Origin of the sequence: Cupriavidus taiwanensis (assembly GCF_900250075.1) — a bacterium.
GTDB classification, from domain to species: Bacteria; Pseudomonadota; Gammaproteobacteria; order Burkholderiales; family Burkholderiaceae; genus Cupriavidus; species Cupriavidus taiwanensis_C.
Window position 1 is genome coordinate 1934569 of the sequence record NZ_LT977071.1, and the last position, 55395, is coordinate 1989963.

Below are 55395 nucleotides of genomic sequence, written 5' to 3' on the forward strand. Positions count from 1 at the left end.
CAGCTCCGAGGCGTGGGTGGATTTCAACTTCTATGGCCACCAGGTGGTGGCGCACCTGTCGCCCGAGGAATGCGGCCACCGTGCCACCAGCGCCGTAGATGGCGACGACGTGCCGGTGCGCCATTTCGGCGCGATCCTGCCGATGGACCAATGGGAGGCGCTGGCCGAACGCCTGCGCGCGGCCGGCACCCGGTTCGTGATCGAGCCGCACGTGCGCTTCAAGGGCCAGGTCGGCGAACAGGCCACCATGTTCTTCCTGGACCCGTCCGGCAACGCGCTCGAATTCAAGGCCTTTGGCGACCTGAGCCAGGTATTCGCGAAGTAAGCCGGCGCCAGCGCGCGGCGTTCAGGCAATGCGGCGCATCGCCTCGCGAATCGGCTCGGCCTCGGTCGGGCGGACCAGCCTGGCCACTTCCTGGCCGTCGCGCAGGAACACCAGCGTCGGCCACAGCTTGATGCGGAACGACCGGCCCAGCGGCCGTCCGCTGCCGTCTTCGATCTTCAGGTGGCGCAGGTCCGGATGCACGGAAAAGGCCTCGGCCAGCGCCGGCTGGGCCCGCTGGCAATAGCCGCACCACGGCGCGCCGAACTCCAGCACGGTGGCGCCGGACAGCGTGTCCACTTCGGTGCGGGTCGGCTCGGTGGCGGCATAGTGTTGAGTCATCGGCATGGTGTTTCCTTTCGGTTGGCGCGTGACGGTGTGCCTGCCAGATTCGTTCCAGGCCAGCGCGAGGCCAACCGGAGGCGGGGCTACGGCGCCAGCATGCCGCATCCGCGACGCCCGCGTGTAATTTCTACGCCGCCGGCGCGATTTCCCACCATGACGGCAGCAGCTCCCGCACCTCCGCCGCGGCAAAGCGGTCATCGATCAAATACAGCACGCCCTGGTCCTGCTGCGTGCGAATCACCCGGCCCGCGGCCTGCACTACCTTGCGCAGCCCGGGATACAGGTAGGCATAGGCATAGCCCCGGCCGAACGCCTGCTCCATGCGCGCGCGGAACTGCTCGTTGACGGCGTTGAACTGGGGCAGCCCCAGCGTGGCGACGAAGGCGCCGATCAGGCGCTCGCCCGGCAGGTCGACGCCCTCGGCAAAGGCGCCGCCGAGCACCGCAAAGCCAATGCCCTCGCCGCCTTCCGCAAAGGCCGCCAGGAACGCCGCCTGCGCGGCTTCGTCCATGCCGCGCGCCTGGACCCAATGCGGGATGTCCGGGTGCGACCCGGCGAAGCGGGCGACGGCCTGCTGCAGGTATTCGTGGCTGCTGAAGAAGGCCAGGTAGTTGCCTCGGCGCGCGCGGAACTGGTCCGCCATCAGCGCCACGATGGCCGGCAGCGACTGCCCGCGCCGCGCATAGCGGGTGGAGATGCGCGAGGCAATCCGCACCGACAGCTGCTCGGCGCGGAATGGCGATGGCACTTGCACGCGCGCGCAATCGGGCGGCAGGCCCAGCGTGTCGAGGTAATAGTCCGCGGGATCGAGGGTCGCTGAAAACAGCGTGACCGAATGCGCGGCGGCAAGGCGCGGGCGCAGGAACGGGGCCGGGATCACGTTGCGCAGGCAAAGCCGCGCATGATAGCCGCGGCCCCGCGACATGCGCTGGATATCGAACAGCGAATGCACATCGAGCTGTTCGGCCAGGCGGGCGAAATGCAGTGCGTCAAAGTAGAAGCGCTGCAGCGCCGGATCGTGCGCGCCTGGATGCTCGGTCATGTAGGCCAGCGCCGCCGCACAGCATTCTTCCAACGCGCGGCGAAAGGCCGCGGGCACTTCCGGCAGGACCTCGTAGGCATGGTCACCCTGGCGCGCGAGTATGCTCCACTGCCGCGCCAGCCGTGCCAGCGGCCGGGATAGCGGCGCCGGCGCGCCGCGGCGCAGCTCGCGCAGCGCTTGCGGGTCCAGCTCCGCCGTATACATCGCGCGGCCGCGCTCGACCAGGTTGTGGGCCTCGTCCACCAGTACGCTGGCGCGCCAGCCATTGGCCACGGTCAGCGCGTACAGCATCGCGCTGCGGTCGAAGTAGTAGTTGTAGTCGGCCACCACCACGTCGCTCCAGCGCACCAGTTCCTGCGCCAGGTAGTAAGGGCAGATGGCATGTTCGCGCGCCAGTTCGCGCACTGCGGCGCGGTCGCGCACCGGCATGGCGCGGGCCGCTTCGCGCGCGGCCGGCAGGCGGTCATAGAAGCCGCGCGCCAGCGGGCACGATTCGCCATGGCAGGCCAGCTCCGGATGCTCGCAAGCCTTGTCGCGCGCAGTCAGCTCGAGCACGCGCAGCGGTTGCGCTCCATGGCCGCGCAGGGCCGCGGCGGCATGCAGCGCCACCCCGCGCCCGGTGGAACGCGCCGACAGGAAGAATACCTTGTCGAGCCGCTGGCCCGGCATGGCCTTGAGCACCGGGAACAGCGTCCCGACCGACTTGCCGATGCCGGTGGGCGCCTGCGCCAGCAGGTGGCGGCCGGCGCGGTTGGCGTTGTAGACCGCCTGCGCCAGCTCGCGCTGGCCCGGGCGAAAGCCCTGGTGCGGAAACGCCAGCCGCGCCAGCGCGGCGTCGCGCGCCTGCCGGTGCGCCAGCTCGGCCTCGGCCCAGTGCAGGAAGCGCTCGCAGGACTGGACAAAGAACGCCTCGAGCGCCGGCGCGTCGAAATGCGCCACCACCGGGTGCTCGCGCTGGCTGATGATGTCGAAATAGACCAGCGCGATCTCCAGCCCGGGCAGCCCCAGCTTGCGGCACAGCAGGCAGCCATAGATCCTGGCCTGGGCCCAGTGCAGGTGGCGGTGGTTGTCCGGCACGGCGGCGTCGCCGCGTACCGTCTTGATTTCTTCCAGCCGGTTGGCAGCGGGATCGTAGCCGTCGGCACGGCCACGGACATGAAGCGGACCGAAATCCGCGGACAGCGCCACTTCCGCCTGATAGCCCGCGCCGCGACGGCCGGTCACCACGCCATGGCCCGCCACCCCCTCCTGCGCCGACGGCGTCGGCACGAAACGCAGGTCCAGGTCACCCGCCTTGGCGGTGAACTCGCACAGCGCGCGCACTGCGACGACGTACGCGGGCTGCGTCGGCACAGTGGACGCAGTGAGCGGTGCGGGCGTGACGGGAGGGGGCGCGGTGACGGCGGACACAGACAATGGGCACGGCGAAAACTGTACAAATATACAGTAGTGGCTGGCCGAGGAACGCCCTTACCGCTTAACTGGCATAAAGAAAGAGCAAATCGTTATTTCCATGTGCCCCACGCGCCGCTCTATATTGTCCGGCTCACAAGACATCAAGCGCCTGCCTGCCCGGCGGCGGACGACCGGAGACCAACCTTGACCCGCGGCATCACCCTTGGCGACACCCTGACCTGGCCCGCGCGCAACCTGCCCCACAAGACCGCGCTGGTCAGCGGCATCGGCGCCGGGCGGCGCGCGTGGACCTTTGCGCAGCTGGATGCCGAGGTCAACCGCCACGCGCATGCCTTGCAGTCGCTCGGCATCGGCAAGGGCGACGTGGTGGCGGCCTTCCTCTACAACACGCCCGCCTTTGTCTTTACGCTGCTGGCCACGGCCCGCCTAGGCGCCGTCTTCAACCCGGTCAACTACCGCCTGGCGGCGCAGGAGCTGGCCTACATCCTGAACGATGGCGGCGCCAGGGCGCTGCTGTTCGAACGCGAAGGCGCGGCCGTCGTGGAAAAAGCCGCCGAACTGGCGCCCGGCACCACGTTGCGCCTCTATGCCGACGCCGACCCGGCACCCGCCTTCGCCACGCACCGGCTCGACACGCTGGCGGCAGGCCAGCCCGACACGCCGCCGACGGTGACGGTCGACGAGAACGATTCCTGCATCCTGATGTACACCAGCGGCACCACGGGCCGGCCCAAGGGCGTCATGCACACCCATCGCAGCAAGCTGCAGCACAACGCGATGATGCACCAGGCCATGATGCTGTCGCGCGAGGACGTGGGCCTGTCGCTCGCGCCGCTGAACCACACCGCCGAGCTGCATACCAGCTTCCTGCCGCGCCTGCAGGTCGGCGCCACCCAGGTGCTGCAGCGCCGCTTCGATGCGGGCGAGGCGTGGCAGCTGGTCGAAGCCGAGGGCGTCACGCACTTCTTCGCGGCGCCGACCATGGTCGGCATGCTGCTAGACCATCCGGACGCCGCAACCCGCGACCTGTCCTCGCTGCGGCTGGTGGAGTACGGCGGCGCTTCGATGGCGCCGCACCTGATCCGCGAATGGGACCGCAAGGTCGGCGCGGGGCTGGTGCAGGTCTACGGCACCACGGAAATGGGACCATGCATGTCGGTGCTCTACCCGCACGAACAACTTAGCCGCGCCGGCTCTGCCGGCCTCCCCGCGCTGGGCCACGAGCTGGTGGTGGCAAGGCTGCGCGAGGACGGCGCACCGACCGACCCGTCGCAGCCGTGCGCGCCGGGCGAAGTCGGCGAAGTGCTGGTGCGCGGCCCATGCATGATGCAGGGCTACCTGAACCGCCCGGATGCCAACGCACGCGCGCTGGCGCATGGCTGGTACCACACCGGCGACCTCGGCAGCGTGGATGCCGACGGCTACCTGTGGATCCGCGACCGCATCGACTACATGATCAATTCCGGCGCCGAGAACGTCTATCCGCGCGAGGTGGAAGACGCCCTGATCGAGCATCCCGGCGTGCTCGAAGTCGCGGTGCTGGGGGAGCCCGATCCCACCTGGGGCCAGGTGGTCGGCGCCTACGTGGTGGCGCGCGGCGAGGCCGCGCCGAGCGCGGAACAGCTCGATGCCTTCCTGCTGCAAGGCGACCGGCTTGCCGCCTACAAGCGGCCGCGCCGCTATCATTTCGTCGAAGCGCTGCCCAAGACCACCAGCGGCAAGATCCAGAAGCACCTGCTGCGCGCCGGCGGCGCGGCGTGATCCTGCCTCAGGCCAGGCGTGCGTCGTACTGCCAGCGGCGCATCTTGGCATAGGCTAGCCGCCCGGCATCCGCGTGCAAGGGATTGACCAGCACGTTGAACTCTTCGGGAATCACGATGGAAGGCACCAGCAGCAAGGCGCTGGTGCCCGCGCGGACCCAGGCCTCGCCGGTGTCGAGGCTGGTCTTGCCGGCGGGAATGGCATCCCAGCCGACCGGCGCGCTGGCGGCCGTCAGTCGCTGTGCCGCGGCCCACAAGTCATCGGGGATATCGATGCGGACCAGGTAGCGGTTCAACGGCAGGCCGGCCGAGCCCAGGTGAACCAGGGTTTCCAGGCACGCCAGCGCGATGCTGGACGCCGCATAAATCAGCGGCGTGGCCTGCCGGTTCCAGCGCCCGCCGGTGGCCTTGGCACCGGCGCCGCTGGCATCGTCCGCGGTGTAGAGGGGCGTGTCGGTCGCGATGCGCCACGCCGGCCTCAAGCGTAGGCCCCGCTCTGCATCCTGGCCACGAGGTCGGAGACGATGCGCTGGCCCGCGACGGTATCCATCAGCGCGGCGGGGCGTTGGCCGCCCAGCGCCGGCGACGGCTGCTCCAGCCACTGCGCCACCCACTGCGCCGCATTGAAGCCGCGCGCATCGCCCGAGCTTTCCACCAGCGCCTGCACCTGGCCGACCAGCCGCACCATGCCCAGCACGCGCTCGCTCTGCTCGCTCGACAGGTTCTGGTGGGCGCGCGCCTTGCGGTCGACGGTGGCACGCGGCAAATCCAGCGTCCTGATCAGCTGTTCCTTGCTCGTGCCCATCGCTTCGGCCAGCCGGTTGAGATCGGAAGCCGGCACGCCCTCGCGGATGGCGTGGATTACCGACATGGCGCCTTCGGTCGACAGCGTGGCCTCGTAGACCGCAAGGTAGCTATTGACGCTGAGTTCGCGGGCGGCGCGGCGTTGGTGTGCGAGCGGATAATGGCCTTCAGGCGTGAGCATGCGCGGCATGGCAGATCTCATCAAATGAGCCTTCAATATAGCTCAATTGATTCCCCGCCAGCATGCCTTGCGCTGCGCTTCTTGCCGGAAGGCACGGTCGGCCTACAGCCCCCGGCCGCGCCGTCTTCCCTTGCCGACGGACAGCGCGAGACGGGCCGGACGGCTCCGCCGGGGCGGCGTTACCACAGCCGTGGCTTCGGCAGGCGCCGCGCCGGCCTGCTCGCGGTACTCCGCCAGCAAGCTTTCCCGCTGGCGCACCCGTTCTTCCAGTACCGCGATTGCCTGTGCGAGCCTGGTCATCTCGCTGCCCTGGCGCGATGCCGCCTCCGCGGCCCGGCTGAGTCGCTCGACCGCCGCCTTGCGTTCGGCCTCGAGCAGCTTTTGCGCTTCCCTGGCGGCCACCCGCGCCGCATCGAGTTCCAGCGCCATGCGCCGCTCGTTGGCGGCGGTGCGCTGCATCAGCGTTTCGCGCTCCTGGTCCCAGGCCGCGCGCTGGGCTTCAAAGTCGTTCTGCATCGCCTCGCGCGCGGCCAGCGCCGTGGCGTGCTCGGCGCGCAGCGCCTCGGCCTGCTGCTGCCATGCTGCCGCAGCGGTTTCGGCGCGGGCGGAACGCTCCGCCGCCTCGTCGCGTGCCCGCGTCAGTTCCGCCATGGCAGCCTCCGCGCCTTCGAGCCGCGCCTGCATGACCTGGCGTTCCTGCGCCAGCGCTTCGCGCTCCTGCTGCAGCGCCGCGTTCGCTTCCACCAGCGCGGCTTCCCGCTGCGCCAACGCGGTCTCGGCCGAGGCTCTGGCGCCTTGCAGCGCTGCCTCCCACAGGTATCGCGCGGCTTCCGTGACGGGCTCGGGACAGCCTGGCGCCGGCGCGAAGCCCTGCGGATCCTGGATCCGCCCGCCCAGCGCAGCAAACCAGGCATCCAGGTGCGGACTCACGGTGTTGGGCGAGCCTCGCCCCAGATGCAGGCGGATGCGTTCGATGGTCGGCCGCTGGCCGGCCTTGAGCAGGCTGTCGGCGGCTTGCCAGACGTCGTCGCGGGTGATGCCTCGGCTGCGGAGCGTTTCCATGATGGGATCCGTCGAATTACTGAAAAGCCACAAATAAGGTTCGATAATGGAGGATTATCGGCTTCTATTCGCCATTTACGTATGATATATTACAGCATACATCATATTTAATATGATCAAAATCCGAGACCCCCACGAGGCCTATTTCCCACCGATTCCCTCCGATGTCGACTTACCGGCTCCGCTCCGCACGTCCCAACTGGATCCTCTCGCCGAGCAGGCGGCCAACGCGCTGCGCCAGGAAGGCGAATCCCGCAACACGGTGGCAAGCTACCGCTCCGCATTGCGCTACTGGTCTGCCTGGTATGCCCTGCGCTACCGGCAGCCAGTACGGCTTCCGCTTGCGCCCGCCGTCGTTATCCAGTTCATCGTCGACCACGCCACGCGCCAGACGCCGCAGGGCCCTGTCTGCGAGATGCCGGCCGCGATCGACCAGGCGCTGGTCGCTGACGGATGCAAGGCACGACCCGGCCCGCCCGCGCTGTCCACGCTGACCCACCGGCTCGCGGTCATCGCCAAGGCCCACCAGCTGCAAGGCCTGCCCAACCCCTGCGCCGATGCCGGCGTGCGCGAGCTGATGGCCAGCACCCGGCGCGCCTATGCGCGCCGCGGCCACCGCCAGGCACGCAAGGCCGCCCTGACACGCGCGCCGCTGCTGCGCCTGCTCGATACCTGCGATGGCTCGCTGGCCGGGTTGCGCGACCGCGCGCTGCTGCTGTTCGCCTGGGCCAGCGGCGGGCGTCGCCGCTCCGAAGTCGCGCGCGCCACCATGGACAACCTTACGCGTGTGGGGCCCGGGGACTTTGTCTATGTGCTGGGCTGGTCGAAGACCAACCAGTCAGGCAGCGAGCACGCCGATACCGCCAAGCCCGTCACCGGCGCCGCCGGGCAGGCGCTCGAGGCGTGGCTGGCCGCGGCGGGGATCGAGCACGGCCCGCTGTTTCGCCGCATCCGGCGCGGTGGACATGTGGGAGAAGGCTTGTCGGATGCGGCGGTCAGCCGCATCGTCAAGGCCCGTTGCGCGCTGGCTGGGCTGGACGGCGACTATTCCGCGCATTCGCTGCGCTCGGGCTTTGTCACGGAAGCGGCGGCGCAGCAAGTGCCGCTGGCTGAAACCATGGCCATGACCGGCCATGCCAGCGTATCGACGGTGGTCCGCTATTTCCGCGCGGCCGATGCACGTCGCTCGCGCGCGGCCGATCTGCTGGCACCCGATGACAGCGACAGCCCCTGAGCGACTCGCCATGTCCGCCAACCATGCGCCGGGGCCGGCGCAAATACGGGTATTTCGCTAGCCGGCGCCTCTGGCTCGCCCCGCGGGGCCTGCCTATACTGGCAGGCGCGCGGGACAGTGCCGGCACAGGCCGGACGCCGCGCACGGAACATCCGGCAGACAGTCACCGCCGCGCAAGCGCTGGCGGTACAGGCGCGCGACGACGCGCCGCTGCCCGGACCCGATCAAGTGGAAACGCGGAGATGGGCATGCCCAACGAACAATTCCTCGCCACGCAGGAAACGCGCCGCTCGGGGCTGAAGGCCCTGCGCGCGGCCCTGCTGCAGGTTCACAAGGAAGTCATCGGCTATGACCGGGCCCAGTACGAACGCCTGAACGGTCCGATTCCGGCCGGCCTGTTTGTCCAGCTGGTGACTGAAGACAACTACTTCCGCTGGCTCGACCCGCTGTCGCGCCTGATCATCGAGATCGACGAAGAGCTCGAGGCCAAGGAACACCACGACGACACTTGCCGTGCCGTCGGTCGCGCCGCCGAAAAACTCTTCAGCGACGGTGCCGACCCCTCATTCCGCAAACGCTACCAGGAAGCGCTGCAGGATGAGTCCGGCGTCATCGTCGCGCACGGGCGGCTGATGTCCGTCATCGGGCAACTGCGCCAGCTGCCCTAGCGCGGCCGCGCGGCCGGACGCATTGGTCCGGACGCCTTGTTGCTCCGCGCTTTACTTGCCCGGCTTCGACTTGCCGGGCCGGCGCGGCACGTCGGTGTCGACCGCGACCGGGTCGCTGGCGGGGAAGGTATCCTTCAGCGCCTCATCGAGTTCGCGCTCGATCAGTTCGTCGCTGGATGGCTGCTGCGCTGGCTTCGTCGGTTGGGGCTGGTGCTTCTGTGCGGGCTTGCTCATGGCGATATGGCTCCGTTGGCGACCGTGAACCGATGGTAACCCTGGCGGCCCGGCATTGCCATGCGGACGCCCACCCGTCAGTGGCCTCTGCCGCCACCTCCTCTGCCGCCCCCGCGCCCGCCGCCATGCCAGCCACCCCGCCCGTGGTGGCCATGGCCATGCCAGTGATGGCCGCGTCCGCCGCCGCCATAGATGAAGGCGAAGCTGCCATAGGCCGGCCATGGACGGTAATACGGATAGCCGTATGCCGGATAGGCGGGATAGGCCGGGTAGGTCTGGTAGTACGGCGTCGACACCGAGTAGGCGGGATAGGCCGGATACGGGTCGCCGGCATACGGGTACGCCACGCACCCGGCCAGCGCGGTCGCGACGAGGATCACTCCGATTCCGTATTGCATGATGCTCCCCCACTGTCGGCGCTCAGCCTGCCAGACTTGGCAGGCACGCAAGTTAGACCGCGCGGCCGGCCCTGCATTCCGGTGAACCGCACCTGCCCGACGATCCCCGGCCAACCCATGTCCGTGCGGGTGCCTATATCGGGACAAAACAAAGACATATTTAAGAAGTGTCCGATATTCAGATGAGAATCAACGGAATACATTGTTCCTGCACCCGACCCTGGGTGCCCGACAGAGCCAGGTTGCCCCCCTTCCTGGCTCCTTACGTTGCCACGATGGTCCCCGCCATCGTGGCATTTTTTTGTGCCGCGATTTATGCCGCAATTTCGGGCTACAGGCCCTTCTCGACCATCTCGAGCACGCGCTGCCCCAGGATCTCCGCCTGCTCGCTGGCGCGGCTGCGCAGCGGGCCGTCGATCAGCAGAATCGCCAGCCCGTGCACGGCCGACCACGCCAGGTATTCGGCGCCCGGGCGGCGCTCGGCGGGCAGCACCCCCGCCTCCACCAGCTGGTCCAGCGCCGCGCCCAGCAGCTGGAAAGGGTTCAGGCCGCTGTTGCCGGCCTTGGCCGGGTCGGCGTCGTCTTCCACTTCATCCGGCACCGAGAACGCCGTGCGGAACAGGCCGGTTTCCGTGAGGGCAAAACGGAGGTAGCCCGTGCCGACCGCGCGCAGGCAGGCGCGCGCATGCGCGGCGGCGCCACGGCCCGGGCGCAGCCCGCCGATTTCGGCTTCCATGGCGATCGCCAGCGCAGACAGGGCCGACGCGCGCACCGCCTGCAGCAGGTCTTGCCGGCTGGCGAAATGGCGGTACGCGGCATTGGGCACCACGCCGGCGCGGCGCGTCGCTTCGCGCAGCACGATGGCGTCGGGGCCGCCCTCGCGTGCCAGGTCGATGCCGGCGTCGAGCAGCGCGCGGCGCAGGTCGCCATGGCGATAGGTCGCCCGTGCGGGCGGTGCGGAGGCTTCCCGGTTCATGCCGGCCTCCCGGAAAACGAATGACAGTTCATGATGTGCAGAGTCTTATAGTGAACAGTGTACACAATCAAACTGTCACAAGCTTGTTGCATCGACGTTGGCAGGGGCCGCGGCTCAGAGGATCGGCGCGAACAGCGAGGCGACGTGCATCGCCACCCGCAGTGGCGCCGGTGCGGAGAGGAACTCGTCCAGCCCGACCCGACGGGCCTGCGCGAAGTCGGCCTCGAGCATTGCCGCCACCTGCGCCGCAAAGCCCCGGTCGGCCGTCATCACCATCAGTTCGAAATTGAGCCGGAACGAGCGGTTGTCAAGGTTCGCGGTGCCGACGGCGGCGGCCTCGTCGTCGATCAGGATCACCTTCTGGTGCAGGAAGCCAGGCTGGTAGCGATAGATCTTGATGCCAGCGGCAATGGCCTTGTGGGCGTACAGCGTGGAGGCGGCATAGACCACCAGGTGGTCCGGCCGCGCCGGGATCAGGATGCGCACATCCACGCCGCGCAGCACCGCCAGCCGCAGCACTGCAAACACGGCCTCGTCCGGAACGAAATATGGCGACGTGATCCACAGCCGGTGGCGCGCCGACTGGATCGCCTCGACAAAGAACAGCGAGCAGGTTTCCTGCGCATCGGCCGGCCCCGACGGCACCACCTGGCAGGTCATGCTCCCGCCCGCCTCCGGCGGCGGCATCAGCAGATGCGGCACCTCGCGCGCGGCCCAGTACCAGTCTTCGGCAAACGCCATCTGCAAGTCCAGCACGGCGCTGCCGCGCAGCGCGATATGGGTGTCGCGCCAGGGCGCCAGCGGCGGACGCTGGCCCAGGTATTCGACCCCGACATTGTGGCCGCCGATGAATGCTTCGCAGCCGTCCACGACCACCAGCTTGCGGTGGTTGCGGAAATTGAGCTGGAACCGGTTGACGAAACCGCGATGCGTGGAGAACGCCCTCGCCTCGACCCCGGCATCGAGCAGCGTGCGCACGTAGCGGCGCGACATGGCGTGGCAGCCGATGCGGTCGAACAGGAAGTACACCTTGACGCCAGCCTGCGCGCGCTCGCACATCAGCGCCTGCAGGCGCCGCCCGAGCGCATCGTCGTGGACGATGAAGAACTGCACGATCAGCACCTGCCGGGCGCCCGCCATCGCCGCGAAGATCGCCTCGAAGGTCTGCTCGCCGTCGATGAGCAGGCGCACATCGTTGTTGGCCAGGCAGGGCATGCCGGTCAGGCGCGGCAGCGCGCGCATGCAGGCCTGCACCGGCGCGTGGACCACGCAGGCGCTGCGCGCCTCGCGCTCGCGCGGGGTCATGCCGTGGCGGATTTCGCGCAGCCGGTCGTCGTTGAAGCGGCGCGCGTCGACATAGCCGGCGAAGGTGCTGCGCCCGAAGATCAGGTAAGGCACCAGGGTGAAGTACGGCATCATCAGCAGCGAGCCGGCCCAGGCAATCGCCCCCGGCGCGGTGCGCACCGTCATGACGGCATGCAGCGCGGCCACCACGCCTACGACGTGAAAGGCCAGCACGATGATGGCGATGACACTCGGGCTCTGCAGCATCGGTGGGCTTGTGTCCGCTGACCGGGTCGCGATGCGCGCTATTTTGGCACAGCACGGTCCCGGATGTAGGCGCCCGGCCGTGCGCCGCCGGCCGGCGCTGCCTTCTTTTTTGGCACGCCGATGGCATCACGGTGCCAGGCCGCCGTCGGGGCAGCATACCCCTGTTTGTCCACAGGAACTGTGGACAACTTTCCGTAGCGCCCGGCAGTTGCCGCAGCTCCACCATCGACTGCGCTCCTGTCACGGCGGCGAATAACGAAAATCGGCAGATATTTCAGCAATGTCTGATTGTTTTTCGGACCGCACTTTCAATACGCTTTCTGGCTAGGCAACGCGATGCCATCGGGGCGTCGCGGCCAGGGCTGTCCGACCGCGGCCCGGGCGCTCCTTGCCGGCTTTCGCCTGACGGTTCGTATCCTGCCCTGTGGTCCGCCTCCGATGAACATTGCGCTGCTCATGGGCTTTTCGCCCCAACTCCGTACCGTGGCCGAACTGCTGGAGGGCGCCGGCTTTCGTTGCCGCGTGTTCGAGACCGGCCGCGAGCTGATCCACCGCGTCAGCCAGGAGCTGTACGACATGCTGCTGATCGACGATGCCCTGCCCGACCTGCCGGCGCTGGACGTGGTGCGCGCGGTGCGCAGCGCGCGCTCGCGCGATGTGCCGATCATCCTGCTGGCTGCCGACAACAGCGAAGACAAGCTGGTCGATGCGCTCGACGCGGGCGCCGACGACTACGTTTGCCGCCCGCTCAATGCGCGCGTGCTGATGGCGCGCATCACGGCATTACGCCGGCGCGTGACCGGCGAGCGCGTGCGCCAGGGCCTGGTGGTGCAGGCCGGCCCCTACCAGCTCAACAGCATGGGGCGCTTCGCCACGCTGCACGGCGAGCGCATCGCCATGACGCCGAAGGAATTCGACCTGGCCATGATGCTGTTCTCGAACGTCGGCCGCGTGCTGGCTGCCGAGCGCATCCAGCAGGCAATCTGGCGGCATGAACTGCCGCCGCTGTCGCGGGCGCTGGCGGGCCTGATCTCGCGGCTGCGCAAGACCCTGCGCATCGGCGTGGCCAACGGCATCGTGATCACGGTGGTCTACGCGCATGGCTACCGGCTTGACGTGCTCGAAGAGAGCATCGCGCCCAGGCTGCCGAAGGCCGGAACCCGGACCACCGTGCCCGGACGCTCGGGCAACTGAGCCGCGCTACGCCGGCAGCGTCGCCGACAGCGCCAGGAAGTCGAGCACGGCCATGCCGTCGGCGGAGCGCTTGGCCTCGCGCTTGGCCGCTGCCGCCGCGGCGCCGATCTGCTGGCTGCCCAGGCGCTGCAGGCCGGCGACACCCTCGCCGCTGACGCATACCACCCCCACCGCCATCGATACCGGAGGAAAGAACACCGGCCGCCCGTGCCGGTCTTCGCCATGCATGCCGCCGGCGGCGCGGTCGGGCGGCGCATACATGGCGCGCGCGGCATCGTTGAAGCGCAGGATCGCGGCCCGCATGCGCTCGGCCCAGTCGGCGCTCTGGTATAGCACCAGGAAATCGTCGCCGCCCACGTGGCCCAGGAAGTCGCGGGCCGGGTCGCAAGCCTCGGCCAGGATCGCGGCCGCGCCCTTGAGCATCTCGTCGCCTTTCCAGTAGCCGTATTTGTCGTTGAACGGCTTGAAGTGGTTCAGGTCGACATAGCAGGCATGGAACTCGCTGGCGGCCTCGATCAGGCGCTCGATATGCTGGTTCAGCGGGATATTGCCCGGCAGGAAGGTCAGCGGATTGGCGTAGCGCGCCGCTTCCATGCGCACCTCGGTGATGGCCCGGATCAGGTCGGCGCCGGTGCCCAGCCCGATATAGCGGCCCTGGTCGGTGATCACGAAGCCGTCGGCGAGCGAGCGCGTGTTCTCGCCCGACAGGATCTGCGCCATGTCCTCCAGGCTGGCACGCTGGTCGAAGCAGGCCGGATCGCGGTTGGCCATGGCGATGCAGGCCTTCTTGCCATAGAGCTCGCGATGGAACGGCGCCGCGTAGCGGTCGATAAAGGCCTGGCGGCCGATGATGGCCAGCGGCCGCCCTTCGTCATTGACCACGGCCACCGCCTGCAGCTCGGGCTGGTCCTGGAAGGTACGCAGCACCGCATCGTTGCTGGCCGACGGCGATACCGTCGGCGCCGGCCGCAGCAGCCGTCCCGCGGTGATGCCGGACCAGCCCGAGCGCACCATCTGCGGAAACACGGCAATGCGGCGCGACGCCAGCGCCTGCCGTACATGCAGCGCTGCCTGCGCCGCCGGTTGCGCCACCGGCCGTCCCACGTAATAGCCCTGGGCGCCGGTCACGCCCAGGTCGCGCACCACGGCGAGTTCATCTTCGTCTTCAATGCCTTCGGCGATCACGCGCCCGCCAAAGGCACTCATCATGCGCAGCAGCGCGCGCAAGATCTCCAGCCGGCGCGAGCACGACGCGATGCCGCGCACCAGCGACTTGTCGATCTTGACGAAGTGCGGCGACAGGTGGGCAAGCAAGTCCAGGTTGGCGTGCCCGGTGCCGAAATCGTCGAGCGCGTACTGCATGCCGAGTTCGCGCAGTACCGACATGGCCACGCCAAAGCTGGCGGCGTCGCCGATCGGAGTCTGTTCGGTGACCTCGATCACCAGCCGCGACGGTGCGATGCCGGCTTCCAGCAGCGCCGCCATCAGCCGCCCCCGGTCCGCCAGCAGGTGGCGCAAGGTCTGCGGGCTGAAATTGAGGAAGAGCTTGCCGGGCAGGTCGAAGCCGCGCCAGGCGACCAGCGCGGTGCGCGCCGCTTCGACCTCCAGCGCGATGGTGGCGGGAACCCCCTGCGCCAGCCGGAACAGCGCGTCCGGTGCCGCCCAAGTCGAGCCCACGGGCCCGCGGATCAGCGCTTCATAGCCGAGGATGGCGCCGCTGTCCGCCTGCACGATGGGCTGGAACACGGCGTGCAGCGGCGGCAGACGCGCCGGCGCAAGCGCGGACCCGCCCGGGACAACGCTGACAGCGTCGGGCGTGGGATCGTGCAGGGACGTGGCGACAGTCAGGCCATTCATAGGAAGCAAGCGGGGGATGGTGCGGCAGCGGTCAGGGCGCAGCGCGGCCCACATTGCATGACATCCACATGACAGCACGATGACAGTCCAATTGGAAGAATGTCACGTCGGCGTCACGTTGATCGACGACGATCCGTGCGCCGCGGCGACTGTCCCGTACAGAGGACGGCACCAGCGGCGAATCGGGTCAAGCCCGGGCTGCGCAGGCTGTTCACGCCGGCGCGCCCGTCTGGAGTCATCTCCGTGTTGCAAGTTTCCAAGACATCCCTGCCCGGCCAGCGTCGGGCAGCTGCCCACGCGCGCTGGCTGGCGCGGCTGGGCCGCCTGCCTCTGGTGGCGCGCCTGTGCGCCGCCTTTGCCCTGGTCTACCTGTTCGGCGCCGCGGTCGGCCTGACCGGCATCGCCAACCTGGTCTCGATCAAGGCGCGCACCGATACCCTGTACCAGCACGACATGCACGGCGCGATCTCGGCGGAGCGGGCGCAATCGGCACTGGCCGCGCTCGGGCGCGCCCAGCTGGCGCTGACCATGGCCACCAGCAGCACCGAGCGCGACGGCGCCGCCGACGAGATCGCGGCGGCGCTGTCGCAGCTCGATGCGGCACTGGCCGGCGTGCAGCGGGCTGCCCCCGCCCAGGCGGCGCCACTGCTGCGCGAACGCCAGCGCGCCAGCGAGCTGGCCCAGGCGTACGTGGCGTTGCTGCGCAAGCAGCCGCTGGATCCGCTGCAGTTCGACAGCGCGGTCTCGGTCGACGGCCATTTCGTCACCGGGCAGCTGCAGCGGCTCAGCAGCCAGGTCGAGGCCGTACGCCGCCAGCAAGAGCAGCGGGCCGCCGCCACCGTTGCCAGCGTCGCCGCCAGCCAGCTGCGCGCGCAGGCCTGGATGGCGACCCTGCTCGGCGCCAGCCTGCTCGCGGCCGTCGCGCTGGCGTGGATCGCCGCGCGCAGCCTGCACGCCGAACTGGGCGGCGAGCCGCGCGATGCCGCCGACATCGCCCGCCGCATTGCCGCCGGCGACCTGACCGCCCCGATCGCGCTGCGCCCGGCGGACCACAGCAGCATGCTGCACCATGTGGCCAGCATGCGCGACCAGCTGGCCGGCGTGCTGGCGCGGATCCAGGCCAGCGCCCACGAGATCACCGCGGCCAGCCAGCAGATCGCGGCTGGCAACCAGGCCCTGTCGGCACGCACCGAGCAGCAGGCCAGCGCGCTCGACGCCACTACCGACAGCATGCAGGCGCTGGCGGCGCACGTCGCCGCCGCGCATGCGCAGGCCACCGAATCGAGCGAGATGGCCAGCGCCGCCCGCGCCGCCACCGACGACGGCGCGGCCGTGGTGCAGCGCATGCGCGGCGCCATGGACGCCCTGCACGGCCATTCGCGCCATATTGCCGAGATTGTCGGCGTGATCGAAAGCATTGCGTTCCAGACCAATATCCTGGCGCTGAACGCCGCCGTGGAAGCGGCGCGTGCGGGCCCGGCGGGCCGCGGCTTTGCGGTGGTGGCGCAGGAAGTGCGCGCGCTGGCACAGCGCAGCGCCGAGGCGGCGCGCGAGATCGGCGGCATTGTCGGCAATGCCACGCACGAGATCCAGCAAGGCGCCAGCCTGAGCGGCTGCGTGGTGGCGGCGATGGACCGCATTGCCGCCACGGTGGGCCACAGCCATGCGCTGGCCGAGGGCTTGCGCGCGCTCGCGGACGAGCAGGCCGACAGCGTGCAGGGCGCCGGGCAGGCGGCGGCGCAACTGCGCCAGACCGCCCGGCAGAATGCTGCGCTGGTCGACGAACTGGCGGGCCAGGCGGCGCGGCTCGACCGGCAGGCCGCGGCGCTGGCCAGCGACGTGGCGCGCTTTCGGTTCCAGCAGCCGTGACCGGGCAATCGCGGCAAAGATGTGTCGGGTCGAAACATTTGTCATGACGACGTAACCGGCATTTACGTCTTCCCCGACGAAGTTACAGATATGTTGCATCTAAACCAGCCCCGGTAACGTGACAGCCCGGTTGCGGCGAGTAACCTTGCTTCACACCAACTGAACTGGCACCCGCACAGGAAACCATGGCTGAACGACTCATCATGCTGGACGTACCCGGCGTCCTGTACTCCGACCGCTCCCGCGCCCGCCTCGGCGGCATGCCGGATTCGGGCACGCCGCGCGACGTCAGGTTCTTCGACCCGGTCGCGCTCGGCTTCGTGCGCAGGCTGTTCGGCGTGGCGGGCGCCCGTGTGGTGGTCTCCGATGCATGGCGCCGGGGCACCCCCGCCGCCATCCTGCAGCAGCTGGACCTGCAGGTCGAAGCCATGACGCCGCCGGTCGCGGGCGGCCACGGTGCCGAGATCGAAGCGTTTTTCGCCCAGGGCGCTCGCCCGGTCCATTACGTGATCCTGTCGTGTGCCCCGGCCGAGTCGATGCCCGAGGCGCTGCGCGAGCAGCTGGTCACGGTCGACCCCGCCGTGGGCCTGACCCTGGAAAATTTCCGGCAGGCGCTGGATATCCTGGGCGTCGCCTGTCCGTCGACGGTCATGCCGACGCCCAAGCTCGATGCCGGCCTCAAGGCCAAGCTGGCGCAACTGCAGCAGCTGGCCCGGGACAACCCTGCCCGCTTCGGCAGCGCGCTGGCACCGGCGCGCGAAGTGACGGCCGTCCACGCCTGAGCCGACGCTGCCATGCAGTCCCCGCCGGGGCGCCCACGGGCGCCCCGTTTTGCGTCCGGCGATCCGGAATGGACCCTATCAAAGGCCCGGCCTCGGCGCTCTGGCGCATACCTGTCGCAGTGATCCCGTATCATGCTCGCTGTCGCCGGCCCCATGCCGGAGCTTTGTGCCAGGACCCGCCATGCCTCACCTCGTCATCGAACTGACCGAAAACACCCGCCTGAACTGCTCGCAGGAAGAACTGCTGGATGAGGCCAATGCCGCCCTGCTGGCTTCCGGCCAGTTCCAGGAGGCGGATATCAAGTCGCGCTGCATCACGCTGTCGACCTACCGCCAGGGCATCGATGCCGTCGAGCGGGCCTTTGTCCATGCGCGCCTGTCGATCCTGGACGGGCGCGATACCGCCGTGCGCCAGGCCCTGGCGCAGGCCGTCTGCGATGTGATTGCCGAAGCCGTGCGCTCGGGCGGCGGCACCGGCCAGAACGTGCAGGTGTCAGTGGAAGTCTGCGAGATGGCGCGCGCCACCTACGCCAAGCAATTGGTGGCCTGATCCGCCGCGCCGTCGGACGGCCGCCCAATAAAAAACCCGCGGCCGTTGCGGCCGCGGGCGGAAGCTTCAGGAGGACTCCGGAAGCTCTGTCATGGGAAGCGCCCCCGCACCCATGACGTAGTGGATTCTAGGTGGCGAACATGGCCACCGATTTGACCTGGATTAAACGCTGCCGGATTGGTGCCGGCGGCGATAAAAAAAGGAGCCGGCAAGCGGCTCCTTTTCTTTCTGGACAACTGGCGCAGATCAGGCTGCGGCGTCCTTCAGCTTCTTCAGCGGACGGACCTTGACCTTGACGCTGGCCGGCTTGGCCGGGAACCAGCGCTCTTCACCGGTGAACGGGTCCTTGCCGAAGCGCTTCTTCTTGGCCGGCACTTGCTGCGCCGTGACCTTCAGCAGGCCGGGCAGCGTGAACTCGCCAGCGCCCTTCTTGTTCAGCGCGCCGACGATGGTGTTTTCCAGGTGGGCCAGCACCGTCTTCACGGTCTTGGCTTCCAGTTCCGTCTGGGCTACCAGGTGAGCGACCAGGCTCGACTTGTTGAAGGTGTCCTTCAGCGGGCGCGCAACGGGCGCAGCGGCGGGAGCGGCCTTCTTGGCCGGCGTGGCCTTCTTGGCGGCAGCCTTCACGGGTGCCTTGGTTGCCGCAGCCTTCTTGGCGGCGGGCTTGGTTGCAGTCTTCGCGGTCGGTTTCGCTTTGGTCGCCATATCGATATTCGTAAGTTGAACAGATGGATGCCGGCAGGTGTTATGCATTGCTACTGAGCGTTGCGCAATCGCCTGATCGACGCCCACTGAATCATAGCGGAAAGTGCCGTAAGTCAAGGGGTTTTCATGCATGCGACACGCAAAACCCGCCGAAAACCCCGGGTTTTGTCGCGGCTTTGCCTCAGTGCAAGCGCGAAAGCGGCCTACGTCCCCCCGTTTTGGCGTGCGCGGCCGCGGCGCGCAGCCTCGCGCGCAATGCCGCGCGCGCGTCTGCACGCTACCGTTCGCGTTCGCGTGGAGCGTTCCGTTCAGCAGCAGTCCGGCGAAATTCTGCCGTTGTCTGCGGCTGCCGGCGGGGCAAGCCTGATCAGTGCGAGCGGGCGGCCATGGCATCGCGCGTGTCGCGCGCCAGGCCCAGCGCAAAGGCCGTCTCGGCAACCAGGAACAGCGGGCCGATCAGCAGCCCGACCAGGTCGTCGACGAAGGCCGGCTTGCGCCCTTCGTAATAGTGGCCGATGAACTGGATCACCCAACCCACCACGAACAGGCCGACGCCGAGCGCGAGCCACCAGCTCGTCGGCATCGCGGCGATATGCGCGCCAGCGTAGAGGAACACCGCGAGGATCAGCGCCATGGCCACGCCAAAGGCCAGCGACAGGCGCAGGTAGAACAGGCACGACAGGATATACAGCAGCATGGCCGGCGTCAGCACGGCGCTGCCATCGCCCAGTGCCAGCGCCGGCCGCGCCAGCAGCGTGGTCACGGCCAGCACGATCATCGGGATGCCGATGAAATGCGTGAAGACGTTGCGCGGATCGCGATGGTAGGCGGCGTAGTTGGCGAGATGTTCGATCAGGGTTTTCACGGGGCGTCTCCTGGACTGCGCTGTGGTGCGCGCGCGGCGGGCGCGAGGTGGATTTATAGTAATGGGCGCGCACCGGCCGGTCTGTCAGGTTTTTGACATTCCACCAGGTGCCCGGACATGGAGACCGGCATGCGGCTGGCGCGCCCGCCACACCCCGCACTGCTCGGCCCACACGACCTCAAGATGCAGCCTCCAGACACAATGTCGAGTCCGATGTTGCCATGCAGCGACCCGCTCGCCGCGGTGCGCGCGGGCGCGTGGTTCAGCCAGTTGCCGCCGGCGCTGCGGCAGGCGCTGCTGGACGACGGCAGCCTGCGCCGGCTGGTCGCCGGCGAGACCCTGTTTGCGCGCGGCGACCGCTTCGATGGCCTGTATTGTGTCGCCAGCGGCACCATGCAGATCCATGCCAGCGGGGAATCGGGCAAGGCCGCGGTGCTGGGCCTGCTCGAACCCGGCACCTGGTTCGGCGAGATCTGCCTGTTCGATGGCCTGCCGCGCACCCATGACGCGCGCGCGGCCTCCGTCGCCACGCTGTGGCATGTGCCGCGCGCCGCCCTGGCGCAGCGTCTGGCGCAGCAGCCGGCATGGTGGCAGGCATTCGGGCAGCTGCTGGCGGCCAAGACCCGCGAGGCCTTCCACTACGTCGAGGAAGCGCAGCTGCTGCCGCCGCCGGCACGCGTCGCGCGCCGGCTGGCGGCGATCGCGCATGGCTACGGCAACCTGCCGGACGGCAGTGCCACGCGGCGCGTGCGCATTGCGCAAGAACAGCTGGCGCAGATGCTGGGCCTGTCGCGCCAGACCGTGAACCACGCGCTGCGCGAACTGGAGGCGCACGGCCTGCTGCGCCTTCAATATGGCGGCATCGAACTGCTCGACCTGCCCGCGCTGGAAACGCTCAACTGACCGCACCGTACCGGAGCCCCATACACCATGACTATCCTGGACGCCGCCCAACTGGACGCCTGGCTGGCGCGCCTCGGCATCGCCGCGCCACCCTCGCCGACGCTGCAGGCGCTGGACGCGGTGCTGGCCGCGCACCTGGCCAGCATTCCGTTCGAGAACGTCGACCCGCTGCTGCGCCGCCCGGTGCGCATCGACCTCGACGCCGTATTCGACAAGCTGGTCACGCGCCGGCGCGGCGGCTACTGCTTTGAACTCAATACGCTGCTCAGCGCCGGACTTGGGGCGCTGGGCTACGAGGTCACGCCGCTGGCCGCGCGCGTGCGCTGGGGCGTGCCGGACGACGTGCCTACCATGACCTCGCACATGCTGCTGCGGGTGGAAGTGGCGCACCGCAGCTATCTGGTCGATGTGGGCTTCGGCGGCCCCACGCCGTTCCGTGCGATGCCGCTGTCCGAACCGGCCGACGATGGCTTTCCCTACCGGCTTGCGCCCTCGCCGGCGCAAGCCGGCACCAGCGCATTCCACAGCTACGACCTGCAGGCACGCGGCGATGCGGGCTGGATCCCGGTCTACCGGTTCGACCTGACGCCGCAGCTGCCGATCGATTTCGAGGCACGCAACTGGTATGTCTCGACGCACCCGGACAGCGTCTTCCTGCAGCGCCTGATGGCCGCGCGCACCGATGGCGGCACGCGCGTGACGCTGGCCAACGGCGAACTGGCCGAGCGCGCCCCGGACGGCGGCGTGCGCCGCATTCACCTCCAGCATGCCGACGCCGTGGTGCAAACCCTGTCCGAGCGCTTCGGCATCGAGCTGGACGACGCGCTGCGCCAGGGCCTGATGGCTGCGCTGCCTGGCTTGCTGGCGCCGGCGACGGCATCCGCCGGCGGCTGAATCGTAGCGGCTGCGCACTGCAGCACCGGGCTCCATGCACCGCGCGCATTGCCGGCAGAAAGAATGCTGATAAGGCCTGTAACCGCCACCCGGCGCTGTGGACGCGGCCATGGCCGCGCCACATAATGTCCCGGCGATGCTGCCTGCGGGCGCGTCCGCAGGACCACAGCGCGGCACCCCGCCGCCAGCACAAGCCGGCCAGCATCGCTGACGCCGGCGCAGCCATACAGGAGACTCCATGTCATTGTTCGATCTGACGGGCAAGGTTGCCATCGTCACGGGCTCTTCGCGCGGCATCGGCCGCGCCATCGCCGAGCAGATGGCCGTACAGGGCGCCAAGGTCGTGATTTCCTCGCGCAAGGCCGAGGCCTGCCAGGAAGTGGTGGATGCCATCAACGCCCGCCATGGCGCCGGCACCGCGATCGCAGTCCCGGCCAACATCTCTTCGAAGGACGACCTGCAGCACCTGGTCGACGAGACCAACCGCGCCTTCGGCAAGATCGACGTGCTGGTCTGCAATGCCGCCTCCAACCCGTACTACGGGCCGATGAGCGGCGTCTCCGACGACCAGTTCCGCAAGGTGCTGGACAACAACGTCATCTCCAACCACTGGCTGATCCAGATGGTGGCGCCGCAGATGATCGACCGCAAGGATGGCTCGATCATCATCGTGTCGTCGATCGGCGGCCTGCGCGGCTCGCCCACCATCGGCGTCTACAACATTTCCAAGGCCGCCGACTTCCAGCTGGCGCGCAACCTCGCGGTCGAGTTCGGGCCGCACAACGTGCGCGTGAACTGCATCGCGCCGGGGCTGATCAAGACCGACTTCGCGCGCGCGCTGTGGGAAGATCCCGAGCGCTACAAGCAGTCCACCCAGGGCGCCCCGCTGCGCCGCATCGGCGAGCCCATCGAGATCGCCGGCGCGGCCGTGTTCCTGGCCTCCGCGGCCAGCACCTTCATGACCGGCCAGGCCATGGTGGTGGACGGCGGCGTGACCATCTGAGCCTCAGACGCGAGCGTTGCCAGGCGGCCGGCGCCGATTGCGCTGGCCGCTTTCCTGCATTTCCCTCAACCTGCTGTGCAGTTCCGGGAGGCAGTCCATGTCGAGCAATCCGCAGTCGGCCGGCACCTGGCCGGTCATGTCGCTGGCCGAGGCTCACGCCCGCCTGACCGCGCCGGGCGCGCCATTCGAAACCGAGACCCGCGTGATCCGCGGCATCCCCACCACGGTCTGGAAGAACGCGCCGCCCACGCTGCGCGAGCTGCTGCTGGCCACGCGCGCGTTTGCCGAACGCACCTTCGTGGTGTACGAGGACGAGCGCGTCTCCTACGATGCGTTCCTGCGCGCCGCCATCGCCATGGCCCACGCGCTGGTGCGCGACGGCGTGCGCAAGGGCGACCGCGTGGCGCTGGCCATGCGCAACCTGCCCGAATGGCCGGTGGCGTTCTACGGCGCGCTGCTGACCGGCGCCATCGTGACCCCGCTCAATGCGTGGTGGACCGGCCAGGAGCTGGAATATGGCCTGGCCGATTCCGGCAGCCGCATCGCCATCGTCGATGCCGAGCGGCTCGACCGCATCCTCGAACACCTGCCGGGCTGCCCGGCGCTGGAACGCATCTACGTCTCGCGCGCGGGCGCTGCGCCGGCCGAGCCGCGCGTGACGGCGCTGGAAAGCGTGATCGGCCCTTCGGCGAACTGGGCGACTCTGCCGGAGCAGACGCCGCCTGCGGTCGACATCGACCCCGACGACGACGCCACCATCTTCTACACTTCGGGCACCACCGGCAAGCCGAAGGGCGCGCTCGGCACGCATCGCAATTCCACCTCGGTGGCGGTGGCCGGCGGCTTCAGTCCGCTGCGCAACCTGCTGCGCCGCGGCGAGCCGATCCCGGCGCCGGATCCGGCCGCGCCGCAGAAATCGATGCTGCTGGCGGTGCCGTTCTTCCACGTCACCGGCTGCATGGCGGTGCTCAACGGCGCCATCGCCACCGGCGGCAAGATCGTGCTGCTGCACCGCTGGGACGCGCTGCGCGGCATGGAACTGATCGAGCGCGAGCGCTGCACCGCGGCCGGCGGCGTCCCCACCATCGCATGGCAGATCCTCGAGCATCCCGAGCGCGGCCGCTTCGACCTGTCGTCGCTGGAGAACATCAACTACGGCGGCGCGCCGGCCTCGCCCGAGCTGGTCCGGCGTATCCGCGAGGTCTTCCCCATGGCCGCGCCGGGCATAGGCTGGGGCATGACCGAAACCTCGTCGACCTTCACCAGCCACAGTGCCGAAGAGTACGTGATGCGCCCGGACAGCAGCGGCCCGGCGTTGCCGATCGGCGAGATGAAGGTGGTGGACGGCCGCGGCCAGGCGCTGCCGCCCGGCGAAACCGGCGAGCTGATGGCGCGCGGCGCCAATGTTGTGCGCGGCTACTGGAACAAGCCCGAGGCCACCGCCCAGACCTTTGTCGATGGCTGGCTGCGCACCGGCGACATTGCCCGGCTGGATGATGAGGGCTACGTCTACATCGTCGACCGGATGAAGGACATGCTGATCCGCGGCGGCGAGAACATCTACTGCATCGAAGTGGAAAGCGCGCTCTACGAGCATCCCGCGGTCATGGATGCGTCGGTGGTCGGGCTGCCGCACCGGACCCTGGGCGAGGAGCCGGCCGCGGTGGTCAGCCTGAAGCCGGGCATGCAGGCGAGCGAAGCCGAGCTGCAGGATTTCGTGCGCGCGCGGCTGGCAGCATTCAAGGTGCCGGTGCGTATCCTGATTTACCACGAGATGCTGCCACGCAATGCCAATGGCAAGATCATGAAATCGAACCTGCGCAAGCTGTTCGACGCCACCGCTTAAGCCAGGGCAGCGCGACCGCATCGATCCGATTCCTCACCAGGAAAACAAATTGACGGACCAAGCCAAGCCGGATTTCTCCCTCCCCCACCCAATGCGGATGCTTGGCGCGGCAGCGCTCGCCGCGCTGCTGGCCGGCTGCGCCGCCGGTGGCACCAACCTGGCCGCCGTGCCGGAGCTGCGTCCCGGCGTGCCGGCCGGCTACCTCGCCGCCGATGCGCGTCCCGACAGCCTGAAGCTGCTGCCCGCGCCGCCGGCGCAGGGTTCGGCCGCGCTGGCGCTGGACGAGGACGCCGCGCGCCAGGCTGGTCCGCTGCGCGGTTCGCCACGCTGGCAACTGGCGTCCGACGATGCCGTGCTGACGTTCCCGCAGGCCGCCAGCACCTTTTCATGCGCGCTGGGCGTGCCCGTCGGCGAGAAGGACACGCCTTACCTGAACATGCTGCTGCGCCGCAGCCTGGTCGATGCCGGCCTGTCCACGTACAAGGCCAAGGACCATTACAAGCGCACCCGCCCGTTCGTGGCCACCAGGACCCCGATGTGCACGCAGGCCGAAGCCTCCAAGCTGGAGAAGGATGGCTCCTACCCGTCCGGCCACAGCGCCATCGGCTGGGCCTGGGCGCTGATCCTGACCGAGATCGAGCCGGCGCGCGCCAATGAGCTCCTGGCGCGCGGCCAGGCCTTCGGGCAAAGCCGCGTGGTGTGCAACGTGCACTGGCAGAGCGATGTCAACGCTGGCCGCACCATGGCGGCGGCCACGGTGGCACGGCTGCATGCCGATCCCACCTTCCGTGCCGACCTCGAACGGGCACGCAGTGAAGTGGCTGCCGCACGCGCCGCGGGTGCGCGGCCATCGCGCGATTGCCAGGCGGAGACCGCGGCGCTGGCCCGTTGATGACGGGCGCCCCGGCCGGCGCTTATTTCACCGGAATCACCGTGCCGGCCGGAACCGGCACGGCGGTCACGCTGTTCTGCGGGCTGCCGCTGACGATGCGGTCCGAATACGTCAGGTAGACCAGCGTATTGCGCTTGCGGTCGACCGCGCGCACCACGTGCAGCGCCTTGAACAGGATCGACATGCGCTCGGAGAACACATTGTCCTGCTGCCTGATCGGCGCCTTGAAGCCGATCGGACCCACCTGGCGGCAGGCGATCGAGGCCTCGGGCGGGTCTTCGGCCATGCCGAGCTGGCCCTTGATGCCGCCGGTGCGGGCGCGCGACACGTAGCAGGTGACGCCGTCCACCTGCGGGTCGTCATAGGCTTCGATCACGACCTTGTCGGAGCCGGTCATGCGGAAATTGGTGCTGACGCTGCCGATCTCTTCGGCACTGGCCCCTGCGGCGGCGCCGGCGCAGGCGGCGGCGAGCAGCATGCGAACGAGTGGGTGGCAGGACTTCATGGCTGTATCGCGCATCGGCACTCAGTTCACCGACGACTTGATATCGCCGTGGCGCTTTTCCATTTCCTGGCGCAGCGCGCGGCGCTGCTGCGCGGCGGCAAAGCGCTGGCGCTCGACCTCGTCGCGCGGCTCCAGCGGCGGCACCTCGGCGGGGGTGCCGTTGTCGTCCACCGCCACCATGGTGAAATAGCAGCTGTTGGTATGGCGCACCAGCTTGCTGCGAATGTTCTCGGTCACCACCTTGATGCCGATCTCCATCGAGCTGCGGCCGGTGTAGTTGACCGATGCCAGGAAGGTCACCAGCTCGCCCACGTGGATGGGCTGGCGGAACACCACCTGGTCCACCGACAGCGTGACCACGTAGCGGCCGGCGTAGCGGCTGGCGCAGGCATACGCCACCATGTCCAGGTACTTGAGGATGGTGCCGCCGTGGACGTTGCCGGAGAAGTTGGCCATGTCCGGCGTCATCAGCACGGTCATGGAAAGCTGGTGGGACAGGTCATTCATGATGCGGGTTACGAAGATTGCGGGGCGGGATTGCCGGCTGCGGGCGCCGGCAGTTTAACCCGGATCGCCGCGCCGTTGCCCGCGGCATGGTGCCGAGTGCCGGCCGCTGCCCCGCCAGGCCCGGCGCACAAAAAAAGCGGCCTGCCAGGCCGCTTCTTTCGCTATGGACGCAAACTGCTTACTTTTTCTTGTTTACGGCGTCCTTGAAACCCTGGCCTGCCGAGAACTTGACCGTCTTGGCGGCCGGAATCTTGATGGTTTCGCCGGTGCGCGGATTGCGGCCGGTACGAGCAGCGCGCTTGCCGGCGCTGAAGCTGCCAAAACCCACCAGCGTTACAGAATCGCCCTTTGCCACTGCCTTCTTGATACTGTCCAGCGCTGCGTTGAGCGCACGCTCGGCGGCGGCATTGCTCAATTCTGCTTCCGCGGCGATGGCCGATACCAGTTCACCTTTATTCATGGCTGATTTCCCTTGTTGGTCGTCGTCACCGATGTGCGTGCCTCGCGGCAGGCCATCGATCGGCGCAGTCTAATCTGCCCTTCGCGCGTTGAGCAATCCCCAGTGGCACCAATGCGACAAAAAAACCCGCAAATCCTTGCTTGAGGCCAGTTAGCGGGCAATTTCCACTGCTGTTCGCGCTTGCCAGGTGCCGGTTTTTGCCGGGCCCGAGCGGCTGCCTGGAATTGCACCCCCAAAACCATCCAGCATAGGACAGATTCCCCTAAATGGGGCGACGCACCACAACGGGTCGCGCATTGCCCCCTTGGCCGCTCCATTCTGGCGCAGCCCGGTCCAGCCACTTGCAACAGGCCGGCGTCGCCTTGCCCACGGGATGGACCGCGTGCGGCATGCCGGTGCGGTTTCTTACCCTGCACGGTGCAAGCGGCACCAGGATGCAGCCGTCTCTGGAACGCTTTTTGCGTACTGGTGCGCCCATTTTGAGCATGAGGTCACTATGGACAACTGGAAGACCGGCACCGACGCGCTCTTCATCCTGCTGGGCGCCATCATGGTGCTGGCCATGCACGCCGGCTTTGCGTTCCTCGAACTGGGCACGGTACGCAAGAAAAACCAGGTCAATGCGCTGGTAAAGATCCTGGTGGATTTCGCGGTTTCCACCATCGCCTATTTCTTTATCGGCTACACCATTGCCTACGGGGTGCAGTTCTTTTCCGGCGCCGAAACCCTGGCCCAGAAAAATGGCTACGAACTGGTCAAGTTCTTTTTCCTGGCGACCTTTGCCGCCGCGATTCCGGCGATTATCTCCGGCGGCATTGCCGAACGCTCGCGTTTCAATCCGCAACTGGTCGCCACTTTCGTACTGGTGGGTTTTGTCTACCCGTTTTTCGAGGGCATGGTGTGGAACCAGCGCTACGGCGTGCAGGACTGGATCGCGCGCGTGGCCGGCGCACCCTTCCACGACTTTGCCGGTTCGGTGGTGGTGCATGCGCTGGGCGGCTGGATTGCGCTGCCGGCGGTGCTGCTGCTTGGCGCGCGTCGCGGCCGCTACCAGAAGGATGGCCGCATCAGCGCACATCCGCCCTCGAACATCCCGTTCCTGGCGCTGGGCGCATGGATTCTTGCGGTGGGCTGGTTCGGCTTCAACGTGATGAGCGCGCAGACTGTCGACAAGGTCAGCGGCCTGGTGGCGATCAACTCGCTGATGGCCATGGCCGGTGGCACGCTGGCCGCCTGGCTGGCCGGACGAAACGATCCGGGCTTCGTCTACAACGGGCCGCTGGCCGGCCTGGTGGCGGTCTGCGCGGGCTCGGACCTGATGCATCCGCTGGGCGCGCTGGTCACCGGTGCCGTGGCCGGCGCGCTGTTCGTCTATATGTTCACGCTGGCGCAAAACAGATGGCATATCGACGATGTGCTGGGCGTGTGGCCGCTGCACGGGCTGTGCGGCGCCTGGGGCGGCATCGCCGCGGGCATCTTCGGCGCGAAGGCGCTGGGCGGCCTTGGCGGGGTGGCGCTCGGCGCGCAGTTGCTCGGCACCTTGCTTGGCATCGTGGTGGCGCTGGCCGGCGGCACGCTGGTCTATGGCACGCTGAAGCGGCTGGTGGGCATCCGTCTCGACGCCGAGGGCGAGTTCAACGGCGCCGACCTGACGCTGCACCGGATTTCCGCCACCCCCGAGCGCGAAACCAACTGGTAGTACCCGCCAGCGCCTTTCCGATATAAACAGACGAGCCGCGCAACGCGCCTTGTCTTAACAATTATTTGCTTGCACTTCCGCGCACGGCCTCTCAATAATTGCCGTGCCCGCGAATTGCGCGCAACGCGCAGGGGCTCGCACGCCGCAGCCGGCTGGTTTGGGGGATGTTGGGCCGGCGGCTGGCCGGTTACACCAACACCAAAGGAATACGCCGATGGACGCCTCTACCTTCGACAATCTCAAGACCCTGGTGGTCTCCTACGCCACCGAATTCGGCGTCAAGATCCTGGCGGCCCTCGCCTTCTGGGTCATTGGCCGCTGGCTGATCCACTTTGTCGTGCGCCTGGTGCAGAACGCGCTCGGCAAGCAGAAGGTCGATCCGACGCTGCTGCGCTATGTCGGTTCCATCGTCACCGTAACGCTGAACGTGGTGCTGGTGATCGGCATCCTCGGCTACTTCGGCATCCAGACCACCACCTTTGCCGCGCTGATCGCGGCCGCCGGCGTGGCCATCGGCATGGCCTGGTCGGGGCTGATGGCAAACTTCGCCGCCGGCGCCTTCCTGGTGGTACTGCGGCCGTTCAAGGTGGGCGACTTCGTCACCATTGGCGGCGTGACCGGAACCGTGCGAGAAATCGGCCTGTTCGCCACCACGCTGGACACGCCGGACAATGTCCAGACCGTGATCGGCAACAACAAGATCTTCAGCGACACCATCCAGAACTTCACCGCCAATGCGTTCCGGCGCGTGGAACTGAAAGCGCAGCTGGCAGGCAGCACCGACGTGGCCGAGGCGGTGGCGCTGCTGAAGACCCGCATCGCCGAGATCCCCAACGTGCTGGCCGAACCGCCGGTCGACGTCGAAATCCTCGAGTTCACGCTGGTCGGCCCGGTGCTGGCGGTGCGGCCCTATTGCCATAACGACCATTACTGGCAAGTCTATTTCGACACCAACCGCGTCATCCGCGAATGCTTCGGCCAGGCCGGCTACGCCGCGCCGATGCCGGCGCACATGGTGGTGGTGCAACAGGCCGGGGTGCCGCACGCCGCCGCGGAGCAAGCCGCGGCACAGCAAGCGGCCTGAACCGACACGGCCGCGGATTCAGCGGATGCCCGGGCGCGCGCGTGCGCCCGAGCGCCCGTAATGGCGCATCAGCACCGCACCGGCGCCGCAGGCGGCCATCACCACGCCCAGCGGCAGCGCGCTGCCGTCGCGCCACACGCTGACCGCGGCGCCGCCGAGCGTGCCGAGCGAAAACTGCAGCGTGCCCATCAGCGCCGAAGCCGTGCCGGCGCGGTGCCCCTGGTGCGCCAGCGCCAGCGCCGAAGCGTTGGGCGAGACGCAGCCCAGCGCACCGATAAAGACGAAGAACCCGCCCAGCAGCACCGGCAGCACCGCCATCCCCGCCAGCGCTGCCAGCGCCAGCACCAGCCCCGCAGCCAGCGCCGCCAGCAGCGTGGCCCCCAGCACCTGGTCGAGCGAACGCCCGCGCACCAGCCGGGCATTGAGCTGCGACATCGTGATCAGCCCGAGCGCATTGGCGCCGAACACAAAGCCGTAGTGCGACGGCGCGATGCCGTGCAGTTCGATCAGCACGAAAGGCGAGCCCGAGATATACGCAAACATGCCCGCCGAGCCGAAGCCGGCCGACAGCGAATAGCCCAGGAATTCCCGATCGCGCAGCAGTTCCGCGTAGCTGCGGGCGACGGTGCCGAGCCGCAGCGGCGCTACATGGCCGCGGTCCAGCGATTCCTCCATGCGCAGGTGGACCAGCAGCAGGATCAGCAGGCCGGCCCCCGCCAGCACCCAGAAGATGGCGCGCCAGCCCGATACGGTCAGCACCGCGCCGCCGATGATCGGCGCCAGGATCGGCGCCACCCCCATCACCAGCATCAGCGAGGAAAACGCCCGCGCCGATTCATGCGCCTCGAGCCGGTCGCGGATCACCGCCCGGGCCATGACCATGCCGGCGCAGCCCCCCAGCGCCTGCAGGAAGCGCCATAGCATCAGCGCTTCCACGTTGCGCGCCAGCGCGCAGCCCACCGCGGCGATGATGTAAAGACATAGCCCGACATAGAGCGGCGGCTTGCGCCCGAAGCGGTCGCTGAAGGGGCCATAGAAGGCCTGTCCGAGCGCCAGCCCGACCAGGAAGGTGCCGAGCGTCAGCTGGACCTGCCCGATGTCGACGCCCAGGTCGCCCGCCAGTGTCGGGAAACTCGGCAGGTACATGTCGATCGACAGCGGCGCGATCGCCATCAGCGAGCCGCAGATCAGCAGCCAGGCAGGGAAACGCGGCGTCGGCGCGGCGCTTTGGGAAGGAGGCATGGAGGACAGTATCCGAGGGCGATGGCGCTGCCGTGCGCGGCCGTGCGGCACGGGCAGCCCCGTGGAAAGACCCAATTGTTGCACAACATAACCAATGCAGCCGCCCAGGCGGCGACGTTGGCATGCGTCCGGTTGGCGCAGAAAAACCGGCCTGCCAGATTCCATCGCCGGAGTCGGGTTCGGCAAAGCTGGCAAACCTGGCAGGATTGGTGAATAGTGGTGACAGCCCCTGGTGTTCATGGGGCATTGCATGGCGGCATCGCTACGACGCTGGCGGGGCGCGACTTTCATGCGCGCCGGGGTGGAGGGTACAATGCCAGCCTGTCGGCGTAAGACTCGCCGTCGGCCTCGCAGAGAGGGACGACAGTACAGGTCCCGGCAACATTAGCCTGCATGAGAATACGACAAACGCCGCTTTCCGCTTCGCTAGGCACCGCCGCTTTCGCGGCCGCGCTGCTGCTGCCGCTGCCCCAGACGGCCAAGGCGGCGCCGGCGCAGTTGCGCAATGCCAGCGTCCCGTTGCTGGTGCCCGCGGCCGATGAAGCCGACCCGGTCGCGCGCATGCTCAAGGGCGCGGCCACCGGGCAGAACACCGGCGCCGCCGGCGTGCCCGAACTGCTGCGCAACGCCACCCGCCCCGACAACGTGCTGGCGCGCGCCTGCCGCCAGCTCAACGATGCCCTGCCGATCGAGATCGACGGCGAGACCCGCCTGCGCCGCTGCCAGTCGGTTCCGGGCAAACACGTATTGTTCCAGCTGGAACTGACCAACTACCGCGGGCCGATGCTGGACCTGGCCAGCTTCGAGGTCAACTACGCCGCGCCGCTGCAGCGCAATATCTGCGCCAACCGCGATGTCGAGATCCTGACCAAGCTGGGCGTCAGCATGTTGTTCCGCTACATGACGCGCAAGGACCGCGGCGAGCGCCGCATCGGCGACGTCTATATCAACGGCCCGATCTGCAGCGCAGCGCTGCGCTGACAGCAACCTGCCGCAAGCAAAAAAAACGGCCCGCCGATGCGGGCCGTTTTAGTTTCAGGCAACTCGCTTCATGCCGCGCGCGGGCGCAGCGGCACCACGTTGGCGGCGCGCCGCACCAGCATGCGCGTGTCCTTCCAGCCGGCGTCGGCCAGCGGCGAGCCCCACACCAGTTCATGCAGGCGCGCCAGCGCGAACGGGTTGCCCAGCAGCACGTGCTTCTGCGCCGGCGTGAGCGCGCGCGGCCCGTGCGTCAGCGCATGCTCGACCAGGCTCTCGTGGCGCTTGCGGGCCGATTCCGGCTGCACCACGCGCGGCGTCGCGGTGGCGCACATCAGCGCGTTGGTGACCGGATCCACCACGGCGTCGACGAAGTTGGGCGTTTCGGCGGCATTTTCGACATGCTGCTGGGTTTCGACGATCTCGCGCGGCACCAGCGTTTCCTCCGGGATCATGAACAGCCCCGCGTTGCGCGAAGCGCGGCCCAGCGAGACCCGCGACAGCATCACCGACAGCGGGATCGACAGCGCCAGCGAGCCGACGATCGGCAACAGCCACAGCACATAAGACGGGTTCAGCCAGTACACCAGCCCGCCCCACGCCAGCCCCAGCGCGGTATGCCAGCCGTGGCGGCGGAACGCTTCGCCCCAGGTAGTCTCGGCGTCCTCGCGCGGCGGCGATTTCCACGAGATGCCCCAGCCGCTGTACGCCGCGACCACGAACTTGGTGTGGAACAGCATGCGCGTGGGCGCCAGCAGCGCGGACAGCAGCACCTCGATCAGCATGCTGGCAAACAGCTGCACTGCGCCGCCGTAGCGCCGCGCCTGCTTCATCAGCAGCGCCACGCTGGCGAGCTTGGGCAGGAACAGCAGCGTGGCCGTGGCCGAGAACAGCGCCAGCGCCTTTTCCGGATGCCATTCGGGCCAGGTCGGGAACAGCTGGTACTGCTGCGTGAAGTACTCCGGCGGCACCAGCGCGTGCTTGGCCAGCATCGCCGTCGACAGCAACAGGAACAGCAGCCACAGCGGCGCCGACAGGTACGCCATGATCCCGGTCAGGAACACCGCGCGGTGCACCACGTGGAAGCCCTGCTTGAGCCACAGCCGGAAGTTCATCAGGTTGCCCTGGCACCAGCGGCGGTCGCGCTTGACCTCGTCGAGCAGGTTGGGCGGCAGCTCTTCGTACGAGCCCTCGAGGTCGTAGGCAATCCACACGCCCCAGCCGGCACGGCGCATCAGCGCGGCCTCGACAAAGTCGTGCGACAGGATCTCGCCCGACAGCGGGCCGCGGCCCGGCAACGGCGCCAGCGCGCAGTGTTCGATGAACGGCTTGACGCGGATGATGGCGTTGTGGCCCCAGTAGTGCGATTCGCCCAGCTGCCAGTAGTGCAGACCGGCGGTGAACAGCGGCCCGTACACACGGGTGGCGAACTGCTGCACGCGCGCATACAGCGTCTCGCGGCCCACCGCCAGCGGCGCGGTCTGGATGATGCCGGCACCCGGGTTGGCTTCCATCAGCCGCACCAGCGTGGCCAGGCAGTCGCCGCTCATCACGCTGTCGGCGTCGAGCACCACCATGTAGCGGTACTTGCTGCCCCAGCGGCGGCAGAAATCGGCCACGTTGCCGGTCTTGCGCTTCACGCGGTGGCGGCGCCAGCGATAGAAGATGCGGCCGAAGCCGCCGACGGCGCGGCACAGTTCCATCCAGGCATCGTGCTCGGCGGTGCGCAGGTCCGGATTGCCGCTGTCCGACAGCACGATGAAATCGAAGTTGGCCAGGTGCGGCGTGCGCGACAGCGATTCATAGGTGGCGCGCAAGCCGGCGAAGACGCGCGTCACGTCTTCATTGCAGATCGGCATGATGATCGCGGTGCGGGCCTCGGGCGCGATCGGCGCGTCGGGCCGGTCCGGCACCGCCGAGCGCGAGATCAAATGCTTGTCGCCGCCCTTGGCCAGCACCAGGAAGCCCATCATCGCCGTCCAGAAACCGGCCGACACCCACGAGAACAGGATGGCGAACAGCACCAGGATGGCAATCTCGAGCGGATCGGCACCGTGGTACGGCAGCACGTTGGTCATGAAGTACGTGGCCAGCACGGTCTGGAGCGCCACCAGTGCCAGCAGCACCCAGCGCCGGTGCGAGCCGGCGGGGTGCCATTTGCCTTCGGCGTCGGGCCCGTCATGCAGGGTGTCCCAGGTTTCGGGCACCGGCGGGCGGCCCAGCATGCGGCGCCACGTGTTGCGCAGCCAGCCGGTGACGATATGCGGCGGCCACTGGCGCGGCACCATCGAGCTGCGCTCGGGCGCGGGGCCGGTGTCGGCCTTCACGGTGCCGTCTTCGCGCCGGCGCAGCAGCGGCGCGCCGCCGACCTGCGGATTGCCGTAGGCCATGGCGAAACGCCGCTGCACCGAGGCGTAGGCGCTGCTGCCGTGCGCCGGCGGCGCTTCCTTGCCGGCCAGGCGCGACTGCAGGCGCGTGATCGCTTCCTGCGCGTCGCGGCCATCGGCCGTGACCGGGATCACCGGCGTCACCGAAGCCAGCGGCGTGGCGGGTGCCGCCGCGGCGGCCATGCCGGCGCTGTCGGCCAGCAGTTCGCTGCGCACTTCAGGCGATACGGGCAGGCGGTCGAGATAGCGCTCGCATGCCGCCGCCTGGGCCGGTCGCTGCTTTAGGCGGGGGGTAAGATGTAGCTCCACGTCTCGGACAGGGTTGTATTGCCGTTGCGAAGATAGCCGCGCAACTCTACCGGCTTGGTTTCGTCCTTGCGGCGCATCAGCATGGTCATGCGCCAGCCGCCGGTCGCGTCATTGCGCTGCACCGACGTCTTCAACAGCTCGCCGTTGGCATCGGCCGAAACCACCGGGTCGATGCGAACGTCCGCCGGCAGCCTGCGGAAGGCCGGGCCTTCGAAGTCGACCACCAGCGAAAAGCTCGTGTCCTCCTTGCTGCGGGTCTGGCCCTGGCCCATGCGGGTCTGGGTCACCCACGACAGCGGCGGCTCTTGCTCGCCGTCCTTCTGCCACAGCAGGCGGTATTCATAGTCGAAGGCCTGCTTCGGCTTGGGCGGGTTGTCGGGCACCCAGTACGCGACGATGTTGTCGTTGGTCTCGTCCGGCGTCGGAATCTGCACCAGCTCGACGCGGCCCGAGCCCCAGTTGCCGCGCGGCTGCACCCAGCCGCTGGGCCGGCGCTCATACCACGCGCCGATCTCCTGGTAGCTGTTGAAGCTGCGGTCGCGCTGCATCAGCCCGAATCCCTGCGGATTGGTCGCCGCGAACGAAGTCACCAGCAGCCGCTTGGGATTGACCAGCGGACGCCAGACCCATTCGCCGGTGCCGAGGTGAATCGAGAGGCCGTCGGAGTCATGCACCTCCGGCCGGAAATCCTGCGCCGGCGCCGGCTGGTTCTCGCCGAACAGGTACATGCTGGTCAGCGGCGCCAGGCCAAGCTTGGTCACGTTCTCGCGCAGGTAGAGCCGCGACTTGACCTCCATCGCGGTCTCCGCGCCGGGCTTGATGGTGAAGCGGTACGCCCCGCTCATGCGGCGCGAATCCATCAGCGCATAGATGGTGATTTCCTTGGCATTGGCGCCCGGGCGCTCGATCCAGTATTCGACGAAGCGCGGGAACTCCTCGCCCGAGTTGAGCGCGGTATCCACCGCCAGGCCGCGCGCCGAGAGCCCGTACCACTGGTCCTTGCCGAGCGCGCGGAAGTAGCTGGCGCCGAGGAACGACGCCAGTTCGTCCTTGCGCTTGCCCTGGTTCAGCGGATACAGGATGCGGAAGCCGGCATAGCCCAGCCCTTTCAGCTTGGCGGCATCGACCTTGTGCGGGCCGTAGTTGAACGCGGAGGGGTCGAAGCGGAATTCGCGCACGCTGTTGCCCACCACTTCATGGATGCGCACGGGCTGGTCGAACACCATGCCCTCGTGGAAGAACGACAGCTCGAACGGCGAACGCGTGCCGCGCCAGGCGAAGCGCTCGGGCTTGTACTCGATCTCGCGGTAGCGCTCGTAGGTCAGCTCGCGCAACTCGCGCGGCAGGTTCTGGGCCGGCGCCTTGTAAGGCGACGCCGCCAGCTGGCGCGCGCGCGAGGCGACGGTGTCGAAGTCGAACGCATGGGCCGCCATCGCACACAGCGCCAGCGCACCGCCGCCGAGCCAGGCCGCGATCCGCGCTCCGGCGCGCGCGGCGCGACGGCGCGCCCCCGGCCCGGCAGCGGGCAAGGTAAACGGTACGGATATTCGTGGCGTGGCGATCTGTGACATGTATGCCAGGGTGAGCGGTTGAATCGGAGTGGCCGGCATCGGCGGCCCGAACGATGAAGGACACGGCAAGAGATGAGCCCGGCGCCGAGTGGCGAGGCCCTGACGCGGGGCAGGTTGCCCGCGGGGCACCGTGTCCGGGTTGTTGCGATGCGCAATAAACCATAGCAATTCGAGACGCGAAAGTCACGTTTCGATCACGCAAGGTTTGAAACAAAATGTTGGCCACGTAGCCCGAAAGCCGCTCCACGCATGGCTTTGCGGGCGATCAGGTCACATCGCCGCGAGCCTCGGCACGGTCAGCCTCGATCGGCCGCCCCGGTCGCGCACCGATGCGGGCCGGAACGCGCCCGGCCCGTTTAATACACTGTTACTTTTTGGCGCCTTCGCTGTAGGGATCGAACTTGCCGCTCTTGGCGCCTTCGGAATAGGGATCGAACTTGCCGCTGTTCATGCCGCCCTGGCTGAACGAGTCGTACGATTTTTGTGCGCCACCCTGGATCGGCTCCATCTGGTCGGGCCTGGCGCCCGGGTTCAGCGCGGTCACGTTGTCGCTTTTTGCGCCGTCGGTGTACGGGCTGAACTTGTCCTGCTTCGCCCCGTCGGTGTAGGGATTGAACTTGTCCTGCTTGGCACCGTCGGTGTACGGACTGAACTGGTCGGCCTTGCCCGCGGTCTGGGCGTGCACCGTGCCGAAGGCGCAGGCGACGGCCAGGCCGATTGTGAGATAGCGCAGCGTCATGGGATCTCCTTTCGCAGGAATGGACGCCCGTCGTGCAGCGGCACGATGGGACAGAAATCAACGCTAGGTCAGGGGCACGCAGGTGTCAACCGCGGCCCGGTGGCCGCAGTGGCCAGACACGTCGGCAACCGTCGTCCCCCGCACCGCATTGCGCTTACAATGCCACTCCAACGCCACCATGTAGCTACAAGGAACCGTCATGCTGACTCGGCAAACCTCATCCTCCGGCAGCCTCGCCCGCCCCGCCCTGCGTGCCGCAATCGCAGGCGCGCTGGGGGCCGTGCTGCTCTGCGCCGCGCCCGCGCAGGCGTACTTCGACAACTACCTGAGCGGCACCATCATCGGCACGCTCAACGACAAGGAAGGCGCGTCGCTGGCCAAGTCGGTGCGTACCGCGCTGAACGATACGGCCGATGGCCAATCGGTGGCATGGACCTATCCGGCCGCGGGACGGCGCCAGCAGATCGACGGCACCATCAGCCCGGTCGAGAGCAAGACCGACAAGGGCCAGCCGTGCCGGCGCCTGAAGTCAGAGCTCAAGCGCGGCAGTGCCGAAGAGCACTGGAGCGGCTGGTTCTGCAAGCAATCCAACGGGCAATGGAAGTCGCGCCACGTGGGCGATTAAGCTGGCTGGCAGCAGGCAGTGCCGCGCGGCCGCGCTTTAGCGGCACAGCTTGCGCAGCAACTCCCCGGCGATGGTGCCGGGGCCGGCCACCTGGAAGGTGCCGGACTGCGGCGCGCGGATGGTATAGAGCGATTCGCCGCGCGCAAAGCGCTTGCTGTAAAGGGTCTGCTCGACCACGGCAAACATCGACGTGGCACAGTTCAGCACCATGCGCTTGAGCGAGGAACGGATCGGTTCGCCGCTCGCGGTGCGGATCACGCCTGACGGCGAATTGCGCATCACCACCACGCCCACCTGCGTACCCTGGCGGCGCACCGCCGACTGATCGAAATAAGAAATCACGCCATTGGCGCCCATCAGCGGCAGCCAGCGCTGGGGGTCGGGGGCGCCGGGATCGGGCGCGGCCACCAAACGGCAACCTTCCCTGGGTGTGGAGCGGAACACGGTGCCGGAGCCAGCAACCTGGCACTCGTAAAGGCCGGCGGCGGCGGCCGGCCGGGATGCAGAGGCCGGCGCCACGTCGATGGCCGGCACAGCGCCGTCATCGGCGTGCGCGTGCGCCTGCGGCAGGGCCAGGCCGAACACGCAGCCGGCCAGCGCGGCTGCGTGTCGAAACATGCGGAACATCATGGAATTACCCTCATGTAGACGGGAAAAAGCGATCCGCATTGTCGCACACGATGCATGCATTGCGGCGCGCGGGCACGCCCCGATCCATGCATCGCGACGGCCTTCAGCCGTGCAGGCGCCGCCAGGCGACCAGGTCCTCGATGGTCAGCACCGGCAAGCGGTACATCCCGGCAAAGGCCAGCGCTTGCGCGCGCCGCGCCATGGTGCCATCCGGATTCATCAGTTCGCACAGCACCGCCGCGGGAGACAGCCCCGCCATGCGCGCGAGGTCGACTGAACCTTCGGTATGGCCGCGGCGCTCGAGTACGCCGCCGTCGCGCGCCACCAGCGGGAACACATGGCCGGGGCTGACCACGGCATCGGCGCCGGCGTCCTCGGCAATCGCCGCGCGGATGGTGGTGATCCGGTCGGCCGCGCTGACCCCGGTGCTGACGCCCTCGCGGGCCTCGATCGACACGGTGAAGGCGGTGCCGTACTGGCTGCGGTTGTGCTCGACCATCGGCCGCAGGCCCAGGCTGCGCACCTTGTCCGTCGGCAGGCACAGGCACACGATGCCGCTGCACTCGCGAATCATCATGGCCATGTTGGCCTGGGTCAGGCGCTCGGCGGCAAGGATCAGGTCGGCCTCGTTCTCGCGGTCGTCGTCATCGAGCAGCACTACGGGCCGGCCCTCGCGCATGGCCTCGAGGGCCTGTTCGATGCGCAACTCCAGCGCGCGCGGGTGGGCGCCAGCCATCGTATCGACAGTGGCACTGGGATTGGCCTCCGCGGACACCGCGGGGGCAATGGCTTCGGTGGAAAAGCTAGACATGAAACGCTCCTGGTTCAGCATCAATGGGCGTTCCAGGGGAAGGTTCAACGGAGCTGCAAGGCCCGCGCGCCATGCCGAGCGCACGCGCGCGAACCGCCGCGCCCTGCGCGCGCACAAGGCTCGGCAAACCACGGGCCAGGCAAGCGCCAGGCCAGCGGGCAAGCTCCGTCCATCTTCTTTCATCCGGACTATGACCGTCGGCCCTGGCTTCTCACCAGGTCTGCTGACCTCGCACGGGAATGCGAGCGCTCGCGGGCTCGCCGGACACGCGCTGCGCGTCGCGGCATACCGCCGGTGGGGACTTTCACCCCGCCCTGAAGACGTAACGTAACCGGGCCGGCCAGACGGCCGGCACCGGCCCGCGCATGTTAGCACGATTGTTCCTTGTCACTGCGCGCCGCGCGTCAAGACCGTATCCTGCTGCGGCCCGCGTCGTGGCGCCGGTCACGTTAGGTCTCGGCAACGTGCCTTCCCATGTACTACAAATAGGGTAAGGAGGCAGCGCCTGGGGGCTGCAAGCGCCGGTTTTTCCATGGCTTGCCTGACAACAACGCAGCATCTTTTCAGCGTGCTTCCCATGCGCCGACACGACCAAGAAGCCAGACAAGACAGCCATGCGAGTTGCATCCCCCTCCTTCCAACTTTCTCCGCGCGGCGGTGGCGGCGGCCGCGCCGCGCCGCCATGGCGGCGCTGCTTGCGCTGGCCGGGTGCCTGAGCACAGCCGCGCGCGCGGCGCCTGCTATCCAGCTTGGCTACGGCTTCGACGACCGCCATCACGTGCAAAAGGCGGAGCTCGCCATGCTGTGGGATTCGGGCCTGGCGTGGGGCAACCCGCAGGGCTGGCAGGTCGACCTGCAATGGGAGGTCAATGTTGCGCGCTGGCTCAGCGACAGCAACAACAATCCTAACGATCTGTGGGAGTTCGGCGCGTCGCCGGTGGTGCGGATCGCATGGTGGCGCCACAGCTGGGTGCCGTTCATGGAGCTCTCGGTGGGCGCGCGGCTGCTGAGCGGCACCCGCACCTCCGACGATCACGTCATCTCCAGCGCGTTCCAGTTCTCGGAATACGCCGGCCTTGGCGTGATGCTCGGCAAGGACCGCAACTTTGCCGCGGGCTACCGCATCCAGCATCTGTCCAATGGCGGCATCAAGGAGCCCAACCCTGGCACCACCTTCCACGTCATCTACCTGCGCTACCGCTTCTGACGGGCCCATCGTGCGCCGCGCCCTGCGTTTCAAACAGGACCCGCGTGGCGTCGTCGGCCGGGAAAAAGCATTCGATGCGCAGTTCCTGCAGCGTGACGTCCTGCGGAATGCCGAGCGTGGTCAGCGTCGAGAACAGCGACGCGCGGAACGTCCCCGCATGCAGCACCACCGGCAACAACGGCGGCGGCGGGCCGTCGCTGCCTTCATCCTCGGGCAGCAGCACGCCGCCCGGGCCGACCATGTCCGGATGCCAGTCGGCGATGCGCGCGAACAGCGCGCGCGCGGTCTGGTCGTGCGCCTGCACCTGCAGCTCCTGCCAGACGCGCCGCAACAGGTAACGGCCCACCTGCCGCGCATTCTCTATGACCGGCCACAGGCCGTCCGGATCGAACACCGTCAGCATCAGGTTGATCCGGTGCGGATCGTCGGCCAGCGATGCCGGCGGGCGGCCGCCAAGCAAGGTGTCGAACATGCGGCGGTAGGCGGCATTGGCATCGACCAGGTTCCAGAAGCGGTCCAGCACCACGGCCGGGTACGGCTCCTGCTTCGCCAGGATCAGGGCGATGGCCTGCTGCACCATTTGCAACGGCGGCGCGGTCAGCGCGTGTTCGCTGTAAGCCGGGGCGAAGCCGCTGGCGAGCAGCAGCCGGTTGCGCTGGCGCAGCGGCACGCCGAGGCGCTCGGCCAGCGCCAGCACCATCTCGCGGCTGGGGCGGGCGCGCCCGGATTCGAGGAAGGAGATGTGGCGCTGCGAGACCCCGGCGGCCAGCGACAATGCCAGCTGGCTGTAGCCGCGCTTGCCGCGCCAGTAGCGCAACAGTCCGGGGAAGTCGAGAGTGGCCTCGGAGGCAGGGGTAAGCGTTTCCATGCGGGCTATTACAGCATGGCGGCGGCCTCGGCGCGAATACCTGGCAGGTAATCGCAGTCATCCATTGAGGTGGCCGATGGCCGGAAACGCGCCACCGTTTGCGCGGGCGCATCACAGTGGCGAGGTCGTGTAACAGGCGAATGGTATGCTTGATCTTTTCAGACACCCGGCGCGCAGAGGGCGCGCACCCTGATGGAAATTGCCATATTACTGGCGCTGATCCTGCTGAACGGCCTGTTTGCGATGTCCGAGATTGCACTCGTTACAGCCCGCAAGGCACGCCTGCAACGCCAGATCGAGAACGGCGACCGCGGCGCCATTGCCGCGGCCAAGCTGGGCGAGGACCCCACCCGCTTCCTCTCGACCGTGCAGATCGGCATCACCTCGATCGGCGTGCTCAACGGCGTGGTCGGCGAATCGACGCTGGCGCAGCCGCTGGGCGTGTGGCTGCAGGGCTTCGGCATCTCGGAAAGCACCGCCGGCTATGTAGCCACCGCCATCGTGGTGGCCGGCCTGACCTATTTTTCCATCGTGCTGGGCGAACTGGTGCCCAAGCGCCTGGGCCAGATGGCGCCCGAGGCTATCGCGCGCCTGGTGGCGCGTCCGATCGGCTGGCTGGCGGTGGCCTCGACCCCCTTCGTCAAGCTGCTGTCGAGCTCCACGCGGCTGGTGCTGCGACTGCTCGGCACCCAGGTGGACCGGGGCCCCGGCGTGACCGAGGAAGAAATCCACGCCCTGCTGGTGGAGGGCTCCGAAGCCGGCGTGATCGAGCAGCACGAGCACACCATGGTGCGCAATGTGTTCAGGCTGGATGACCGCCAGCTGGCGTCATTGATGGTGCCGCGCGGCGACGTGGTCTACCTCGATGTCGAAGCGTCGATGGACGAGAACCTGCGCCGCATCGAGGAATCGGACCACTCGCGCTTCCCCGTGGTGCGTGGCGGCATGCACGACATCATCGGCGTGGTCAGCGCGCGCCAGCTGCTGGCGCGCCGGCTGCGCGGCGAGGAAGCGGACCTGCAGGCGGCGGTGCAGCCTGCGGTGTTCGTACCCGAAAGCGTGACCGGGATGGAGCTGCTGGAAAACTTCCGCGCCTCGGGCGGGCAGATCGCCTTTGTCATCGACGAATACGGCGAGGTGCTGGGCCTGGTGACGCTGCAGGACCTGATCGAGGCCATCACCGGCGAATTCAAGGCCGAGGCCGCCGGCGAGCAATGGGCGGTCCAGCGCGACGACGGCTCATGGCTGCTCGATGGCCTGATCCCGATCCCGGAGCTGAAAGACCGCATCGGCCTGCGCCAGGTGCCCGAAGAAGAAAAGGAGCGCTACCACACGCTGTCCGGCATGCTGCTGTTGCTGCTGGGGCGCCTGCCCCAGATTGCCGACACGGTGCAATGGGGCGACTGGCGCTTCGAGATCGTAGACATGGACGGCAAGCGCATCGACAAGGTGCTGGCCGAGCGCTTGCCGCCCCAGGACGGGCCCGAGGAAGAAACCACCGGCTGAGTAGCGGAGGCCGGCATCACCGTTACGCCGCGGCGTCAATCGCATCCTCCCTGGATGGATGGCGCCGCACTGATCCAAATCAAATGCAGTTGCGGCCAAATCACTTTGGCGCAATCGGCAACGCCCCTCCCCCTTCCCTTCGCTTATGATCGGGCTTCGCGGCCCCAGCCGGCCGCGGCACGCATGGCTGCACCCTGGCGACGACTGCGACCGCAGCGTGCCGGCGGCCTGCCGAAGAACCATTTCAGACACGGGGAGACGCGAGCGCCGCCAGCCATTGTCCGGCGGCCCGCAAGATCATGCATGGATCCTGATGCCGACGACCTCGTCGAAAGCGCTGCCAGCGGCGGCAGGGGCGCGATGCAACCGTCCGCGCTGGAAGGCGCGCTGAACGCGCGCCGCGGCCAGGCCGGTCCGCCGGCGGCGATCCTGGCGATCCGCCTGGACCGCTTTGCCAACGCTTGTGAAACCCTCGGGACTGGCCGCTGCGCCAGGCTGCGCGGCATCGTGCAGGCGCGCATTGCCTGCCTGCTGCCGCCGGGCGCGTTCATGCACTGGATGGCCGCGGCCGACCTGGTGGTCATCACCGCGCTGCCCGCGGGCGTGGCCGATCCTGGCCAGGTCGCCAGCCGCGTGGCCGACGACCTGTCCCGGCCTTTTGCGCTGGACGGCTTCGAGCTGCACCTGTCGTGCAGCATCGGCGTGGCCAACGACCATGCCGACATTCCGGCCGAGCGCAGCCTGCAGCAGGCATTCGACGCCATGCTGCGGGTCAACCGCCAGGGCGGCGCCGGCCTGGCGCGCGCAGACAAGCCGCTGTCCCCGCCCGCCGCGCCGGTGCTGGCGGCGCTGCCCGACGCACTCCAGCGCGGCGAGCTGAGCCTGCAACTGCAACCGCGCGCCGACCTTGCCGGCGCCGCCGTCAGCGGCTACACGGTGCGGCTGCGCTGGCAGCATCCGGTGCTCGGCCGCGTGGCGCCGCAGGACTTCCTGCCCGGCGTCGAAGCACTCGGACTGGTGGGCCGCATCGGCAACTGGCTGCTGGAGAGCGTGCTGCCGCTGGTCCGTGCCGCCGAGACCATTGCCCCGCTGCAGTTCACCCTGCTGGCCTCGAGCGCCCAACTGCATCGCCCGCAAATGGTCGAAGCCCTGGCGCAGGCGCTCGATGCGGGCGGCATCACGCCAGAGCACTTGTGCATCGAACTGCCGGCCAGCACCGTGCCGACCGACGCCGAACTGATCGATCGCTTTGCCGCGCTGCGCCGGCGCGGGCTGCAGCTGGCGCTGGGCGATTTCGACGACAGCCCGGCCTGCCGCGACGCCTTGGCGGCGCTGCATCCGGACGCCGTCACGCTGGACGCAAGGGGCCTGGGCCATGCGCGCGAGGCCCGCCGCCGTGCCGACAGCCTGCGCGAGGCCTGCCGCGCGGCGCGCCGCGCCGGCGCCTCGGTCTGCGCCAAGGGCATCGAAACCCGCCAGCAGCTGGAAGCGGTGCGCGCCTGGGGCTGCCACAGCGTGCAGGGCTACCTGCTGGCGCAGCCGTTTCCGGCCGTCTGGCTCATGCAGACCCATGCGGCGATCCAGCAGCGCGCCCGCGCCTTGCTGGCACCGCCGGCCTGACCAGCAGCCACGTGCGTGGGGTTGCACGATTTACAAATTGCGACATACCGGCTATCAAAGCCGCGCGCAGCAGCGGTAAAATCTGCGTCAATCCCAAAACTCGGAGAATCGCTCGATTCTCGACCCTATTGAAAGGAGCCCGGCGTGAAGAAAGGTTGGATCTGGTGCGTTTTGTTTGCCACTCTGTTGGCCGGTTGCAACACGATGGCGGGGCTCGGCCAGGACATTCAGCGTGGCGGCCAGAAGCTTGAAAGCTCGGCAGACCGCCACAAGTAAGCCGGCCAGGCTGCATCGACAGCAAAACGGCACGCCCGATGGCGTGCCGTTTTGCTTTGCAGTTTTGCTTTGCTGCGCGCCGCTCAGGGCTTGCCGCGCAGTGCCCTGGCCTGCTCGGCCAGCGCACGGATACGGCTCCAGTCGCCACCGGCGACGGCATCCTTGGGCACCACCCACGACCCGCCCACGCACACCACATTGGGCAGCGCCAGGTACGACGGCGCCAGCGCGGCATCGATGCCGCCGGTCGGGCAGAAGCGCAGCTGCGGCAGCGGCCCGCCCAGCGACTTCAGCATCGGCACCCCGCCCGCGGCCTGCGCCGGGAAGAACTTGAGGAAGGTGAAGCCGGCTTCCAGCGCCGCCATGGCCTCGCTGGCGGTGGCAACGCCCGGCAGCAGCGAGATCCCCGCGCCTCGCGCGCCCGCGGCCAGCGTCGGCGTCAGGCCGGGCGAGACCGCAAACTGGGCGCCCGCGTCGCGCACCGCGTGCAGTTGCTCCACGCTCAGCACCGTGCCGGCACCGACGCAGGCTTGCGGCAGCGCCGCCGCGACGGCACGGATCGCCTCCAGCGCCACCGGGGTGCGCAGCGTGATTTCCAGCAGCGGCAAGCCACCGGTCACCAGCGCCTCGCTGACATGCAGGGCCTCGTCGACCGAGTGGAATTCCAGCACCGGGATCACCGGCACATCGGCAAGGCGTTGAAGCAGCGGGGAAGTCTGGTCTGACATGTCGGTCTCGCGGTATGGGGGTTCAGGAAAACATCAGGGTCGGGCAGCGGCTCAGGCGATCACCGATACCGACTGCGCCAGCCGCGCCAGCACGGTCTGCGCATCGGGAATCGGCGCCACCGCGCCATAGCCGGTGGTCGACAGCGCTGCCGCCACGTTGGCATAGCGCGCGGCCTCGAACGGATCGGCGCCCGCCGCCAGCCGCGCGACGAAGCTGCCGCCGAAGCAGTCGCCCGCGCCGGTGGCATCGACCGGCTTGACCGGATAGGCCGGCACCAGGCTGCGGGACTCGGGCGTGGCGATGTACGAGCCCTCCTCCCCCAGCTTCAGCGCGACCAGGCCGATGCCGCAGCCGAGCAGGTAGTCGGCGATGGCATCGCGGTCGTCCAGCCCGGTCAGCACCGTGATGTCGTCCCAGCTGGGCAAGCATACGTCGGTCATCCGGAACGCTTCGCGCATGATGCCGCGCGCACGCGCCAGCGACCACAGGCGCAGCCGCAGGTTGGTGTCCAGCGTGACCCTGGTGCCGGCCTTGCGCGCGTGCTCCATCGCCTCCAGGCCGGCATCGCACGCGCTGGTGCTGATGGCGAGGCTGATGCCCGACAGGTGCAGGTAGCGCGCCGACGCGATCGCGCCGAGCGGCAGCTGTTCATGCTGGTAGCGGCTGGCAGCGGAACCCTCGCGCAGGTAGTCGAAGCGGTGGCCGTGGCTGTCGTGCGAGACAAAGTAGACGCCGGTGGGAGCGCTGGCGTCGACATGCACATGCCGCGTGTCGACCCGTTCCTGCGTCCACAGTGCGCGCAGGCGCTCGCCGAAGGTATCCGCACCGACCGCGCAGATATAGCCGGTGCTCGCGCCCTGGCGCGCCGCGGCAATGCAGAAGTTGGAGGTATCGCCGCCAAAGCCCTGCAGGTAGCGCGAGGGATCGTCCGGCTGCTGGTTGAACTCGACCAGCGGCTCGCCATAGGCCAGGATGTCGATGCTCATGGGGCTGCTTGCCTCAGAAGAAAGTTTGGACAATGTCGATCACGCGCAGGTCGCGATCCAGCACCGGGATATGGCGCCACTTGTCGAAGGTCAGGCACGGATGCGAGATATCGAAGGCGATCATGTCGCCGACCCGGATGTCGTCGCCCGGCCGGACCTGCAGGTAGGCGTGCTGGTCCATCATGCCCGTGACCTCCCAATACGCGGGCACGTCCACCGGCGCTTCTTCACCGGGACGGTAGCGGCGCGCGGGGATCGGCATGCCGGCGTCGAAGGCGGCATCGCGCTTGCCCATGCCGATGATGACGCGGTCGGGTTCCGGAATCGACTGGACGTAGGCCCACAGCTGCAGCGCCGGCAGCAAACCCTCGCGCATTTTCTGCGCGACCGGGTTGCTCGCCAGGATGCGCTGCTGCGCGGCGCGGTAGATGCCCACATCGTGCGTCAGGTAGCAGCCGGGACGCAACACGATGTCGATCGGCGCGCCGATGTCGGTGCGCGCGAATTCCTCGGCCACCACGTCGTACCAGGCCGAGCCCGCGCCCGACATCACCACCGGGCTGCGGCCGAAGCGGCCTTGCGCGGCGAGCTGCTTCGTCACCGCGACGGTGCGCTGCAGGAACTTGCGGATATCGGCTTCTTCCTTGAGCACGCCCTCGTAGATTTCCACGCCGGCCAGCGACAGCGCGCCGGGCCAGCGCGCCAGCGCGTCGAGCACGGCCTGCTGCTGCGCGTCGTCGCGCACGCCGGTGCGCCCGCCTTCGACGCCCAGCTCGAGCAGCACCTGCAGCGTCTGTCCGCGCTGACTGAAGAACTTGCCGAGCTGGTCGACCAGCTCGGCCGAATCCACCAGCGCGAAGAATTCAAAGTCGGGATCGCGCAGCAGGTCCGCGATGATTTCCATATTGCGGCGGCCGACCAGCTGGTTGGCCATCAGCACGCGCTTGACGCCGTGCGCATGCGCGGCCGCGGTCTGGTGCGCGGTGGCCAGGGTGATGCCCCAAGCGCCGGCGCCAAGCTGCCGGGCAAACAGCTTGGGCGCCATGGTGGTCTTGCCATGCGGCGCCAGCTGCACGCCGTACTCGTTCATGAAGCGGCGCATCCACTCCAGGTTGTGCGCGAGCCGGTCTTCATAGAGCACTGCGGCCGGCAGGCTCAGTTCTTCCTGCAACAGGTTCCAGCCGGTCTGGCCGGCCGCATCCGGGGCGATCGGTGCCTCCATCCGGCCCAGCGCCTTGTTGAGCGGATCGATCACGCCAGCCTGATACTTTATTTCACGCATGCCTGTCATCACCCTGAAAAAATCTGATTGACGTAATGATAGCCCTGAAAATAAGATATTTCATCCCTGTTATAAAGTAACACACGGCGCTGCGGCAGCAACCGCGCGGTATGAGCAAGGGCGCTCACCATCGGGTGCCAGTCACTGTTATAGCCCCTGCCCGCCGCGACTGCAGATTTCGTCACATTACCGCCTATTCCCTCTTCGCCGTTTCGCCGCTTCGCCACCTCGCCCCCATCACCGACCATGACCGCGCCCTTCGACATCCTGACCCGCATCGCCGAGCGCGGCCCCGCGCTGCGACTGGCCGAGCAGAAGGTGGCGCAGGTGGTGCTGGAAGACCTGGCCGGCGCGGCGGCGGCGAGCATCAATGAGCTCGCCCGCCAGGCCGGCGTCAGCGAAGCCAGCGTGACGCGCTTTGCCAAGGCGATCGGCTGCCGCGACGTGCGCGACCTGAAGCTGCGCCTGGCCCAGGCCGCGGCGGTGGGCGCGCGCTTCCTGCAGCCCGGCAACGTTCCCGCCGCTGAAGCCGCGCCAGCCACGCTTGCCGACAGCATCCACGCCGACATCCTCACCGCGCTGGAAGCCAACCGCGGGCTGCTGGACACCCAGCGCATCGAGCAGGCCGCGCGCCTGTTGCTGGGCGCACGCATGGTCTACGCTTTTGGCATGGGCGGCGGCTCGTCGTTCCTGGCCGATGAAGCGCGCCACCGCCTGGCGCGCCTGGGCCAGCCGGTGGCAAGCTACCAGGATGCCCTGCTGCAAAAGATGGTGGCGGCCACGCTGGGCCGCGACGACGTGGTGCTGGCCTTCTCGGCCAGCGGCCGCGTGCCGGAGATGCTGGCCAGCTGCGATATCGCGCGCGAGTACGGCGCCCGCCTGGTGGCCGTGACCGCGCTGGGATCGCCGCTGGCGGCGCGCGCCGACGTGCTGCTGCCGGTGCGCACGCTGGAGACGGATTTCATTTTCAAGCCATCGGCCTCGCGCTACGCCATGCTGATGGTGCTGGACGTGCTGGCCACGCAGTGCGCACTGTTGCAGCCGGACCAGAGCAAGGAGCGCCTGCGCCGGCTCAAGTACGTGCTCGACAGCCACCGCGGCGACAGCGGCCCCGGCAAGGGCCCCGACAGCCGCCAGCCGCTGGGAGACTGACCATGCCACACCTGTTCGATACCCTGATCCGCTGCGTTACGCTGATCGACGGCTCCGGCGCGGCCGCGCGCCTGGCCGACGTGGCCTTGCGCGATGGCCGCATCGCCCGCATCGATGCCCCCGGCGCGATCGACCCCGATGCGGCCGCGCACGTAGTCGAAGGCGATGGCCTGGTGCTCGCCCCCGGCTTTATCGACGTGCACACGCATGACGACACCAACGTGGTGCGCCAGCCGGAGATGACGCCCAAGCTGTCGCAGGGCGTGACCACGGTGGTGGTCGGCAACTGCGGCATCAGCGCCGCGCCGGTCACGCTGGCGGGCGATCCGCCCGATCCGATGAATTTGCTGGGCCATGCCGACGCCTTCCGCTATCCGGATTTCAAGGCCTATGTCGATGCGGTCGAGGCCGCGCAGCCCGCGGTCAATGTCGCCGCGCTGGTCGGCCATACCGCGCTGCGCAGCAACCATATGGACCGCTTCGACCGCGCCGCCACGCCGCAGGAAATCGAGGCGATGCGCGCGCAGCTGGAAGAAGCGCTGCAGCACGGCGCGCTGGGCCTGTCGACCGGCCTGGCCTATGCCAACGCCTTCAGCGCGCCGACCGAGGAAGTGCTGGCGCTGGCCGAGCCGCTGGCCAAGGCCGGCGCGCTCTACGCCACGCACCTGCGCAGTGAATTTGCCGAGATCCTGGATGCCATGGACGAGGCCTTCCGCATCGGCCGCCATGCGCGCGTACCGGTGGTGATCTCGCACCTGAAATGCGCCGGCGTGGCCAACTGGGGCCGCAGCACCGAAGTGCTGGACGCGCTCGACGGCGCGCAGCGCTGGCAGCCGGTGGGCTGCGATTGCTATCCCTACACTGCCAGCTCGTCCACGCTGGACATGAAGCAGGTTACCGGCGACTTCGACATCATGGTGACCTGGTCCGAAGGCGCGCCGGAGATGGGCGGCCGCCTGCTCGCCGACATCGCCGCCGAATGGCAGGTCGACCTGCACGAAGCCGCGCGCCGGCTGATGCCCGCCGGCGCGGTCTACCACTGCATGGAAGACGCCGACGTCGACCGCATCCTGAGCCATCCGGCCACGGTGGTCGGTTCGGACGGCTTGCCCAACGACCCGTTGCCGCACCCGCGCCTGTGGGGCGCGTTCCCGCGTGTGCTCGGCCACTACGCCCGCGACCGCGAACTGTTTCCGCTGACCGTGGCCGTCAACAAGATGACCGGCATGTCGGCCGAGCGCTTCGGCCTGCACCAGCGCGGCTTCGTGCGCGAAGGCTACTGGGCCGACCTGGTGCTGTTCGACGCCGCCACCATCCGCGACGCCGCCAGCTTTACCGATCCCATGCAACCGGCCGAGGGCATTGCCTCGGTCTGGGTCAACGGCGAGCTGTCATGGCAGCAACGCCAGAGCACCGGCGTGCGCGCCGGCCGGTTCCTGCCCCGCGGTGCGGACTGACCCGCACGCACCGCCGCTTCCCTCCCCTATCCAACTCATTCCAGGAGTACCCATGGACATCAAACGATTCGGCGTCGAAGGCGGCACCGGTACCGGCGGCCAGCACATGCCCTTTGCCCGCGCGGTCGCGGCCGATGGCTGGCTCTACGTCTCCGGCCAGGTGCCGATGGTCAACGGCGAGGTCATCGACGGCGGCATCGTGCCCCAGACCCACCAGGCCATCAAGAACGTGCTGGCGATTCTTGCCGAGGCCGGTTACGGCCCCGAGCATGTCGTGCGCTGCGGCGTGTGGCTGGACGACACGCGCGACTTCGCCTCGTTCAACAAGATCTTCAAGGAATACTTCGGCGCCAACCCGCCCGCGCGCGCCTGCGTGCAGTCGAGCATGGTGGTCGACTGCAAGGTCGAGGTCGACTGCATCGCCTACAAGAAGCCGGCAGCCTGAGCCGGCTGCCTGATTCACTGCTTCCCCACTGTTTGCTCCCCTCTCCCGCGCGCGGGAGAGGGGCCGGGGGAGAGGGCCTGGCGCCACCACAAGGTGAGTCGCCAAAGTGCTTGCCACGCATGTCCTCTCCCCCACCGACTCTCCCGCACTGGGAGAGAAACAAGAAAGCCAAACCTCTGCTGCCGCCACAAGCGGCTCTTTTCCACGCAAGGAGACAATATGGGTGCCGTCACCGGAACCACGCTCTTGGTGTATGCGCTGATCGCAGTGATCGCACTGGTGGTGCTGATCGCGCGCTACAAGCTCAACCCGTTCATTACCCTGGTCGTCGTCTCGGTGCTGCTCGGCTTTGCCGTGGGCATGCCGATGAGCGAGATCGTCAAGTCCTTCGAAGCCGGTGTCGGCGGCACCCTCGGCCATATCGCGCTGGTGGTGGGACTGGGCACCATGCTGGGCAAGATGATGGCCGAGTCCGGCGGCGCCGAGCGCATCGCCAACACTCTGATCGATTTCTTCGGGGCGAAGAACGTGCATTGGGCCATGGCCACCATCGCGTTTATCGTCGGCCTGCCGGTGTTCTTCGAAGTGGGTTTCGTGCTGCTGGTGCCGATCGCCTTCAACGTCGCCAAGCGCACCGGCACGTCGATGGTGCTGGTCGGCATCCCGATGGTGGCAGGACTGTCGGTGGTGCACGGCCTGATCCCGCCGCACCCCGCCGCGCTGCTGGCGGTGACCGCGTACGGCGCCGACATCGGCAAGACCATCATGTACGCGCTGATCGTGGGCATTCCCACCGCCGCGCTGGCAGGCCCGCTGTTCGCCCGGCTGATGGACCGCTACGTCAAGCTGCCCGAATACAATCCGCTGGCCGAGCAGTTCACCGAAGAGGATGAGCGCGTCAAGGAATCGCACGAGCTGCCGGGCTTCGGCATCACGGTGTTCACCATCCTGTTGCCGGTGGTGCTGATGCTGATCGGCAGCTGGGCCGACCTGTTCACCACGCCCAAGACCTTCGCCAACGATTTCCTGAAGCTGATCGGCAACTCGGTGATGGCGCTGCTGATCGCCGCGCTGGTGAGCTTCTACACCTTCGGCAAGGCGCGCGGCTTCAATCGCGAGACCATCCTCAAGTTCACCAACGAGTGCGTGGCGCCCACCGCCATCATCACGCTGGTGGTCGGTGCCGGCGGCGGCTTCGGCCGCATCCTGCGCGACTCGGGCATCTCCACCGCCATCGTCGACGTCGCCACCGGCGCCAATGTCTCGGTGCTGGTGCTGGGCTGGCTGGTCGCGGTGATGATCCGCATCGCCACCGGCTCGGCAACGGTTGCCATGACCACCGCAGCGGGCATCGTCGCGCCGATTGCCGCCAGCGTGCCCGGCACCCGCCCGGAACTGCTGGTGCTGACCACCGGCGCCGGCTCGCTGATCCTGTCGCACGTGAACGACGGCGGCTTCTGGCTGGTCAAGGAGTACTTCAACATGACCGTGGCCCAGACCTTCAAGACCTGGTCGGTCTGCGAAACCATCATCTCGGTGGTGGCGCTGCTGCTGACGCTCGGCCTGGCCACGGTGATCTGACGACGGACCGTGACCGGGGGCTACGCCGCGGCGGCTCCGGCACCAGGCCTGCCCGGCCCGGAATGCGACATCTCTCATCGACGCCCTGGTACCGGCAGCCAATACTGCAAGCGTGTCGGCAGCATCCGGTCCGCAAGCGATTGCGGCCTTGCCCTGATTCCGTTTTTGATGCATATTGTCATCAAACCTGATTCAAGGAGCCTGCGATGCGCACGACAGTCACGATCGATGACGCCCTGTATGAACAAGCACTGGAGATGGCGGACCCCGGCATGGACAAGGCAGACCTGTTTCGCGAGGCAATCAAGACATTCGTTCGGGTGCAGGCCGCCAAGCGCCTCGCGGCCCTCGGCGGCGCAGCGCCCGGCATGCAAGACGTACCGCGCCGCAATCCCGAACCCGACGTCAAATGAACGTGCTCGTCGACACCTCGGTGTGGGTGGGCCATTTCCGGCAGCGCAATGACGCCCTGATCCGCCTGATGGAGGCAGACCAGGTGCTGACCCATCCCCTGGTCGTGGCCGAACTGGCCTGCGGCACGCCACCGGCGCCGCGGGCGCAGACGCTCGGCGACATCGGGTTGCTGCAGGCCGCCAGGCAGGCAACGCTGGGAGAAATCATCTCGCTGGTGGAGCGCGAGCAACTGTATGGGCTGGGCTGCGGCCTGGTGGATGTCACCTTGCTGGCTTCGACCCTGATCACCCCCGGTGCCCGCCTCTGGACGCTGGACCAGCGGCTTAGCGCCTTGTCCGTCCGGTTTGGCGTGGGATATCGTCCTCGCCTGCACTAGGGGTTCCGTCGCGCACGCAACGGTTTACACGGCCTGGCTCAACGCCTAAGGTCAACCAGTCAGTGACTCGCCGGGAAACCCTCCCATGTCGATCGATCGTCGCTCATTCCTCGGCCTGGCCGCCGGACTGGCCGCCACCGGGATCGGGCCAGCGCCGCCGGCCCATGCCGTCACCGTTGCCGCGCCCCTGCGCCGCACCATTCCCGGCACCACCGAAGCCCTGCCCGTGATCGGCATGGGCACCGCCGACACCTTCGACGTCGGCTCCGGCCCCGACGAACGCAAGCCGCTGGCGGAGGTCATGGGGCTGTTGCTGCAGACCGAAGGCTCGGTGGTCGATACCGCGCCCAGCTACGGCAGCGCCGAAGCCGTGACCGGCGATCTGCTGCGCGCGGCCAATGCGCGCAACCGGGTCTTCCTCGCCACCAAGATCTCGGCCCGTTCCGGCGCGCCGGCGCAGGCGCAATGGGAACGGTCGCTGGCCGACCTGCACGTCGACAAGGTCGACCTGCTGCAGATACACAACCTGATCGACTGGCAGGGCAACCTGCGCTGGCTGCGCCAGCTGAAGGAACAGGGTCGCATCCGCTACCTGGGCATCACCCATTACCGCGACGACGCCCACGAGGCGCTGGAAAGAATCGTGCGCGCCGAGCGCGTGGATTTCGTCCAGATCAACTACTCCGTGGGCGAGCGCAATGCCGAGCGCACGCTGCTGCCGCTGTGCGAGGCGCGCGGCGTGGCGGTGCTGGTCAACCGGCCGTTCCAGGACGGGCGCCTGTTCCGCGTGGTCAAGGACCGCGCGCTGCCGCCATGGGCCGGCGACATTGACTGCGGCTCATGGGGCCAGCTGTTCCTGAAGTTCGTCGTCAGCCATCCGGCCGTGACCGCCGCGATCCCGGCCACCTCCAAGCCACGCAACATGGCCGACAACCTCGGCGCCGCGCTCGGCCGCATGCCCGATCCCGGCCAGCGCGAGCGCATCGCGGCGCTGCTGCGCTGAGCCGCCCCGCCGTGGACAAGCCCGCGCGCGACGCATCCACCCGTGGCCCGGCCCGCCTGTGGCGCGGCTTTGGCGTGCGCAGCGGCGAAGCCGGCGCCGTGGTGGCCGGCTTCCTGTTCTTCTTCTGCCTGTTCGCCAGCTACTTCATGCTGCGCCCGGTGCGCGAAACCATGGGCATCGCCGGCGGCGTGAAAAACCTGCAATGGCTGTTCACCGCCACCTTTGTCGTGATGCTGGCGGCGATCCCGCTCTACGGCGCGGTCTGCGCCTGGCTGCCGCGGCGCCGCTTCGTGCCATGGGTCTATGCCTTCTTCATTGCCAACCTGCTGGCCTTTGCGATGGCCACGCGCGTCCTGCCCGACAACGTCTGGCTGGCGCGCGTGTTCTACGTGTGGCTATCCGTGTTCAACCTGTTCGTGGTGTCGGTGGCCTGGAGCCTGATGGCCGATGTGTTCCGTCCCGAGCAGGCGCGCCGCCTGTTCGCGCTGCTGGCCGCCGGCGCCAGCGCGGGCGGACTGGCCGGGCCGATGCTGGGCGGCTGGCTGGTGCCCCACATCGGCCTGACCGGCCTGATGCTGCTGTCGGCCGCCCTGCTGGCCTCCACCTTGCCGGGGGTGGGCTGGCTGTTCGGCTGGCGTCGCCGTGCCGGCGCCGGCGTGGAGCCGCCGGACCAGGCTGTTGCCAGCGCGGCGCAGGATCCGGCCAATCCGATCGGCGGCGGGCTGCTGGCCGGGCTGTCGCTGCTGCTGCGCTCGCGCTACCTGCTCGGCATCGGCCTGTTCGTGATCCTGCTGGCCACCGCCAGCACCTTCCTCTACTTCGAGCAGGCCCGGCTGGTCGCCGAGGCGTTCCCCGAGCGCACCCGCCAGACCCAGGTGTTCAGCGCGCTGGATGCCGTGGTGCAGGCGCTGACCATCCTGGTACAGCTGTTCTTCACCGGCCGCATGGCGCGCCGCTATGGCGTCACGGTGCTGCTGACCGCGGTGCCGCTGGCCGTTGCCGCTGGCTTCGTCGTGCTGGCGCTGCTGCCCACCTTCGGCGTGCTGGCCGGCGTCATGATCCTGCGGCGCGTCGGTGAATACGCGCTGCTGCGCCCGGGCCGCGAGATGCTGTTCACCGTGGTCGATGCCGAAACCAAGTACAAGGCCAAGAACGTCATCGACACCGCCGTCTACCGCGCGGGCGATGCGGTCAGCGCCTGGGTCAAGACCGCGATCGATGCCCTGTCCGGCCATCCGGCGACGGTGGCCTTGGCGGGCGCGTTGCTCGCGGTAGGCTGGGCGGGCCTCGGCTGGTGGCTGGGGCGACGGCATGCGGGGCAGTTGGAAACAACGGCCGATGGAGTTGTTGGCCACGAAGCCGGCCATGCCGCTGAACTAGTGGCCCGCAGACGCTGACCGCTGATCGGCCAAAGCTGGCCTCATGCCACAGGAAGACCGTATAGTCATGCCTCTGACCCGGCTGCCTTCGGCATTCGCGCCGGCTTTTTGCCGCGCAACGCACAGGCCGCAAGCCGCCCCATATTCCTGATCCCGGAGGACCTCCCCATGAAAACCAAAGCCGCCATCGCCTGGAAAGCCGGCGCCCCGCTGA

At 68.3% G+C, this 55395-nt stretch carries 56 protein-coding genes and 1 riboswitch (2 of these 57 cut by a window edge); of the genes, 30 read left to right on the forward strand and 26 right to left on the reverse strand.

Going from position 1 to position 55395, the window contains the following annotated elements; all coding sequences use genetic code 11:
• A protein-coding gene (locus CBM2588_RS25100; protein ID WP_115683006.1) for a VOC family protein crosses the window boundary here: on the forward strand, positions 1-325 show its 3' portion. It extends 107 nt beyond the left edge of the window; the window shows 325 of its 432 coding nt (coding positions 108-432); the start codon falls outside the window, past its left edge; its stop codon occupies positions 323-325.
• A 21-nt stretch (positions 326-346) separates the two neighbouring features.
• Here CBM2588_RS25100 and CBM2588_RS25105 read toward each other — a convergent pair whose 3' ends face one another.
• Together CBM2588_RS25105 and CBM2588_RS25110 are read right to left on the reverse strand one after the other, a co-directional pair.
• Complete coding sequence (locus CBM2588_RS25105) at positions 347-670, reverse strand: thioredoxin family protein (RefSeq protein WP_111521599.1); 324 nt, start codon at positions 668-670, stop codon at positions 347-349.
• 124 nt (positions 671-794) lie between these two features.
• Positions 795-3062 carry an ATP-dependent DNA helicase gene (locus tag CBM2588_RS25110; protein WP_115683007.1) on the reverse strand — a complete coding sequence of 756 codons (2268 nt, stop codon included), beginning with the start codon at positions 3060-3062 and terminating at the stop codon, positions 795-797.
• Between the two features lie 246 nt (positions 3063-3308).
• On the opposite strand from CBM2588_RS25110, the gene CBM2588_RS25115 reads away from it, so the two are divergent.
• Positions 3309-4886 carry a fatty acid--CoA ligase gene (locus tag CBM2588_RS25115; RefSeq protein ID WP_115683008.1) on the forward strand — a complete coding sequence of 526 codons (1578 nt, stop codon included), beginning with the start codon at positions 3309-3311 and terminating at the stop codon, positions 4884-4886.
• A 7-nt stretch (positions 4887-4893) separates the two neighbouring features.
• Here the strand turns inward: CBM2588_RS25115 and CBM2588_RS25120 are convergent, their stop codons facing one another.
• The 3 genes from CBM2588_RS25120 to CBM2588_RS25130 form a co-directional block, all read right to left on the reverse strand.
• A complete protein-coding gene (locus CBM2588_RS25120; protein WP_115683009.1) occupies positions 4894-5367 on the reverse strand; it encodes an RES family NAD+ phosphorylase in 474 nt (157 codons plus the stop codon).
• Positions 5364-5879 carry a type II RES/Xre toxin-antitoxin system antitoxin gene (gene parS / locus CBM2588_RS25125; RefSeq protein ID WP_115683010.1) on the reverse strand — a complete coding sequence of 172 codons (516 nt, stop codon included), beginning with the start codon at positions 5877-5879 and terminating at the stop codon, positions 5364-5366. The genes CBM2588_RS25120 and parS overlap by 4 nt, the downstream gene beginning before the upstream one ends.
• Before the next feature lie 93 nt (positions 5880-5972).
• Positions 5973-6932 carry a DNA-binding protein gene (locus CBM2588_RS25130; RefSeq protein WP_115683011.1) on the reverse strand — a complete coding sequence of 320 codons (960 nt, stop codon included), beginning with the start codon at positions 6930-6932 and terminating at the stop codon, positions 5973-5975.
• A 112-nt stretch (positions 6933-7044) separates the two neighbouring features.
• Here CBM2588_RS25130 and CBM2588_RS25135 point away from each other — a divergent pair, with 112 nt between their 5' ends.
• Positions 7045-8166, forward strand: a complete 1122-nt coding sequence (locus CBM2588_RS25135; RefSeq protein ID WP_115683012.1) for a site-specific integrase — start codon at positions 7045-7047, stop codon at positions 8164-8166.
• A gap of 242 nt (positions 8167-8408) precedes the next feature.
• Entirely contained in the window at positions 8409-8834 is a 426-nt protein-coding gene (locus tag CBM2588_RS25140; protein ID WP_115683013.1) for a hypothetical protein, read from the forward strand.
• Between the two features lie 51 nt (positions 8835-8885).
• Here CBM2588_RS25140 and CBM2588_RS25145 read toward each other — a convergent pair whose 3' ends face one another.
• The 4 genes from CBM2588_RS25145 to cls form a co-directional block, all read right to left on the reverse strand.
• Positions 8886-9068: a hypothetical protein gene (locus CBM2588_RS25145; RefSeq protein WP_111521592.1), complete on the reverse strand. Its 183-nt coding sequence runs from the start codon at positions 9066-9068 to the stop codon at positions 8886-8888.
• 77 nt (positions 9069-9145) lie between these two features.
• On the reverse strand, positions 9146-9466 hold the full coding sequence (locus tag CBM2588_RS25150; RefSeq protein ID WP_115683014.1) for a hypothetical protein: 321 nt from the start codon (positions 9464-9466) through the stop codon (positions 9146-9148).
• Between the two features lie 331 nt (positions 9467-9797).
• Positions 9798-10442, reverse strand: coding sequence for a TetR/AcrR family transcriptional regulator (locus tag CBM2588_RS25155; RefSeq protein WP_115683015.1), 645 nt, complete (start codon positions 10440-10442; stop codon positions 9798-9800).
• A 114-nt stretch (positions 10443-10556) separates the two neighbouring features.
• A complete protein-coding gene (cls, locus tag CBM2588_RS25160) occupies positions 10557-11993 on the reverse strand; it encodes a cardiolipin synthase (protein WP_115683016.1) in 1437 nt (478 codons plus the stop codon).
• Between the two features lie 438 nt (positions 11994-12431).
• Between cls and CBM2588_RS25165 the strand changes: the two genes are divergently transcribed.
• On the forward strand, positions 12432-13187 hold the full coding sequence (locus CBM2588_RS25165) for a response regulator transcription factor (RefSeq protein WP_115683017.1): 756 nt from the start codon (positions 12432-12434) through the stop codon (positions 13185-13187).
• 6 nt (positions 13188-13193) lie between these two features.
• Here the strand turns inward: CBM2588_RS25165 and CBM2588_RS25170 are convergent, their stop codons facing one another.
• Positions 13194-15044 (reverse strand): EAL domain-containing protein, encoded by a 1851-nt coding sequence (locus CBM2588_RS25170; protein WP_115683018.1) that lies wholly within the window; start codon positions 15042-15044, stop codon positions 13194-13196.
• Positions 15045-15287: 243 nt separating this feature from the next.
• On the opposite strand from CBM2588_RS25170, the gene CBM2588_RS25175 reads away from it, so the two are divergent.
• The 3 genes from CBM2588_RS25175 to CBM2588_RS25185 all read left to right on the forward strand — a co-directional run bounded on the left by CBM2588_RS25175 (position 15288) and on the right by CBM2588_RS25185 (position 18245).
• Positions 15288-16913: a methyl-accepting chemotaxis protein gene (locus CBM2588_RS25175; RefSeq protein ID WP_115683019.1), complete on the forward strand. Its 1626-nt coding sequence runs from the start codon at positions 15288-15290 to the stop codon at positions 16911-16913.
• A 185-nt stretch (positions 16914-17098) separates the two neighbouring features.
• Positions 17099-17695 carry an HAD domain-containing protein gene (locus CBM2588_RS25180; RefSeq protein ID WP_115683020.1) on the forward strand — a complete coding sequence of 199 codons (597 nt, stop codon included), beginning with the start codon at positions 17099-17101 and terminating at the stop codon, positions 17693-17695.
• 181 nt (positions 17696-17876) lie between these two features.
• Positions 17877-18245: a 5-carboxymethyl-2-hydroxymuconate Delta-isomerase gene (locus CBM2588_RS25185; protein ID WP_026163988.1), complete on the forward strand. Its 369-nt coding sequence runs from the start codon at positions 17877-17879 to the stop codon at positions 18243-18245.
• 246 nt (positions 18246-18491) lie between these two features.
• Here the strand turns inward: CBM2588_RS25185 and CBM2588_RS25190 are convergent, their stop codons facing one another.
• Both CBM2588_RS25190 and CBM2588_RS25195 read right to left on the reverse strand, forming a co-directional pair.
• Entirely contained in the window at positions 18492-18950 is a 459-nt protein-coding gene (locus CBM2588_RS25190) for an HU family DNA-binding protein (RefSeq protein WP_026163989.1), read from the reverse strand.
• 367 nt (positions 18951-19317) lie between these two features.
• Positions 19318-19815 (reverse strand): Mpo1 family 2-hydroxy fatty acid dioxygenase, encoded by a 498-nt coding sequence (locus CBM2588_RS25195; protein WP_115683021.1) that lies wholly within the window; start codon positions 19813-19815, stop codon positions 19318-19320.
• A gap of 129 nt (positions 19816-19944) precedes the next feature.
• On the opposite strand from CBM2588_RS25195, the gene CBM2588_RS25200 reads away from it, so the two are divergent.
• From CBM2588_RS25200 to CBM2588_RS25220, 5 genes are all read left to right on the forward strand, one after another.
• The gene (locus CBM2588_RS25200) at positions 19945-20718 is read left to right on the forward strand and encodes a Crp/Fnr family transcriptional regulator (RefSeq protein ID WP_439897476.1); all 774 of its coding nucleotides are present in this window, start codon (positions 19945-19947) and stop codon (positions 20716-20718) included.
• Positions 20719-20745: 27 nt separating this feature from the next.
• Positions 20746-21612, forward strand: coding sequence for an arylamine N-acetyltransferase family protein (locus CBM2588_RS25205; RefSeq protein WP_115683023.1), 867 nt, complete (start codon positions 20746-20748; stop codon positions 21610-21612).
• Between the two features lie 238 nt (positions 21613-21850).
• Positions 21851-22615, forward strand: a complete 765-nt coding sequence (locus tag CBM2588_RS25210; protein WP_115683024.1) for an SDR family oxidoreductase — start codon at positions 21851-21853, stop codon at positions 22613-22615.
• Between the two features lie 97 nt (positions 22616-22712).
• Positions 22713-24461 (forward strand): class I adenylate-forming enzyme family protein, encoded by a 1749-nt coding sequence (locus CBM2588_RS25215; protein WP_115683025.1) that lies wholly within the window; start codon positions 22713-22715, stop codon positions 24459-24461.
• A gap of 49 nt (positions 24462-24510) precedes the next feature.
• Positions 24511-25353 (forward strand): phosphatase PAP2 family protein, encoded by an 843-nt coding sequence (locus tag CBM2588_RS25220; RefSeq protein WP_368666645.1) that lies wholly within the window; start codon positions 24511-24513, stop codon positions 25351-25353.
• Between the two features lie 22 nt (positions 25354-25375).
• Here the strand turns inward: CBM2588_RS25220 and CBM2588_RS25225 are convergent, their stop codons facing one another.
• From CBM2588_RS25225 to CBM2588_RS25235, 3 genes are all read right to left on the reverse strand, one after another.
• Entirely contained in the window at positions 25376-25858 is a 483-nt protein-coding gene (locus tag CBM2588_RS25225) for a CreA family protein (RefSeq protein WP_115683730.1), read from the reverse strand.
• A 21-nt stretch (positions 25859-25879) separates the two neighbouring features.
• Positions 25880-26365 (reverse strand): acyl-CoA thioesterase, encoded by a 486-nt coding sequence (locus tag CBM2588_RS25230; RefSeq protein WP_012355963.1) that lies wholly within the window; start codon positions 26363-26365, stop codon positions 25880-25882.
• A 178-nt stretch (positions 26366-26543) separates the two neighbouring features.
• Positions 26544-26825, reverse strand: coding sequence for an HU family DNA-binding protein (locus tag CBM2588_RS25235; RefSeq protein WP_010814166.1), 282 nt, complete (start codon positions 26823-26825; stop codon positions 26544-26546).
• Between the two features lie 496 nt (positions 26826-27321).
• Here CBM2588_RS25235 and CBM2588_RS25240 point away from each other — a divergent pair, with 496 nt between their 5' ends.
• A complete protein-coding gene (locus CBM2588_RS25240) occupies positions 27322-28524 on the forward strand; it encodes an ammonium transporter (RefSeq protein WP_115683027.1) in 1203 nt (400 codons plus the stop codon).
• 214 nt (positions 28525-28738) lie between these two features.
• On the forward strand, positions 28739-29608 hold the full coding sequence (locus CBM2588_RS25245; RefSeq protein WP_062803164.1) for a mechanosensitive ion channel family protein: 870 nt from the start codon (positions 28739-28741) through the stop codon (positions 29606-29608).
• A gap of 18 nt (positions 29609-29626) precedes the next feature.
• Here CBM2588_RS25245 and CBM2588_RS25250 read toward each other — a convergent pair whose 3' ends face one another.
• The gene (locus CBM2588_RS25250) at positions 29627-30850 is read right to left on the reverse strand and encodes a Bcr/CflA family multidrug efflux MFS transporter (protein WP_115683028.1); all 1224 of its coding nucleotides are present in this window, start codon (positions 30848-30850) and stop codon (positions 29627-29629) included.
• Between the two features lie 393 nt (positions 30851-31243).
• On the opposite strand from CBM2588_RS25250, the gene CBM2588_RS25255 reads away from it, so the two are divergent.
• A complete protein-coding gene (locus tag CBM2588_RS25255) occupies positions 31244-31831 on the forward strand; it encodes a hypothetical protein (protein WP_115683029.1) in 588 nt (195 codons plus the stop codon).
• 68 nt (positions 31832-31899) lie between these two features.
• Here CBM2588_RS25255 and mdoH read toward each other — a convergent pair whose 3' ends face one another.
• The 3 genes from mdoH to CBM2588_RS25270 all read right to left on the reverse strand — a co-directional run bounded on the left by mdoH (position 31900) and on the right by CBM2588_RS25270 (position 36834).
• Entirely contained in the window at positions 31900-34524 is a 2625-nt protein-coding gene (gene mdoH, locus CBM2588_RS25260) for a glucans biosynthesis glucosyltransferase MdoH (protein ID WP_115683030.1), read from the reverse strand.
• A complete protein-coding gene (locus CBM2588_RS25265) occupies positions 34497-36095 on the reverse strand; it encodes a glucan biosynthesis protein G (protein ID WP_115683031.1) in 1599 nt (532 codons plus the stop codon). The genes mdoH and CBM2588_RS25265 overlap by 28 nt, the downstream gene beginning before the upstream one ends.
• A gap of 367 nt (positions 36096-36462) precedes the next feature.
• Positions 36463-36834: a hypothetical protein gene (locus tag CBM2588_RS25270; protein ID WP_115683032.1), complete on the reverse strand. Its 372-nt coding sequence runs from the start codon at positions 36832-36834 to the stop codon at positions 36463-36465.
• Positions 36835-37033: 199 nt separating this feature from the next.
• On the opposite strand from CBM2588_RS25270, the gene CBM2588_RS25275 reads away from it, so the two are divergent.
• Entirely contained in the window at positions 37034-37459 is a 426-nt protein-coding gene (locus CBM2588_RS25275) for an RT0821/Lpp0805 family surface protein (protein ID WP_115683033.1), read from the forward strand.
• Positions 37460-37495: 36 nt separating this feature from the next.
• Here CBM2588_RS25275 and CBM2588_RS25280 read toward each other — a convergent pair whose 3' ends face one another.
• Together CBM2588_RS25280 and ribB are read right to left on the reverse strand one after the other, a co-directional pair.
• Entirely contained in the window at positions 37496-38089 is a 594-nt protein-coding gene (locus CBM2588_RS25280) for a surface-adhesin E family protein (RefSeq protein WP_115683034.1), read from the reverse strand.
• Between the two features lie 103 nt (positions 38090-38192).
• Positions 38193-38900 (reverse strand): 3,4-dihydroxy-2-butanone-4-phosphate synthase, encoded by a 708-nt coding sequence (ribB, locus tag CBM2588_RS25285; RefSeq protein ID WP_147298431.1) that lies wholly within the window; start codon positions 38898-38900, stop codon positions 38193-38195.
• 167 nt (positions 38901-39067) lie between these two features.
• A riboswitch (FMN riboswitch) is annotated at positions 39068-39226 on the reverse strand.
• A gap of 356 nt (positions 39227-39582) precedes the next feature.
• Between ribB and CBM2588_RS25290 the strand changes: the two genes are divergently transcribed.
• Positions 39583-40107 (forward strand): acyloxyacyl hydrolase, encoded by a 525-nt coding sequence (locus CBM2588_RS25290; protein ID WP_115683036.1) that lies wholly within the window; start codon positions 39583-39585, stop codon positions 40105-40107.
• Here CBM2588_RS25290 and CBM2588_RS25295 read toward each other — a convergent pair.
• Entirely contained in the window at positions 40082-40975 is an 894-nt protein-coding gene (locus CBM2588_RS25295) for a helix-turn-helix domain-containing protein (RefSeq protein WP_115683037.1), read from the reverse strand. The genes CBM2588_RS25290 and CBM2588_RS25295 overlap by 26 nt on opposite strands.
• 192 nt (positions 40976-41167) lie before the next feature.
• On the opposite strand from CBM2588_RS25295, the gene CBM2588_RS25300 reads away from it, so the two are divergent.
• From CBM2588_RS25300 to CBM2588_RS25310, 3 genes are all read left to right on the forward strand, one after another.
• Positions 41168-42481: a hemolysin family protein gene (locus CBM2588_RS25300; RefSeq protein ID WP_115683038.1), complete on the forward strand. Its 1314-nt coding sequence runs from the start codon at positions 41168-41170 to the stop codon at positions 42479-42481.
• A 303-nt stretch (positions 42482-42784) separates the two neighbouring features.
• Positions 42785-44101, forward strand: coding sequence for a GGDEF domain-containing protein (locus tag CBM2588_RS25305; RefSeq protein ID WP_115683039.1), 1317 nt, complete (start codon positions 42785-42787; stop codon positions 44099-44101).
• Between the two features lie 144 nt (positions 44102-44245).
• A complete protein-coding gene (locus tag CBM2588_RS25310) occupies positions 44246-44377 on the forward strand; it encodes an entericidin A/B family lipoprotein (RefSeq protein WP_010814145.1) in 132 nt (43 codons plus the stop codon).
• A gap of 83 nt (positions 44378-44460) precedes the next feature.
• Here the strand turns inward: CBM2588_RS25310 and CBM2588_RS25315 are convergent, their stop codons facing one another.
• The 4 genes from CBM2588_RS25315 to CBM2588_RS25330 are packed head-to-tail and all read right to left on the reverse strand — an operon-like array spanning position 44461 to position 47640.
• Positions 44461-45105 (reverse strand): bifunctional 4-hydroxy-2-oxoglutarate aldolase/2-dehydro-3-deoxy-phosphogluconate aldolase, encoded by a 645-nt coding sequence (locus CBM2588_RS25315; protein WP_115683040.1) that lies wholly within the window; start codon positions 45103-45105, stop codon positions 44461-44463.
• A 51-nt stretch (positions 45106-45156) separates the two neighbouring features.
• Complete coding sequence (locus tag CBM2588_RS25320; RefSeq protein ID WP_111521561.1) at positions 45157-46092, reverse strand: sugar kinase; 936 nt, start codon at positions 46090-46092, stop codon at positions 45157-45159.
• Between the two features lie 13 nt (positions 46093-46105).
• Positions 46106-47374: an amino acid deaminase gene (locus CBM2588_RS25325; protein ID WP_115683041.1), complete on the reverse strand. Its 1269-nt coding sequence runs from the start codon at positions 47372-47374 to the stop codon at positions 46106-46108.
• An 8-nt stretch (positions 47375-47382) separates the two neighbouring features.
• The gene (locus CBM2588_RS25330; protein WP_147298432.1) at positions 47383-47640 is read right to left on the reverse strand and encodes a hypothetical protein; all 258 of its coding nucleotides are present in this window, start codon (positions 47638-47640) and stop codon (positions 47383-47385) included.
• Here CBM2588_RS25330 and CBM2588_RS25335 point away from each other — a divergent pair.
• From CBM2588_RS25335 to CBM2588_RS25375, 9 genes are all read left to right on the forward strand, one after another.
• Positions 47621-48526: a MurR/RpiR family transcriptional regulator gene (locus CBM2588_RS25335; RefSeq protein WP_115683042.1), complete on the forward strand. Its 906-nt coding sequence runs from the start codon at positions 47621-47623 to the stop codon at positions 48524-48526. The genes CBM2588_RS25330 and CBM2588_RS25335 overlap by 20 nt on opposite strands.
• A gap of 2 nt (positions 48527-48528) precedes the next feature.
• Complete coding sequence (locus tag CBM2588_RS25340) at positions 48529-49983, forward strand: N-acyl-D-amino-acid deacylase family protein (protein ID WP_115683043.1); 1455 nt, start codon at positions 48529-48531, stop codon at positions 49981-49983.
• Between the two features lie 52 nt (positions 49984-50035).
• Entirely contained in the window at positions 50036-50428 is a 393-nt protein-coding gene (locus CBM2588_RS25345; RefSeq protein ID WP_012355941.1) for a RidA family protein, read from the forward strand.
• Between the two features lie 219 nt (positions 50429-50647).
• Positions 50648-52009: a GntP family permease gene (locus tag CBM2588_RS25350; RefSeq protein WP_111521557.1), complete on the forward strand. Its 1362-nt coding sequence runs from the start codon at positions 50648-50650 to the stop codon at positions 52007-52009.
• A 206-nt stretch (positions 52010-52215) separates the two neighbouring features.
• Positions 52216-52422, forward strand: coding sequence for a type II toxin-antitoxin system VapB family antitoxin (locus CBM2588_RS25355; protein ID WP_012355939.1), 207 nt, complete (start codon positions 52216-52218; stop codon positions 52420-52422).
• On the forward strand, positions 52419-52799 hold the full coding sequence (locus tag CBM2588_RS25360) for a type II toxin-antitoxin system VapC family toxin (protein ID WP_115683044.1): 381 nt from the start codon (positions 52419-52421) through the stop codon (positions 52797-52799). The genes CBM2588_RS25355 and CBM2588_RS25360 overlap by 4 nt, the downstream gene beginning before the upstream one ends.
• Before the next feature lie 85 nt (positions 52800-52884).
• The gene (locus tag CBM2588_RS25365) at positions 52885-53802 is read left to right on the forward strand and encodes an aldo/keto reductase (protein ID WP_115683045.1); all 918 of its coding nucleotides are present in this window, start codon (positions 52885-52887) and stop codon (positions 53800-53802) included.
• 11 nt (positions 53803-53813) lie between these two features.
• Complete coding sequence (locus CBM2588_RS25370; RefSeq protein ID WP_115683046.1) at positions 53814-55199, forward strand: NTP/NDP exchange transporter; 1386 nt, start codon at positions 53814-53816, stop codon at positions 55197-55199.
• A gap of 150 nt (positions 55200-55349) precedes the next feature.
• Positions 55350-55395, forward strand: partial view of an S-(hydroxymethyl)glutathione dehydrogenase/class III alcohol dehydrogenase gene (locus CBM2588_RS25375; protein ID WP_115683047.1) — the beginning only. The gene runs 1061 nt beyond the window's last position; only the first 46 of its 1107 coding nucleotides appear in the window; it begins with the start codon at positions 55350-55352; its stop codon lies beyond the right edge, outside the window.

Excerpts from the sequence above, each read along its gene's own strand:
- CBM2588_RS25225 (WP_115683730.1), bottom strand. The coding sequence starts at position 25,858 with ATGAAGTCCTGCCACCCACTCGTTCGCATGCTGCTCGCCGCCGCCTGC.
- cls (WP_115683016.1), bottom strand. The coding sequence starts at position 11,993 with ATGCTGCAGAGCCCGAGTGTCATCGCCATCATCGTGCTGGCCTTTCAC.
- CBM2588_RS25215 (WP_115683025.1), top strand. The coding sequence starts at position 22,713 with ATGTCGAGCAATCCGCAGTCGGCCGGCACCTGGCCGGTCATGTCGCTG.
- CBM2588_RS25145 (WP_111521592.1), bottom strand. The coding sequence starts at position 9,068 with ATGAGCAAGCCCGCACAGAAGCACCAGCCCCAACCGACGAAGCCAGCG.
- CBM2588_RS25360 (WP_115683044.1), top strand. The coding sequence starts at position 52,419 with ATGAACGTGCTCGTCGACACCTCGGTGTGGGTGGGCCATTTCCGGCAG.
- CBM2588_RS25180 (WP_115683020.1), top strand. The coding sequence starts at position 17,099 with ATGGCTGAACGACTCATCATGCTGGACGTACCCGGCGTCCTGTACTCC.
- CBM2588_RS25320 (WP_111521561.1), bottom strand. The coding sequence starts at position 46,092 with ATGAGCATCGACATCCTGGCCTATGGCGAGCCGCTGGTCGAGTTCAAC.
- CBM2588_RS25240 (WP_115683027.1), top strand. The coding sequence starts at position 27,322 with ATGGACAACTGGAAGACCGGCACCGACGCGCTCTTCATCCTGCTGGGC.
- CBM2588_RS25135 (WP_115683012.1), top strand. The coding sequence starts at position 7,045 with ATGATCAAAATCCGAGACCCCCACGAGGCCTATTTCCCACCGATTCCC.
- CBM2588_RS25200 (WP_439897476.1), top strand. The coding sequence starts at position 19,945 with ATGCGGCTGGCGCGCCCGCCACACCCCGCACTGCTCGGCCCACACGAC.
- parS (WP_115683010.1), bottom strand. The coding sequence starts at position 5,879 with ATGCCGCGCATGCTCACGCCTGAAGGCCATTATCCGCTCGCACACCAA.
- CBM2588_RS25185 (WP_026163988.1), top strand. The coding sequence starts at position 17,877 with ATGCCTCACCTCGTCATCGAACTGACCGAAAACACCCGCCTGAACTGC.
- CBM2588_RS25265 (WP_115683031.1), bottom strand. The coding sequence starts at position 36,095 with ATGTCACAGATCGCCACGCCACGAATATCCGTACCGTTTACCTTGCCC.
- CBM2588_RS25245 (WP_062803164.1), top strand. The coding sequence starts at position 28,739 with ATGGACGCCTCTACCTTCGACAATCTCAAGACCCTGGTGGTCTCCTAC.
- CBM2588_RS25170 (WP_115683018.1), bottom strand. The coding sequence starts at position 15,044 with ATGAATGGCCTGACTGTCGCCACGTCCCTGCACGATCCCACGCCCGAC.
- CBM2588_RS25205 (WP_115683023.1), top strand. The coding sequence starts at position 20,746 with ATGACTATCCTGGACGCCGCCCAACTGGACGCCTGGCTGGCGCGCCTC.
- CBM2588_RS25230 (WP_012355963.1), bottom strand. The coding sequence starts at position 26,365 with ATGAATGACCTGTCCCACCAGCTTTCCATGACCGTGCTGATGACGCCG.
- CBM2588_RS25190 (WP_026163989.1), bottom strand. The coding sequence starts at position 18,950 with ATGGCGACCAAAGCGAAACCGACCGCGAAGACTGCAACCAAGCCCGCC.
- CBM2588_RS25315 (WP_115683040.1), bottom strand. The coding sequence starts at position 45,105 with ATGTCAGACCAGACTTCCCCGCTGCTTCAACGCCTTGCCGATGTGCCG.
- CBM2588_RS25140 (WP_115683013.1), top strand. The coding sequence starts at position 8,409 with ATGGGCATGCCCAACGAACAATTCCTCGCCACGCAGGAAACGCGCCGC.
- CBM2588_RS25105 (WP_111521599.1), bottom strand. The coding sequence starts at position 670 with ATGCCGATGACTCAACACTATGCCGCCACCGAGCCGACCCGCACCGAA.
- CBM2588_RS25340 (WP_115683043.1), top strand. The coding sequence starts at position 48,529 with ATGCCACACCTGTTCGATACCCTGATCCGCTGCGTTACGCTGATCGAC.
- CBM2588_RS25345 (WP_012355941.1), top strand. The coding sequence starts at position 50,036 with ATGGACATCAAACGATTCGGCGTCGAAGGCGGCACCGGTACCGGCGGC.
- ribB (WP_147298431.1), bottom strand. The coding sequence starts at position 38,900 with ATGTCTAGCTTTTCCACCGAAGCCATTGCCCCCGCGGTGTCCGCGGAG.
- CBM2588_RS25350 (WP_111521557.1), top strand. The coding sequence starts at position 50,648 with ATGGGTGCCGTCACCGGAACCACGCTCTTGGTGTATGCGCTGATCGCA.
- CBM2588_RS25235 (WP_010814166.1), bottom strand. The coding sequence starts at position 26,825 with ATGAATAAAGGTGAACTGGTATCGGCCATCGCCGCGGAAGCAGAATTG.
- CBM2588_RS25130 (WP_115683011.1), bottom strand. The coding sequence starts at position 6,932 with ATGGAAACGCTCCGCAGCCGAGGCATCACCCGCGACGACGTCTGGCAA.
- CBM2588_RS25335 (WP_115683042.1), top strand. The coding sequence starts at position 47,621 with ATGACCGCGCCCTTCGACATCCTGACCCGCATCGCCGAGCGCGGCCCC.
- CBM2588_RS25300 (WP_115683038.1), top strand. The coding sequence starts at position 41,168 with ATGGAAATTGCCATATTACTGGCGCTGATCCTGCTGAACGGCCTGTTT.
- CBM2588_RS25275 (WP_115683033.1), top strand. The coding sequence starts at position 37,034 with ATGCTGACTCGGCAAACCTCATCCTCCGGCAGCCTCGCCCGCCCCGCC.
- CBM2588_RS25155 (WP_115683015.1), bottom strand. The coding sequence starts at position 10,442 with ATGAACCGGGAAGCCTCCGCACCGCCCGCACGGGCGACCTATCGCCAT.
- CBM2588_RS25290 (WP_115683036.1), top strand. The coding sequence starts at position 39,583 with ATGGCGGCGCTGCTTGCGCTGGCCGGGTGCCTGAGCACAGCCGCGCGC.
- CBM2588_RS25165 (WP_115683017.1), top strand. The coding sequence starts at position 12,432 with ATGAACATTGCGCTGCTCATGGGCTTTTCGCCCCAACTCCGTACCGTG.
- CBM2588_RS25325 (WP_115683041.1), bottom strand. The coding sequence starts at position 47,374 with ATGCGTGAAATAAAGTATCAGGCTGGCGTGATCGATCCGCTCAACAAG.
- CBM2588_RS25305 (WP_115683039.1), top strand. The coding sequence starts at position 42,785 with ATGGATCCTGATGCCGACGACCTCGTCGAAAGCGCTGCCAGCGGCGGC.
- CBM2588_RS25255 (WP_115683029.1), top strand. The coding sequence starts at position 31,244 with ATGAGAATACGACAAACGCCGCTTTCCGCTTCGCTAGGCACCGCCGCT.
- CBM2588_RS25270 (WP_115683032.1), bottom strand. The coding sequence starts at position 36,834 with ATGACGCTGCGCTATCTCACAATCGGCCTGGCCGTCGCCTGCGCCTTC.
- CBM2588_RS25210 (WP_115683024.1), top strand. The coding sequence starts at position 21,851 with ATGTCATTGTTCGATCTGACGGGCAAGGTTGCCATCGTCACGGGCTCT.
- CBM2588_RS25280 (WP_115683034.1), bottom strand. The coding sequence starts at position 38,089 with ATGATGTTCCGCATGTTTCGACACGCAGCCGCGCTGGCCGGCTGCGTG.
- CBM2588_RS25295 (WP_115683037.1), bottom strand. The coding sequence starts at position 40,975 with ATGGAAACGCTTACCCCTGCCTCCGAGGCCACTCTCGACTTCCCCGGA.
- CBM2588_RS25250 (WP_115683028.1), bottom strand. The coding sequence starts at position 30,850 with ATGCCTCCTTCCCAAAGCGCCGCGCCGACGCCGCGTTTCCCTGCCTGG.
- CBM2588_RS25355 (WP_012355939.1), top strand. The coding sequence starts at position 52,216 with ATGCGCACGACAGTCACGATCGATGACGCCCTGTATGAACAAGCACTG.
- CBM2588_RS25330 (WP_147298432.1), bottom strand. The coding sequence starts at position 47,640 with ATGTCGAAGGGCGCGGTCATGGTCGGTGATGGGGGCGAGGTGGCGAAG.
- CBM2588_RS25150 (WP_115683014.1), bottom strand. The coding sequence starts at position 9,466 with ATGCAATACGGAATCGGAGTGATCCTCGTCGCGACCGCGCTGGCCGGG.
- CBM2588_RS25365 (WP_115683045.1), top strand. The coding sequence starts at position 52,885 with ATGTCGATCGATCGTCGCTCATTCCTCGGCCTGGCCGCCGGACTGGCC.